51 protein-coding genes (1 of these 51 running past the window's edge) are annotated in these 57,671 nt (G+C 71.7%); 23 read left to right on the top strand and 28 right to left on the bottom strand.

The features are described from left to right. Positions 1–509, bottom strand: the 5' portion of a protein-coding gene (locus ACFVH5_RS10675; protein ID WP_385833173.1) for a VCBS repeat-containing protein. Its footprint begins 994 nt before the window's first position; the window shows 509 of its 1,503 coding nt (coding positions 1–509); it begins with the start codon at positions 507–509; the stop codon falls past the left edge of the window. A 473-nt stretch (positions 510–982) separates the two neighbouring features. On the opposite strand from ACFVH5_RS10675, the gene ACFVH5_RS10670 reads away from it, so the two are divergent. Together ACFVH5_RS10670 and ACFVH5_RS10665 are read left to right on the top strand one after the other, a co-directional pair. Continuing rightward, complete coding sequence (locus ACFVH5_RS10670; RefSeq protein ID WP_385833172.1) at positions 983–1,879, top strand: alpha/beta hydrolase; 897 nt, start codon at positions 983–985, stop codon at positions 1,877–1,879. A 16-nt stretch (positions 1,880–1,895) separates the two neighbouring features. Further along, complete coding sequence (locus ACFVH5_RS10665) at positions 1,896–3,983, top strand: glycosyltransferase (protein ID WP_385833171.1); 2,088 nt, start codon at positions 1,896–1,898, stop codon at positions 3,981–3,983. Positions 3,984–3,987: 4 nt separating this feature from the next. Here the strand turns inward: ACFVH5_RS10665 and ACFVH5_RS10660 are convergent, their stop codons facing one another. From ACFVH5_RS10660 to ACFVH5_RS10645, 4 genes are all read right to left on the bottom strand, one after another. Continuing rightward, entirely contained in the window at positions 3,988–5,595 is a 1,608-nt protein-coding gene (locus ACFVH5_RS10660; protein ID WP_385833170.1) for a DEAD/DEAH box helicase, read from the bottom strand. A 140-nt stretch (positions 5,596–5,735) separates the two neighbouring features. Next, positions 5,736–5,939 carry a cold-shock protein gene (locus ACFVH5_RS10655; RefSeq protein WP_003969786.1) on the bottom strand — a complete coding sequence of 68 codons (204 nt, stop codon included), beginning with the start codon at positions 5,937–5,939 and terminating at the stop codon, positions 5,736–5,738. A gap of 190 nt (positions 5,940–6,129) precedes the next feature. After that, positions 6,130–7,668, bottom strand: coding sequence for a histidine ammonia-lyase (gene hutH, locus ACFVH5_RS10650; RefSeq protein ID WP_385833205.1), 1,539 nt, complete (start codon positions 7,666–7,668; stop codon positions 6,130–6,132). 99 nt (positions 7,669–7,767) lie between these two features. Beyond that, positions 7,768–8,910: a diguanylate cyclase domain-containing protein gene (locus ACFVH5_RS10645; protein ID WP_385833169.1), complete on the bottom strand. Its 1,143-nt coding sequence runs from the start codon at positions 8,908–8,910 to the stop codon at positions 7,768–7,770. 125 nt (positions 8,911–9,035) lie between these two features. Here ACFVH5_RS10645 and ACFVH5_RS10640 point away from each other — a divergent pair, with 125 nt between their 5' ends. Together ACFVH5_RS10640 and ACFVH5_RS10635 are read left to right on the top strand one after the other, a co-directional pair. After that, positions 9,036–9,911, top strand: coding sequence for an enoyl-CoA hydratase/isomerase family protein (locus ACFVH5_RS10640; protein ID WP_385833168.1), 876 nt, complete (start codon positions 9,036–9,038; stop codon positions 9,909–9,911). A gap of 533 nt (positions 9,912–10,444) precedes the next feature. Beyond that, positions 10,445–11,002: a hypothetical protein gene (locus tag ACFVH5_RS10635; protein ID WP_385833167.1), complete on the top strand. Its 558-nt coding sequence runs from the start codon at positions 10,445–10,447 to the stop codon at positions 11,000–11,002. 23 nt (positions 11,003–11,025) lie between these two features. Here the strand turns inward: ACFVH5_RS10635 and ACFVH5_RS10630 are convergent, their stop codons facing one another. Next, the gene (locus ACFVH5_RS10630) at positions 11,026–12,132 is read right to left on the bottom strand and encodes an adenylate/guanylate cyclase domain-containing protein (RefSeq protein WP_384800459.1); all 1,107 of its coding nucleotides are present in this window, start codon (positions 12,130–12,132) and stop codon (positions 11,026–11,028) included. Between the two features lie 473 nt (positions 12,133–12,605). Beyond that, on the bottom strand, positions 12,606–13,520 hold the full coding sequence (locus ACFVH5_RS10625; protein WP_385833166.1) for a biotin--[acetyl-CoA-carboxylase] ligase: 915 nt from the start codon (positions 13,518–13,520) through the stop codon (positions 12,606–12,608). Between the two features lie 136 nt (positions 13,521–13,656). Between ACFVH5_RS10625 and ACFVH5_RS10620 the strand changes: the two genes are divergently transcribed. After that, positions 13,657–15,255 carry an acyl-CoA carboxylase subunit beta gene (locus ACFVH5_RS10620; RefSeq protein WP_385833165.1) on the top strand — a complete coding sequence of 533 codons (1,599 nt, stop codon included), beginning with the start codon at positions 13,657–13,659 and terminating at the stop codon, positions 15,253–15,255. A 35-nt stretch (positions 15,256–15,290) separates the two neighbouring features. After that, positions 15,291–15,500, top strand: a complete 210-nt coding sequence (locus ACFVH5_RS10615; protein WP_384800037.1) for an acyl-CoA carboxylase epsilon subunit — start codon at positions 15,291–15,293, stop codon at positions 15,498–15,500. 52 nt (positions 15,501–15,552) lie between these two features. Here the strand turns inward: ACFVH5_RS10615 and ACFVH5_RS10610 are convergent, their stop codons facing one another. Then, positions 15,553–16,701 (bottom strand): SGNH/GDSL hydrolase family protein, encoded by a 1,149-nt coding sequence (locus ACFVH5_RS10610; RefSeq protein ID WP_385833164.1) that lies wholly within the window; start codon positions 16,699–16,701, stop codon positions 15,553–15,555. A 175-nt stretch (positions 16,702–16,876) separates the two neighbouring features. Here ACFVH5_RS10610 and mmpB point away from each other — a divergent pair, with 175 nt between their 5' ends. After that, a complete protein-coding gene (gene mmpB, locus ACFVH5_RS10605; RefSeq protein WP_107020342.1) occupies positions 16,877–17,005 on the top strand; it encodes a morphogenic membrane protein MmpB in 129 nt (42 codons plus the stop codon). A 33-nt stretch (positions 17,006–17,038) separates the two neighbouring features. Further along, on the top strand, positions 17,039–17,659 hold the full coding sequence (locus ACFVH5_RS10600; RefSeq protein ID WP_385833163.1) for a Maf family protein: 621 nt from the start codon (positions 17,039–17,041) through the stop codon (positions 17,657–17,659). A gap of 50 nt (positions 17,660–17,709) precedes the next feature. On the opposite strand, the gene ACFVH5_RS10595 is transcribed toward ACFVH5_RS10600, so the two are convergent. Next, entirely contained in the window at positions 17,710–18,234 is a 525-nt protein-coding gene (locus tag ACFVH5_RS10595) for a hypothetical protein (RefSeq protein ID WP_385833162.1), read from the bottom strand. 373 nt (positions 18,235–18,607) lie between these two features. On the opposite strand from ACFVH5_RS10595, the gene ACFVH5_RS10590 reads away from it, so the two are divergent. After that, positions 18,608–20,380 carry an acetyl/propionyl/methylcrotonyl-CoA carboxylase subunit alpha gene (locus ACFVH5_RS10590; protein WP_385833161.1) on the top strand — a complete coding sequence of 591 codons (1,773 nt, stop codon included), beginning with the start codon at positions 18,608–18,610 and terminating at the stop codon, positions 20,378–20,380. A 225-nt stretch (positions 20,381–20,605) separates the two neighbouring features. After that, complete coding sequence (locus ACFVH5_RS10585) at positions 20,606–21,172, top strand: TetR/AcrR family transcriptional regulator (RefSeq protein ID WP_385833160.1); 567 nt, start codon at positions 20,606–20,608, stop codon at positions 21,170–21,172. 49 nt (positions 21,173–21,221) lie between these two features. Here the strand turns inward: ACFVH5_RS10585 and ACFVH5_RS10580 are convergent, their stop codons facing one another. Together ACFVH5_RS10580 and ACFVH5_RS10575 are read right to left on the bottom strand one after the other, a co-directional pair. Next, positions 21,222–22,184, bottom strand: coding sequence for a DeoR/GlpR family DNA-binding transcription regulator (locus tag ACFVH5_RS10580; RefSeq protein ID WP_107020346.1), 963 nt, complete (start codon positions 22,182–22,184; stop codon positions 21,222–21,224). Between the two features lie 245 nt (positions 22,185–22,429). Further along, the gene (locus ACFVH5_RS10575; RefSeq protein WP_107020347.1) at positions 22,430–23,878 is read right to left on the bottom strand and encodes an NAD(P)H-quinone dehydrogenase; all 1,449 of its coding nucleotides are present in this window, start codon (positions 23,876–23,878) and stop codon (positions 22,430–22,432) included. 140 nt (positions 23,879–24,018) lie between these two features. Between ACFVH5_RS10575 and ACFVH5_RS10570 the strand changes: the two genes are divergently transcribed. The 3 genes from ACFVH5_RS10570 to ACFVH5_RS10560 all read left to right on the top strand — a co-directional run bounded on the left by ACFVH5_RS10570 (position 24,019) and on the right by ACFVH5_RS10560 (position 27,542). After that, a complete protein-coding gene (locus ACFVH5_RS10570) occupies positions 24,019–24,456 on the top strand; it encodes a gamma-glutamylcyclotransferase (RefSeq protein ID WP_107020348.1) in 438 nt (145 codons plus the stop codon). A gap of 123 nt (positions 24,457–24,579) precedes the next feature. Then, positions 24,580–25,404: a purine-nucleoside phosphorylase gene (locus tag ACFVH5_RS10565; RefSeq protein WP_385833159.1), complete on the top strand. Its 825-nt coding sequence runs from the start codon at positions 24,580–24,582 to the stop codon at positions 25,402–25,404. A gap of 488 nt (positions 25,405–25,892) precedes the next feature. After that, complete coding sequence (locus ACFVH5_RS10560) at positions 25,893–27,542, top strand: phospho-sugar mutase (protein WP_385833158.1); 1,650 nt, start codon at positions 25,893–25,895, stop codon at positions 27,540–27,542. A 55-nt stretch (positions 27,543–27,597) separates the two neighbouring features. Here ACFVH5_RS10560 and ACFVH5_RS10555 read toward each other — a convergent pair whose 3' ends face one another. The 13 genes from ACFVH5_RS10555 to ACFVH5_RS10495 form a co-directional block, all read right to left on the bottom strand. After that, positions 27,598–28,407 carry a hypothetical protein gene (locus tag ACFVH5_RS10555; RefSeq protein WP_385833204.1) on the bottom strand — a complete coding sequence of 270 codons (810 nt, stop codon included), beginning with the start codon at positions 28,405–28,407 and terminating at the stop codon, positions 27,598–27,600. A gap of 175 nt (positions 28,408–28,582) precedes the next feature. After that, positions 28,583–29,503 (bottom strand): hypothetical protein, encoded by a 921-nt coding sequence (locus ACFVH5_RS10550; protein WP_385833157.1) that lies wholly within the window; start codon positions 29,501–29,503, stop codon positions 28,583–28,585. Then, a complete protein-coding gene (gene pstB, locus ACFVH5_RS10545; protein ID WP_385833156.1) occupies positions 29,500–30,366 on the bottom strand; it encodes a phosphate ABC transporter ATP-binding protein PstB in 867 nt (288 codons plus the stop codon). The genes ACFVH5_RS10550 and pstB overlap by 4 nt, the downstream gene beginning before the upstream one ends. Before the next feature lie 32 nt (positions 30,367–30,398). Next, positions 30,399–31,301: a sortase gene (locus ACFVH5_RS10540; protein WP_385833155.1), complete on the bottom strand. Its 903-nt coding sequence runs from the start codon at positions 31,299–31,301 to the stop codon at positions 30,399–30,401. Between the two features lie 146 nt (positions 31,302–31,447). Next, on the bottom strand, positions 31,448–32,884 hold the full coding sequence (locus ACFVH5_RS10535) for a hypothetical protein (RefSeq protein WP_385833154.1): 1,437 nt from the start codon (positions 32,882–32,884) through the stop codon (positions 31,448–31,450). 163 nt (positions 32,885–33,047) lie between these two features. Then, positions 33,048–34,016 carry a hypothetical protein gene (locus tag ACFVH5_RS10530; RefSeq protein ID WP_384800076.1) on the bottom strand — a complete coding sequence of 323 codons (969 nt, stop codon included), beginning with the start codon at positions 34,014–34,016 and terminating at the stop codon, positions 33,048–33,050. Between the two features lie 221 nt (positions 34,017–34,237). After that, positions 34,238–36,754, bottom strand: coding sequence for a hypothetical protein (locus tag ACFVH5_RS10525; RefSeq protein ID WP_385833153.1), 2,517 nt, complete (start codon positions 36,752–36,754; stop codon positions 34,238–34,240). Next, entirely contained in the window at positions 36,751–38,460 is a 1,710-nt protein-coding gene (pstS, locus tag ACFVH5_RS10520) for a phosphate ABC transporter substrate-binding protein PstS (protein ID WP_385833152.1), read from the bottom strand. The genes ACFVH5_RS10525 and pstS overlap by 4 nt, the downstream gene beginning before the upstream one ends. Then, entirely contained in the window at positions 38,457–39,803 is a 1,347-nt protein-coding gene (pstA, locus tag ACFVH5_RS10515) for a phosphate ABC transporter permease PstA (protein ID WP_385833151.1), read from the bottom strand. The genes pstS and pstA overlap by 4 nt, the downstream gene beginning before the upstream one ends. 97 nt (positions 39,804–39,900) lie before the next feature. After that, positions 39,901–40,965 carry a phosphate ABC transporter permease subunit PstC gene (pstC, locus tag ACFVH5_RS10510; protein WP_385833150.1) on the bottom strand — a complete coding sequence of 355 codons (1,065 nt, stop codon included), beginning with the start codon at positions 40,963–40,965 and terminating at the stop codon, positions 39,901–39,903. 119 nt (positions 40,966–41,084) lie between these two features. Then, positions 41,085–41,480: a hypothetical protein gene (locus ACFVH5_RS10505; RefSeq protein ID WP_384800091.1), complete on the bottom strand. Its 396-nt coding sequence runs from the start codon at positions 41,478–41,480 to the stop codon at positions 41,085–41,087. Positions 41,481–41,691: 211 nt separating this feature from the next. Further along, a complete protein-coding gene (locus ACFVH5_RS10500) occupies positions 41,692–43,359 on the bottom strand; it encodes a hypothetical protein (protein ID WP_385833149.1) in 1,668 nt (555 codons plus the stop codon). Positions 43,360–43,586: 227 nt separating this feature from the next. Next, entirely contained in the window at positions 43,587–44,255 is a 669-nt protein-coding gene (locus ACFVH5_RS10495) for a PH domain-containing protein (protein WP_385833148.1), read from the bottom strand. A 534-nt stretch (positions 44,256–44,789) separates the two neighbouring features. On the opposite strand from ACFVH5_RS10495, the gene deoC reads away from it, so the two are divergent. From deoC to ACFVH5_RS10480, 3 genes are read left to right on the top strand one after another with little or no spacing between them, the layout of a single operon-like run. After that, positions 44,790–45,749, top strand: coding sequence for a deoxyribose-phosphate aldolase (gene deoC, locus ACFVH5_RS10490; protein ID WP_385833147.1), 960 nt, complete (start codon positions 44,790–44,792; stop codon positions 45,747–45,749). A gap of 5 nt (positions 45,750–45,754) precedes the next feature. Further along, the gene (locus ACFVH5_RS10485) at positions 45,755–47,203 is read left to right on the top strand and encodes an aldehyde dehydrogenase family protein (RefSeq protein WP_385833146.1); all 1,449 of its coding nucleotides are present in this window, start codon (positions 45,755–45,757) and stop codon (positions 47,201–47,203) included. Beyond that, a complete protein-coding gene (locus ACFVH5_RS10480) occupies positions 47,196–48,131 on the top strand; it encodes an aldehyde dehydrogenase family protein (protein ID WP_385833145.1) in 936 nt (311 codons plus the stop codon). Before ACFVH5_RS10485 ends, ACFVH5_RS10480 begins: the two co-directional genes overlap by 8 nt. A 118-nt stretch (positions 48,132–48,249) precedes the next feature. Here the strand turns inward: ACFVH5_RS10480 and ACFVH5_RS10475 are convergent, their stop codons facing one another. Further along, entirely contained in the window at positions 48,250–48,654 is a 405-nt protein-coding gene (locus tag ACFVH5_RS10475; RefSeq protein ID WP_385833144.1) for a hypothetical protein, read from the bottom strand. A 127-nt stretch (positions 48,655–48,781) separates the two neighbouring features. On the opposite strand from ACFVH5_RS10475, the gene ACFVH5_RS10470 reads away from it, so the two are divergent. After that, positions 48,782–49,438, top strand: coding sequence for a uridine kinase (locus ACFVH5_RS10470; RefSeq protein WP_385833143.1), 657 nt, complete (start codon positions 48,782–48,784; stop codon positions 49,436–49,438). 409 nt (positions 49,439–49,847) lie between these two features. Here the strand turns inward: ACFVH5_RS10470 and ACFVH5_RS10465 are convergent, their stop codons facing one another. Next, a complete protein-coding gene (locus ACFVH5_RS10465; protein WP_384800115.1) occupies positions 49,848–50,609 on the bottom strand; it encodes a SigE family RNA polymerase sigma factor in 762 nt (253 codons plus the stop codon). Between the two features lie 320 nt (positions 50,610–50,929). Between ACFVH5_RS10465 and afsQ1 the strand changes: the two genes are divergently transcribed. The 5 genes from afsQ1 to ACFVH5_RS10440 all read left to right on the top strand — a co-directional run bounded on the left by afsQ1 (position 50,930) and on the right by ACFVH5_RS10440 (position 54,961). Then, positions 50,930–51,607 carry a two-component system response regulator AfsQ1 gene (gene afsQ1 / locus ACFVH5_RS10460; RefSeq protein ID WP_099505496.1) on the top strand — a complete coding sequence of 226 codons (678 nt, stop codon included), beginning with the start codon at positions 50,930–50,932 and terminating at the stop codon, positions 51,605–51,607. After that, on the top strand, positions 51,604–53,208 hold the full coding sequence (locus tag ACFVH5_RS10455; protein ID WP_385833142.1) for an ATP-binding protein: 1,605 nt from the start codon (positions 51,604–51,606) through the stop codon (positions 53,206–53,208). Before afsQ1 ends, ACFVH5_RS10455 begins: the two co-directional genes overlap by 4 nt. Before the next feature lie 167 nt (positions 53,209–53,375). Continuing rightward, a complete protein-coding gene (locus tag ACFVH5_RS10450; RefSeq protein WP_385833141.1) occupies positions 53,376–53,942 on the top strand; it encodes a hypothetical protein in 567 nt (188 codons plus the stop codon). 147 nt (positions 53,943–54,089) lie between these two features. Then, positions 54,090–54,656 carry a VanZ family protein gene (locus ACFVH5_RS10445; RefSeq protein WP_384800122.1) on the top strand — a complete coding sequence of 189 codons (567 nt, stop codon included), beginning with the start codon at positions 54,090–54,092 and terminating at the stop codon, positions 54,654–54,656. 101 nt (positions 54,657–54,757) lie between these two features. Then, positions 54,758–54,961, top strand: coding sequence for a PspC domain-containing protein (locus ACFVH5_RS10440; protein ID WP_107020361.1), 204 nt, complete (start codon positions 54,758–54,760; stop codon positions 54,959–54,961). 115 nt (positions 54,962–55,076) lie between these two features. Here the strand turns inward: ACFVH5_RS10440 and ACFVH5_RS10435 are convergent, their stop codons facing one another. Together ACFVH5_RS10435 and ACFVH5_RS10430 are read right to left on the bottom strand one after the other, a co-directional pair. Further along, positions 55,077–55,427, bottom strand: a complete 351-nt coding sequence (locus ACFVH5_RS10435; RefSeq protein WP_384800126.1) for an ATP-binding protein — start codon at positions 55,425–55,427, stop codon at positions 55,077–55,079. Between the two features lie 125 nt (positions 55,428–55,552). Then, positions 55,553–56,707, bottom strand: a complete 1,155-nt coding sequence (locus ACFVH5_RS10430; protein ID WP_385833140.1) for an adenosine deaminase — start codon at positions 56,705–56,707, stop codon at positions 55,553–55,555. A gap of 113 nt (positions 56,708–56,820) precedes the next feature. Here ACFVH5_RS10430 and ACFVH5_RS10425 point away from each other — a divergent pair, with 113 nt between their 5' ends. Beyond that, positions 56,821–57,582 carry an alpha/beta hydrolase gene (locus ACFVH5_RS10425; RefSeq protein WP_385833139.1) on the top strand — a complete coding sequence of 254 codons (762 nt, stop codon included), beginning with the start codon at positions 56,821–56,823 and terminating at the stop codon, positions 57,580–57,582. Positions 57,583–57,671 lie beyond the last annotated feature (89 nt).

Genomic DNA, 57,671 nt, shown 5'->3' with positions numbered 1-57,671 from the left:
ACGACCAGGTAGGCCGCTCCGCCCGAGGTCGTACCCGACTGCAGGGCGAACCCGAACCGGTCGTACTCCTCGGTGACCGTGCTCGCGTCGAACTGGGCCTGGGTGTAACTCTCTATGGCGGAGCCAGTGCCGATCCCGGCCGCCGTGCCGTGGATCACATAGATGGCACCCGCGTCGTGCAGGTCCGCGCCGTCCTTCGTGACGTCCTCGTACGGTGCCCCGACCACCAGGTCCGTGCAGCCGTCCCCATCGGCGTCGTACGCGGTGCGCGAGGCCCCGAACTGATCACCCCGCTCCGGCACGGCGTTCATCCCGCTGGTCGCCTGGGAGATCTCGAAGACTCCCTTGCCACCGCTGAGAACGACCCGTACCAGACCGGCCCGCGCCGCACCGCCGACGGTTGCGTTGGGGTCAGCGACGACCGTATCGGTGACGCCGTCCCCGTTGAAATCCGTCGCGGTCCCGCCGACGCAGGCTGCTGCATCCGCCGGGTGCCCCGACGAAATCACGCCGACTGTTCCAAGAATTAACGCTGCCGCTGCGGCCAGCCCGACTGAGCTCATGCGCCTCCGCATGAGTCACCCCCACCCTCCGGTTTTTTACTCTCTCAACGCAATAGGTGCACCTGGAAACAACACGATTGGATCGCCCCACCCCTGGAGCAGGCGTAAACGTAATGGCTGACGACACACACATGTCAAGGCCTTTTTTGTTTTACGCCGGATAAACAGGCTCAAGAACTATAAAAGAGAAGATCATCACCTTCCGCACAAATAGCGGACAAGTGATGCCATGCCACCCGTCTCCACTTGACGAACCTTCAGAAAGCGCTTCATATTTACTTCACTTTTAGCTTGCAGATCGTTCGACAGCCCGTCACAACGACACCTCACCCAGTCAGCACATGGCGTCACTTACCAGACATATCGGTCTGGTTTGAGGTTGTGACGTCTACACCGAGAAGACGAGGACGCGTACACCTGTGATTCGCCTGTGGGTCTGCCTGACCGTCGGCGCAGCCATGATCGCGAGCCTCCTGATGGTGGGCACGCAAAGCAGTACCGCCGCCGGACGCAATGAATCCACCTACGCCTACGGCTCGCACGCCCGACAGATTCTCGACGCCTACTGGAATACGACAGATTCCGCACAGCCTGGCGTCGTCATCCTGCACGGGGGGTACTGGTACGAGGATTCCGGTTGGGCCACCTGGTCCCGGCACTTCGCAGACAACGGCTACGCCACTTTTTCAGTCGACTATCGGCTGAATTTCGACGCCTCATGGCCCGCCCAGCGGTCAGATGCAATTTCAGCCATTGACTGGATAAAGTCCAACGCGGCCAAATTCAACCTGGACGCCGAGCACATCGTGGTCCTCGGCTCGTCCGCGGGTGGCCAGATCGCGACAGCACTGGCCACTTACGGCTCGGGCGCCGACCGGATCGATGGTGTGGTGGCACTCTCCCCTGTCGCGTCGCCTTACCGTGCGTGGAACGACGGGAACCACGATGCCAGCACGGCAAAGGAGCGCAAGGTCCGCGACAACGCGACGATCCTGGCGCGCTGCTTCCCGGACGAGGCGGACGTCGACACGTCGGTGCACGCGAGCTGCTGGGACACCTGGAAGGACATGGTTGCCAAGAACCGTGCTTCCGGCGCCAATGACGCCCCCATGTATCTGATCCATTCCGAGGGGGACTTCGTCCCGGTCCAGCACTCGCTCGACCTGGAGGAAGCCGAGGAAATCGGCCACGACATGCCCCCGGCCGGAGTCACGGTCGAGACGGTGACCGGAAGCAGCGCGCACGGAGGCGGTCTGCTGGATGTGAACGGTCTGCCGGACAGGGTCCTGGCCTGGATCGCCGACCACACTTCCTAGGCAGGACATCACCCTCTTGAAGATCACTTTTCTGCTGCACAACGCCTACGCCATCGGCGGCACCGTCCGCTCCACACTCAACCTGGCCGGCGCGCTGGCCGCCCGGCACCAGGTCGAGATCGTTTCGGTCCTGCGTACCGCGGAGGCGCCTCTCCTCGGAGTCAGCGGCAAGGTCCGCCTCGTCCCGCTCGTGGACGAACGCCTCGACGCACCGACGTTCGACGGGGGACATCCCCTCTCAGCCCGTCCCTCCCGCATCGTGCCGCCCACCGAGGTCCTCGCACACCGCTACACCGAACTCACGGACGAACGACTACGCCGCTTCCTCGATACGACGGACGCCGATGTCGTCGTCGCGACCCGTCCCGCGCTGGTCGTCCTCCTGGCCGAGCACGGTGCGTCCCGCTATGTGCGCATAGGGCAGGAGCACCTGTCGTACGACGATCACGTACCCGGTGTCCGGACGGCGCAGAATGACGCGATGGCACGCCTGGACGCCTTCGTCACCGTGTCGGCGCAGGACGCGGCGGACCACCGCAGGTGGTTACCCGGCCTGAAGACACGCATCACCGACATACCCAACGCCGCACCGAGACCGAAGGCCGAACGCTCCGACAGACAGGCCCCCTTGGTCATCGCCGCAGGACGTCTGATGCCGGTCAAGCGGTACGACCTGCTCATCGACGCCTTCTCCAAGGTGGTCGCCGTACACCCCGACTGGCGACTGCGGATCTACGGACAGGGGCCGGACCGCGCCGCCCTGCGCGCCGCCATCGACGAACTACGGCTGAACGACCACGTGTTCCTCATGGGACCGCACACGAGCATGGAGACGGAGTGGGCCAAGGCCTCGATCGCCGCAGTGAGTTCGGACTGGGAATCCTTCGGCATGACGATCCTGGAGGCCATGCACGCGGGCGTTCCCGTGGTCGCGACCGACTGTCCGCACGGCCCCGGCGAGATCATCACCTGCGGCTCGGACGGCCTGCTGGTGAAGCCTGGGGATCCGGCAGCACTCGCCGCCGGACTGCTGCAGCTGATCGAGGACGCCGACCTGCGCCGATCCATGGGAGAGTCCGCCAGGGCGACCGCGCAGAAGTTCTCCCCGCGACACATCGCAGGCAGGTACGAAGTGCTGCTCGGTGAACTGCTGGAGGCACGGACCTCACCGACAGCCAAGGTCACACGCCACGTACGCCGCATGATGGGCACGCTGCGGTCCGCCGCGCGGGGAGCGGATACCACTCCTCCGAAGGTCCCTGCCGTCCCATCGGTGGCCGCGGCCCCGCACGACCGGCCACGGCCCCTGCGTCCGAAGGGCGGCTGCACCACCGACTCGACCGGCGGCATACGCGTGACGGTGAACCCGTCGGGAGTGTCCGGCGACGCCCTCGCACTCGTGCTGCGTCAACGGCACGGTGATGACGAGGTTCGCGTTCCGCTGGAGCGGCCGAGCGGCACGAAGTCACCCTGGACGGCGGAGTTGACCCACCGGCACGTCATTCTCGACGAGGGGCGTTGGGACCTGCACGTCGAGCGCTCGGAGGACGGCTCCTCCCGACGGCTCAGAGCCGGACTCGTGGAGCAGCGCGGTCTGTTAGGCGGGGAACCCGAAGAGGGCGAGGCGTTCGCCTGGTGGATTCCGTACCCGACCAAGGACGGCTATCTGGCCGTGCGGACCTTCCGCCGCGCCGCCCACGCGGAGGCCACCGCTCTGCACACCGACGACGGTTCTCTGTCGGTGGAGGGCATCCTGTACGGGGCCGTACTCGGCCGGGGCGCCGTGCTGTCGGGGGTCTCCCGCAGCGGGACCGCGCACGACTTCGAGGCCTCCGCCACATCCCCCGACGGAGGAAAGACGTTCCAGGCCCGGATGACGTCCCTGTCCCGTCCGGCGGATACGGACAAGCCCCTGTGGGACCTTTTCGTCCGCCCCTCCCACTCCGCCGAACCGATACGGGTGGGACGGATCATCGGCGACATCGTGGACCGGAAGGGGACGGACAGGCATCCGCGTACGACGCTGGGAACGGCGGCGGACCGGCCGGTACAGGCCCGCTTCTTCTTCACCGTCACCAACGACCTCGCGATCGACGCGGTGTGAGTGCCTAGGCCGACTTCCGGCCGCCGCCCTGTCCACCCCTCGTTCCGCGGTTGCCCGCGCTGCCCGAACGCACTCCCGTGGCCGCGCCACCGCGGCCACGGGTGCCGCCGCCGACTCCTCCGCGACCACCGCCACCGGAACCGGACCGGCCGGCACCCCCGCCACCACCACGCCGTGCCCGGGACTTCCCCTGGGACGGCTGGGCGGCCGCGGGCTCCGGTACGGGGATGACGACCGGGACGCCGGAAGGCTCCCGCGCCCCGGTGATCCGTACGAGCTCCTCGTCGCTGGACCTGACGCGGGCCGTGTGCGGGCTGATCCCCGCGTTGGCCATCAGCTGGGTCATGTCCCGCTTCTGCTCGGGCAGGACCAGCGTGACGACGCTGCCGGACTCCCCCGCGCGAGCGGTACGCCCGCCGCGGTGCAGGTAGTCCTTGTGGTCGGTCGGCGGGTCGACGTTCACGACGAGGTCGAGGTCGTCGACATGGATGCCGCGCGCCGCCACGTTGGTCGCGACGAGGGCGGTCACCAGACCGTTCTTGAACTGGTCGAGCGTGCGGGTGCGCTGCGGCTGCGAGCGTCCGCCGTGCAGGGCGGAGGCGCGTACGCCGCTCGCGAGCAGCCGCTTGGTGAAGCGGTCGGCCGAGCGCTTGGTGTCGACGAACATGATCACGCGCCCGTCGCGGGCGGCGATCCTCATCGCGACGGCCTTCTTGTCCGTCTCGTCGGCGACGTGCAGCACGTGGTGCTCCATCGTCGTCACCGCGCCGGCGGACGGGTCGACGGAGTGCACGACGGGGTCCGTGAGGTACATCCGCACGAGCCTGTCGATGTTCTTGTCCAGGGTCGCCGAGAACAGCATGCGCTGACCGTCCGGCTCGACCTGGTTCAGGAGACCGATGACCTGGGGCATGAAGCCCATGTCGGCCATCTGGTCGGCCTCGTCGAGGACGGTGATCGACACCTGCGCGAGGGTGCAGTCGCCCCGGTCTATCAGGTCCTTGAGGCGTCCCGGCGTGGCGACGAGCACCTCGGCACCGCGCCGCAGCAGGGCGGACTGCTTGCCGATGGAGAGCCCGCCGACGACGGTCGCGAGACGCAGGTTCACGGCCGTGGCGTACGGCGTGAGCGCGTCGGTGACCTGCTGCGCGAGTTCACGCGTGGGCACCAGGACGAGCGCGAGCGGCGCCTTGGGCTCGGCGCGGCGGCCTGCCGTGCGGGCGAGCAGCGCGAGGCCGAAGGCGAGGGTCTTGCCCGAGCCGGTGCGGCCCCGGCCGAGGATGTCGCGTCCGGCGAGGGAGTTGGGCAGGGTGGCGCCCTGGATCGGGAAGGGGTCGGTCACACCCTGGGCGCTGAGGGTCTTGCCGAGCGCGGCCGGCATGTCCAGCGCGTCGAAGGACTCGACGGAGGGCAGCGCGGGCGTGAGCGTCTGCGGCAGGGTGAACTCGCGCGGCGGGGCGGCCTGCGCGATGGGCTTCTTGCGTACGTTTCTGCCGCCGCCGTTGGCGGGGGCCGCCTGGCCTCCGCCGCGTGTGCCACGAGAGCCGCGGGAACCCCGGGAATTCGCCGGGCGTTGGCCGGCGGGTCGTTCAGGACGTTCGGATCGAGTCATGCTGGATCGGGAATTCCTTCCTGGGCCGCACGGATTCCCGTGCATTCACGGTTTCCCGTGCTCAAGGACACACGGACAGCACAAGCCGGGACCCGCACCCGAAGGTGCGGGCCCCGGCTCGCGTGATGCGCGTCCCGGAATTAGGCGGGAACGATGTTCTCCGCCTGCGGGCCCTTCTGGCCCTGCGTGACGTCGAAGGAGACCTTCTGGCCCTCCTGCAGCTCACGGAAGCCAGAGGTGGCGATGTTGGAGTAGTGGGCGAAGACGTCGGCGCCGCCGCCGTCCTGCTCGATGAAGCCGAAGCCCTTTTCGCTGTTGAACCACTTCACGGTGCCAGTAGCCATGTCATTTCTCCTTGGATAGGTGTGGCTCCCATCCGGAAATGACCGGAAAAACAAAACGCGCCTGAGAGAGAATCCTTTCAGGCGCACAAGTTAATGGGTACCAAAAACGTTTCGCTATGAACCCTAGCACACGAAGTGGCGGGGCTGCCGTGACGCACACGACAGCCCCGCCCGCCCGACGGGAATTGCGTCAGGACAGCGGGCCCGTCACCGGTTCCACGGCCGCGACCAGGCCTCCGGCGCGTACGAAGGCGTCCGCCGCGGCGAGGTCCGGGGCGAGGAAACGATCCGGCCCGGGGCCCGCCACTCCGGCGGCCCGGACGGCGGCGATGGCGGCCCGCGAGGCCGGCGCGGGCGTGAGTCCGGCACGCAGCTCGACGGCGCGCGTGGCGGCGTACAGCTCGATGGCGACGATCCGGGTCAGGTTGTCGACGGCCGTGCGGAGCTTGCGGGCGGCCGACCAGCCCATCGAGACGTGGTCCTCCTGCATCGCGGAGGACGGGATGGAGTCGGCGGAGGCCGGTACGGCGAGCCGCTTCATCTCGCTGACCAGGGCGGCCTGCGTGTACTGGGCGATCATCAGGCCGGAGTCGACGCCCGCGTCGTCCGCGAGGAAGGGCGGCAGCCCGTGCGAGCGGTTCTTGTCGAGGAGCCGGTCGGTGCGGCGTTCGGCGATGGAGCCCAGGTCGGCCGCGACGATGGCGAGGAAGTCCAGCACGTACGCGACCGGGGCGCCGTGGAAGTTGCCGTTCGACTCGACGCGCCCGTCGGGCAGGACGACCGGGTTGTCGACGGCGGAGGCCAGTTCGCGGTCGGCGACCAGCCGGGCGTGGGCCATGGTGTCGCGCCCGGCACCGGCGACCTGCGGGGCGCAGCGCACGGAGTACGCGTCCTGTACGCGCGGCGCGTCGTCCTGGTGATGGCCGGTCAGCTCCGAACCCTTCAGCACGGCCAGCATGTTGGCGGCGCTGACGCTCTGGCCGGGGTGCGGCCGGATGGCGTGCAGTTCGGGCGCGAGGACCTTGTCGGTCCCGAGGAGCGCCTCCAGGCTGAGGGCGGCCGTGATGTCGGCGGACTTGTAGAGGGTGTCGAGGTCGGCGAGGGCCATGATCAGCATGCCGAGCATGCCGTCGGTGCCGTTGAGAAGGGCCAGCCCCTCCTTCTCCCTCAGCTCGACGGGCTCGATGCCGTGCTCGGCGAGCAGTTCACCGGCGGGGCGGACCACACCGTCGGGACCCTCGGCGTCCCCCTCCCCCATCAGGGTCAGGGCGCAGTGGGAGAGCGGCGCGAGGTCGCCGGAGCAGCCGAGCGAGCCGAACTCGTGGACGACCGGGGTGATTCCGGCGTTGAGGACGTCGGCCATGGTCTGCGCGACGGACGGGCGCACCCCGGTCCGGCCGGAGCAGACGGTCTTCAGCCGCAGGAACATCAGCGCCCGGACGACCTCGCGTTCGACGCGTGGCCCCATCCCGGCCGCGTGCGAGCGCACGATGTTGCGCTGCAACTGCGCCCGCAGCTCCGGGCTGATGTGCCGGCTCGCGAGGGCTCCGAAGCCGGTGGAGACCCCGTAGACGGGTTCGGGTTTGGCGGCCAGCGCCTCGACGATCTCGCGGGCCGCGGCGAGCGCCGCCACGGCCTCGCCGGAGAGCTCGACCCGGGCGCCGCCGCGCGCCACGGCCAGCACGTCGGACGCGGTGACCCCGCTCGTCCCCACCACCACAGAGTGCATATCCATATTCAGGAGCGTACGCAGTGAATGCGATGGTGTCACTAGTGGATGCCTGGTTGGGTCCTTACATCTGCGTCACACCGGGGCCCCGCGCGCGGCCTACCGCCGGCCCCGGAACCGCCGCCGCTCGGCCGCCGCGGGCGGGGGCGCGTCGGCGAGGCGTACCACGGGATCGTCGGGGCCCTCACGCCCGGCGACGACGGGCTTCGTGGCGCGTACGGCCTTGGCGCGGTACTGGGCCGCGTCGGCGAGGCGGAAGAGGCGGCGGGCCGAGCGGACGGGCCCGAGGGGATCCCCCGTCGAGGCGATCCCGCACGCGACCCCCTCGCCCAGTTCCAGCTCGCCGGCCCGGCGGCACAGCTCCTCGGCGACGCGGACCACCTCGTCGGCGGCGGGGCCCACCGCGACCAGGCAGAACTCGTCACCGCCGAGGCGCGCGGCGAGCGTGCCGGGCAGCATCGCGCCGCACAGGGACAGCACCGACCCGAAGCGTTCGAGGAGCCGGTCGCCGACGGCGTGGCCCCGGGTGTCGTTGACGCGCTTGAGCCCGTTCAGGTCGCACACGACGAGACTCACGACCACACCCTGCGCGCGATGGCACTCGATGGCCTCCTCCAGCCGCATGTCCACGGCCCGGCGGTTGGCGAGACCGGTGAGCGCGTCGGTGAAGGCGAGCCGCCGCGCCTCCTCCAGCCGTTCGGTCTGCGCGATCCCGGCGGCGACCACGGAGGCGAGGACGGTCGCGAAGTCGGCGTCGGCGCGGTCGAAGACGGGCGCACCGGCCGACCGGGCGACATACAGCTCGCCCCAGGCGCGCCCGTGCAGCACGATCGGCGCGACGACACAGCAGCCGCGTCCGCGCCGCCGCAGCGCGGCGACCCGCTGATGGCAGTACTCGGCGCTCCCGGCGGCCGGACCCTCCGCCGTCTCGACCCAGGCGTTGGGCTCGCCGCCGCCCACCCAGCGCTCGTGCAGGAACTCGGTGATCTCGGGGAACTGATGGACGGGGTACGTCTCCGACTCCGGGAACTCCTCCTCGCCCGGGGCCCGCTCCCCCGTGTTCACCAGGACCCGCAGCCGTCCCAGCTGCCGCTCCCACACGGACAGCGCGGCGAAGTTCCCGCCCAGCGCCCGGCGGGCCCCGTCCGCCGCCGCACGCCAGGACTCACGCGGGGCGTGCGCGGCGGCCATGCCCTGCGCCAGCGCCACCACGGCCCTCAGTCGCACATCGTCACCACCCATTACCCTAGGTTAGGTAGGTTTGTACGACTATGAGAGGTCGACGCGGCGAACAGGGGTTTCCTCGCGGACGGCCCACTGGGATGATCGACCCGGAAGTTAACCCACGTTAACCGGGGAGCATCGCCATGACGGAGCAGGACGGCAACGGGCCCGACCAGGCCGATCGAGCGGACCGGGCGGACCGGGCCGACCGGGCCGACCAGGACTCGCCGCGACGGTTCGGGGAGTACGTGGCGGTGCGGCGCCCTGCCCCGTACGTCGCGGAACTCTCCCTGGACCGGCCCAAGGCCATGAACGCCGTGTCGTCCGGGATGGCCCGCTCGATCGCCGCGGCCTGCGAGGCGCTGACCGCCGACCGGGACGTACGCGTGGTGGTGCTGACCTCCACGCACGAGCGGGCGTTCTGCGTCGGCGCCGACCTCAAGGAACGCAACTCCCTCACGGACGCCGAACTCGTCCGTCAGCGGCCCGTCGCGCGGGCGGCGTACACCGGGGTGCTGGAGCTGCCGATGCCGACTGTGGCCGCCGTGCACGGGTTCGCGCTGGGCGGCGGATTCGAGCTGGCCCTGGCCTGCGACCTCATCGTGGCGGACGGCACGGCCGTGGTGGGCCTGCCCGAGGTGTCGGTCGGAGTCATCCCCGGCGGCGGCGGTACGCAGCTGCTGCCGCGCCGGGTGGGCGCCGCGCGGGCCGCCGAGCTGATCTTCACCGCTCGGCGGGTGGCGGCCGTTGAGGCACGGGAACTGGGGCTGGTCGACGTCCTGGTCGACGACGGCGAGGACCGGACGGAAGCGCTGGCGCTGGCCGCGCGCATCGCCGGGAACTCGCCCGTGGGGCTCCGGGCCGCGAAGCGGGCGCTGCGGCTCGGACACGGGCTCGATCTCCGGGCCGGCCTGGAGATCGAGGACGCGGCGTGGCGGTCGGTGGCGTTCTCCGGGGACCGGGTGGAGGGAGTGGCGGCGTTCGCCGAGAAACGCCGCCCGGTATGGCCCGGGGAGTAACCACCACGCTCCCCGCCCACTGACCCGGGAGCTCCGCCCCCGAACCCCCTGCGTCCTCGAACGCCGGACGGGCTGCCGGGATTCGTCCGCGGGCCGGTGGGGGCTGGCCGCGCAGTTCCCCGCGCCCCTTGGCGGCGGGGCTGCGCCCCGGCCCATGGGGCTGCCCGCGGGCCCGATGGGGGTTGCTCGCGCCGTTCCCCGCGCCCCTATGGCCGACGGGCCGCAGGATTTCGTCTGCGGGGCGGTGGGGGTCGGCCGCGCCGTTCCCCGCGCCCCTGAAATGCGGGGCTGCGCCTCGGCATTTCGGGGTGGCGGGCTGCCCGTCATCCCTCAGCCCGTCCGCTGTTTTTCAGCCCGTCCGGCGTTTGAGGACGAGCGCGGAGCGCGATCAGGGGGCGAGGGGCGCAGCCCCATGCGGTGACGGGGAGGGTAGGGGCGGCGGGGGCGAGGAAACCCGTTCGGGTGACGCGTCCGTGCAGATCGTCCGCAACCCCACGCGCGTGCATAACCTGCGCACCGGGGGAGGGATCAGCATGACGACCACCGCAGCAACGACGGACCCAACAACCACAGCGGCAGCGCCCCGTGGACGCCACCGCAAACCCCGCCCCCACCGCACCCTCCTCACGGTCAGCGGCCTCGCCCTGGCAGCAGGCGCGCTGGGCATGCTGCGGCTGGCGGCGGTCCCCACCCCGTCGGAGGCGCACGGCGCACACGCGGAGGCGACGGCCCTGGATCCCACCGCGTCCACGACCCCCGAGGCCCCGTCGGCCGGACCGCCGACGACCGCGTCCCACTCCGTCACGACCCGTACGACCCGCACACCCCCGAAGCCGGCGCGATCGAACCCACCGAGCCCGACAGCACCGGCACAGGCACCCGCACGGGCGCAGGCACGGACAACCGCCCCTCCGCCCGTCCACCCCTCTCCCCCATCCACATCCACGCCGACCCGCCCCATCACCGTGGAGACGCCCCCGGCACGCGTGGCAACCCCTGCAGCCCCCGCATCGACGCCCCCACCCCCGGGCCCGCCCGACGCCATCTGCGTACCGATCGTGGGCCTGTGCCTCGACAGCGACGGCACATAGGTGAGGAGGACCGGCGAGAGCTCTCAGCCCCGCCGGCTCATCAGCCAGGGCTCGACCACGCCGAGGCCACGGACCGCCCGCTGCCACATCGGCTGGATTCCGAAGCGGTACGCCGGCGGCTCCTCGCCCTCCTTCTCCGCGGCGACGGCCTCCTCGACGGCCACGGCCTCGGAGGCGGGGGCGTCGCCCGTGCGGATGAGTTCCTCCGCGAACGCCCCGTCGACCAGGACCGCGTCCTTGGGGGCTATCGACGTCAGCCGCGACGCGAGGTTCACGGTCGTGCCGAACACATCGCCCATGCGTGTCGTCACCGTGCCGAACGCGATGCCCACCCGCAGCTCGGGCATCGTCTCGTCGTTGGCCATCGTCTCGATGAGGCGCAGCGCGATCTCGGCGGCGATCCCGGCGTCGTCGGCCGCGTACAGGACCTCGTCGCCCAGGGTCTTGATGAGCCGTCCCCCGTGGGCGGCGACGAGGTCGGCGGCGGTGGTCTCGAAGGCCTCGACGAGTTCGCCGAGTTCCTCCTCCTCCATGCGCCGGGTCAGGCGGGTGAAGCCGACGAGGTCGGCGAAGCCGACGGCCAGGCGCCGGTCGACCATCTCCTCGTCGTCGGCGGCCTGCACGACCCGCCCGGTCGCGGCGGCGAGCTGGCGCCGCCAGACGTAGATGAGGAACTCCTCCAGCTCGGGCAGCAGCAGCTCGATCAGGGGGTACGTGACCTCGGTGCGCGTCATGCCCGGCTCGGGCGGCTCGGTGAGGCCCTCCAGGAACGAGTCGATCTGCCATTCGGCCAGCCGGGCCGTGGTCTGGCCGGTGGAACGGGCCACCTGGACCGCCATCGCCTCGCTGAGCAGCCCCGCCTCGACGAGTCCGGCCAGCCGTCGCAGGGCCAGTACGTCCGCCTCGGTCAGCGCCTTGGCCTGGCCGATGTCGGCGAAGCCCATGGCCCGCCAGAAACGGGAGGCCAGTTCCATGGAGACGCCCGCGCTGCGGGCCGCCTGGAAGGGGGTGTAGCGGCGCTCGGCGCCGAGGATGAGCTGTTCGAGCCGGAGCGCGAGCGGGTCGTCGTCGGACTCGGCGCCGGGCTGGTCGGTCCGGCCGTCCGGCCCGCCCGTCCGGCTGTTCTGCACGTCGGTGCGGCTGTCCCGCACATCCGCCCGGCCGTTCTGCACGTCGGTCCGGCCGTCCTGCGCGTCCACTGGGTCCTGTTCCTCTTCCTCCACGCGCGCGTGGAGCTCGGCGCGGTCGACCCGCGCGGCCGCCGTGTCGGCGACAGACCCGGCGGCACGCCCCGGCTCCCCGTCGGAGGCGGGGTCACCCGTGCCCGAACCGCTGTCGTCGACCGTCACGCCTGATGCCCTTCCGATCTGCCGCGGTCAGGTATCGACCGGCCTCAACTCTACGGCAGGTGTGCTGTGGCTCACTCCCGACTGCCGAGGCCGGACGGCCCATGACCCACTCCGTCCCCGTACGTCCGGCGGCCCGCTCCCGGCCCGCCCCCTGTCGTACGGCCAGGGTGCGCCCCGTGCTCACCACCGGCACGAACAGGCACGCCACGCGGGGAACGCACGGAACGCCCCGCGTACCCCGCTGGGCACGTCCGTCACTCGCTTCCCGGGGATCCCGCCGATCCCGCCGGGCGCAGGTGCACGATGTCCCCGGCGCCCACGGGCTGCTGCACCCCTTCCGCGGTGGCGAGCACCAGTCGACCGTCGCCGTCGAGGGCGACCGCCTCGCCGGTGATCGAGGTGTTCCCGGGCAGTTCGGCCCGTACCTCCCGGCCGAGCGTCGCGCAGCCGGCCGCGTAGGTGTCCTGAAGGCCGGACGCGGCGGGGTCGCCGGCCACGCTCCGCCACTTCTCGAACCATTGTTCGAGCGAGCGGAGGACGGTCCGCAGGATGGTGTCCCGGTCGGTGGTCGCCGCGCCCGCGAGGGCGAGTGATCCGGCGCCCGGGACGGGCAGCTCGTCGGCACGGAGGGTGACGTTGATGCCGATGCCGACGACGACCGCGTCGTCCCCGGCGCGTTCGGCGAGGATGCCGCCGACCTTGCGCTCCTCGCCCTCCACCGTCACCAGCAGATCGTTGGGCCATTTCAACGCCGTGTCCACGCCGGCCGACCGCGAGAGCCCCGTCGCCATCGCGACCCCCGCGAGGAGCGGCAGCCAGCCCCACCGTTCGACGGGGACGCCGGTGGGCTTCAGCAGCACGGAGAAGAAGAGGCCCGAGCGGGCGGGCGCCGTCCACCGCCGGTCCAGGCGCCCCCGTCCGGCGTCCTGCTCCTCGGCGATCAGGACCGTGCCCTCCGCGGCCTTGCCGGCCACGGCGAGGGCGACGAGGTCGGAGTTGGTGGAGCCGGTACGGGCCACCACCTGGACGTCGGACCAGAGCCCTCCGCGCCCTCCGTCGCGCACGAGCGCGCGGCGCAGCGCCACGGCGTTGAGCGGCGGACGGTCCAGGTCGGACCACCGATTGCTGTGCGCGTTGCTGTTCGCGTCTGAGTCATCTCGCGGCGTCATGCAACCCACCCTAGGTGTGGTAAACGCCGCACTGCCGAACGGTAGGCACGCCACTACGCTACGGATGAGTAGCCAACCCCCCTTCTGAGCACCTCACCCTCACGTCCCCACTGAGCAGGCAGGGAGCCGCATCCCGATGTCCGAGCCGGAACAGCAGCACGAGATCGACATCCACACCACCGCGGGCAAGCTCGCGGATCTGCGGCGCCGCATCGACGAGGCGACGCACGCCGGCTCGGCACGCGCCGTCGAAAAGCAGCACGCCAAGGGCAAGTTGACGGCCCGTGAGCGGATCGAGCTGCTGATGGACGAGAACTCCTTCGTCGAGTTCGACGAGTTCGCGCAGCACCGCTCGACGGACTTCGGGCTGGAGGACAACCGCCCGTACGGGGACGGGGTGGTGACCGGCTACGGCACGGTGGACGGCCGTCCGGTGGCCGTGTTCTCGCAGGACTTCACGGTCTTCGGCGGCGCCCTCGGCGAGGTCTTCGGCCAGAAGATCATGAAGGCGATGGACTTCGCGCTGAAGACCGGCTGTCCGGTCATCGGCATCAACGACTCCGGCGGCGCCCGCATCCAGGAGGGCGTGGCGGCGCTCGGCATGTACGGCGAGATCTTCCGCCGCAACACGCACGCCTCGGGTGTGATCCCGCAGATCAGCCTGGTCGTCGGCCCGTGCGCGGGCGGCGCGGTCTACTCGCCCGCCATCACCGACTTCACGGTGATGGTCGACCAGACCTCGCACATGTTCATCACCGGACCCGACGTCATCAAGACGGTCACCGGCGAGGACGTCGGTTTCGAGGAGCTGGGCGGCGCGCGCACGCACAACGCGGTGTCGGGCGTGGCCCACCACATGGCGGGCGACGAGAAGGACGCGATCGAGTACGTCAAGTCGCTGCTGTCCTACCTGCCGTCGAACAACCTCAGTGAGCCGCCCGCCTTCCCCGAGGAGGCGGACCTGGCGACGACGGACGAGGACCGTGAGCTGGACACGCTGATCCCGGACAGCGCGAACCAGCCGTACGACATGCACACGGTGATCGAACACGTCCTGGACGACGCCGAGTTCTTCGAGACGCAGCCGCTGTTCGCGCCGAACATCCTCACCGGCTTCGGCCGCGTCGAGGGGCAGCCGGTGGGCATCGTCGCCAACCAGCCGATGCAGTTCGCGGGCTGCCTGGACATCGACGCGAGCGAGAAGGCGGCCCGCTTCGTGCGCACCTGCGACGCCTTCAACGTCCCCGTCCTCACCTTCGTGGACGTCCCCGGCTTCCTCCCGGGCGTCGACCAGGAGCACACGGGCATCATCCGCCGGGGCGCCAAACTGATCTACGCGTACGCCGAGGCCACCGTCCCCCTGATCACGGTGATCACCCGCAAGGCCTTCGGCGGCGCCTACGACGTCATGGGCTCCAAGCACCTGGGCGCGGACCTCAACCTCGCCTGGCCGACGGCCCAGATCGCCGTGATGGGCGCGCAGGGCGCGGTGAACATCCTGCACCGGCGCGCCATCGCGGCCACCCCCGCCGACGAGCAGGAAGCCACCCGGGCCCGGCTGATCCAGGAGTACGAGGACGCGCTCCTCAACCCGTACACAGCGGCCGAGCGCGGTTACATCGACGCCGTGGTCCTGCCCTCGGACACCCGCGCCCACGTCGTACGCGGTCTGCGGGCCCTGCGCACCAAGCGGGAGTCCCTGCCGCCGAAGAAGCACGGCAACATCCCCCTCTAGCCAGTACGCCGGTCGTCGAGAACGGGAGCGGTCTCATGAACATCAAGGTCGTACGGGGCAACCCGACCCCCGAGGAGCTGGCCGCCGCCCTGGCGGTGGTCAGAGCACGCGCCGCGGCGGCGGAGACACCCCCGCCCGGCGCGGCACGGCACAGGGACGCCTGGTCGGACCCGTCCCGAGTGGCCCAGACCCGCCTCCCGTCCCCGGGCCCCCAGTCCTGGTCCCACACCTTCTGGCCCCGCTAGGGCCCCGTAAGGGGCGCGGGGAACGGCGCGACCAGCCCCCACCGGCCCGCAGTCAAAGAACCACCCCCACGGCTTCGGCCATCACCTCGTACCCGAGATCATTCGGGTGCAGGTGATCGCCGAAGTCGTACACCCCACGCAGCGCATCGGGCGCCGCGGGATCGGCGAGCGCCCGATGGAGATCGACCACGGCGTCGTACTCCCCCGAGCGGCGAACCCATTCGTTGAACTCGTGACTCACCTTCGCCGCCCGCTCCCCCCAGTGATCGGACCCCGCGAAGGGCAGCAGCGTCGCCCCGACCACCCGCAGGCCCCGCCGCCGCGCCTGCCGTATCAACTCCCGGTGCCCCGCGACCAGCTCACCCGCCTCGACCAGCGGCGCGGGCCGATAGGTGGGCTCCGCCGCCCCCTCGCTGAACCCGATGTCGTTGAGCCCGAGCAGCACGACGAGGGTGTCGACGCCGGCCAGGGAGAGCACGTCCCGCTCCAGCCGGTGGACGCCCTTCTCCCCGTACCAGGCCGAGTCGTTGAGCAGCAGGTTCCCGCCGATGCCGGCGTTGAGCACGGGCCGCCCGGTGCGGGCGGCGAGGGCGTCGGACCATCTGCGGTTCGCACCGGGCGTGGACCCGAACCCGTCGGTGATCGAGTCGCCGAAGAGCGCCACGCCGTCCGTGCGCCCGGCAGAGACGTCGACCGCGGTCAGGAAGTACCAGGACTCGCTGACCTCGTCGAAGCCCGCGCCCCCGGTGTCCGCCAGGAGGTCGCCGGCGCCGCGGTAGCTGGTCGCGAAGGCCTGCGCGTGGAAGGTGGCGGGCCCGGTGGCGGCGTCGAGGTGCAGGGTGACGGTCACGGACTCCCCGGCGGCCACGGCGAACTCGGCCGCGTCGCCGACGGTCTCGCCGCGCGCCGGGATCTCGACGGACCCGGCCCCGCCGAAGGCGAGCCGCACCGGCTCGGCCAGTACGGCGGCACCGGCGGCACCCGTACCGACACCGGTGGCCGTACGGGCGAGGGTCGCGCCCGCGATCCGCAGCGGCGAGGTCCCGTACGCGTTCGAGAGGCGGATGCGGACGCGGTCGCCGCCCGCGGAGAGGCGGACGACCTGCCGCAGCGACTGGCGCCAGAAGCCCTCCTGCGACCAGTTGGGGGTGAAGCCGGTGCTGGGCGACTGCGGAGAAGCGGTCCAGGCGGTGGTGAACACAGCGGTTCCCTCCAGTTCCTCAGGGGACTCCAACCTCTAATGGGATTGCAGTCCCTTTAGTGACGCCGGGAACGGTAGCAGGAATCGGCTCCCTAATGGAACCAGCGACCCTTTTGGTCAAGATGAGTACGCGTACTCAGGCGTCCGGAGCCGTGCCGGAGTCACGATCGGAGACATGCTGTGGTCCGACCCGGAGAACGAGCCGCCGAAGGAGCTGCGCGACATGCAGGACATGTTGCGGCGGCTCGGCGTTCTGATGGCGCTGGCCGTGGTGTTCGCGATGATCATCCTCGGCCTCATGTGAAACCGGCCGGCAGGGTCTCGCTACGCTGACCGCATGACTGATCAGCCACGCCGCAGGCTCGTTCTCGCCTCCCAGTCCCCCGCCCGGCTCGGACTGCTGCGGCAGGCCGGACTCGACCCCGAGGTCATCGTCAGCGGAGTCGACGAGGACGCCGTGAGCGCCCCGACCCCCGCCGAACTGGCGCTCGCCCTCGCCGAGGCGAAGGCGTCCGTGGTCGCGGCCCGGCCCGAGGTCGCCGGCGCCCTGGTGATCGGCTGCGACTCGGTGCTCGAACTGGACGGCGTGGCGTACGGCAAGCCGGCCGACGCCGAGGAGGCGACCGCGCGCTGGAAGTCGATGCGCGGCCGGGCGGGCATCCTGCAGACTGGCCACTGCGTGTGGGACACGGCGGCCGGCCGTCACACCTCGGGGGTCGCGTCCACCGTCGTCCGCTTCGGCGAGCCGACGGACGCCGAGATCGCCGCGTACGTCGCCTCGGGCGAGCCGCTGCACGTGGCCGGCGCGTTCACGCTGGACGGCCGCTCGGCCCCGTTCGTCGACGGCATCGACGGCGACCACGGCAACGTCATCGGACTCTCGCTGCCGCTGGTGCGCCGCCTGCTGGCCGAACTGGGCGTCGGCATCACGGACTTGTGGACCCCGCGCGAGAAGTAGGACTCACTGGGGCAGGTAGGGGGCGGTTCAGGAACGGGCCCGGAGACAGGTCAGGAGACGGAAGGCGCCGGGGGCGGAGGCAGCACACCGTCCCCGGAACCGCCGGCGCTCCCGGGGCTCCCCGGACCCTCGTGCGGTCCGGCGTCCGGTCCCGCGTCCGGCTTCGCGTCGGGCCTCGTGGCCTCCAGACGGTCGTACGTCATGAAGATGAGCACGATCAGTCCGAGCACGACCATCATGAAGGCGAACGCGCCCCAGCCCACCAGGCCGACCGTGAACGCGCCGAGCAGGGCGTGCACCACCGCCGCGCTGATCAGCAGGATGCGGCCGATGCCCGCGGGCGCGCGGTCGCGCAGGCCGACGCGCAGCGCGGTGAAGCCGCAGAGCGCGAAGTAGAGGCCGAAGACCAGCCCGGCGACCTTCGACGACGTGGACATCACGTCCGGGTCGAGCCCCGCCAGGGACATGTCCTGCCGGTCGACGACGACCCCCATGAACCAGTTGACCCACGCGATGCCCACCGCCTCCACGAAGAGCACGATCGCGGTCACCCATGCCACCGGTCTGCGGACCACCGGCCCCCACCCACTTTCGACTTCCGCCCGAGCAGGGCCGCTGTTACCTCAAGTATCCGTACGCCAGCGAGCACGCTACTAACGAGTAAACCCAGGGACAAGGGATCTGCGGAGGGCAAAGAATCGTTGGGCCATTCGTAGGGTCTCCACAAAGAAACCGAGTGGCGCGCAGCACGGACTCACAGAGACCTTGGCCACACCGGAGAGCTAGGGTTCAAGGCAAGCCCCCTGCGTACCGAGGTAGGGCAAGGGAAATCGCGGGCGAGCAAGCCTTGTATCACGCTCCGTGTGGGCAAGCTCACCATCGGGGACGGGTCGAAACGACGTGTCGGCAGTCCCTAAACTCGGCTTGTTTCAAGGAGAGGGAGCCAACGTGCGCAAGGTGTTGATCGCCAACCGTGGCGAAATCGCTGTTCGTGTCGCCCGGGCGTGCCGAGACGCCGGCATCGCGAGCGTGGCGGTGTACGCCGAGCCGGACCGGGACGCACTGCATGTGCGTGCCGCGGACGAGGCGTTCGCGCTGGGCGGTGACACCCCCGCGAGCAGTTACCTGGACTTCGCCAAGGTGCTGCAGGCCGCCAAGGACTCCGGGGCGGACGCGATCCATCCCGGATACGGCTTCCTCTCGGAGAACGCCGACTTCGCCCAGGCCGTCCTGGACGCGGGCCTGACCTGGATCGGCCCGCCGCCGCAGGCGATCCGCGACCTCGGTGACAAGGTCGCGGCCCGGCACATCGCGCAGCGCGCGGGCGCTCCGCTGGTCGCCGGTACGCCGGACCCGGTGCCCGGCGCGGACGAGGTCGTCGCCTTCGCCCGGGAGCACGGCCTGCCCATCGCGATCAAGGCGGCCTTCGGTGGTGGCGGTCGCGGTCTGAAGGTGGCCCGCACCCTCGAAGAGATCCCCGAGCTGTTCGACTCCGCGGTGCGCGAGGCCGTCGCCGCCTTCGGCCGCGGCGAGTGCTTCGTGGAGCGCTACCTCGACAAGCCGCGGCACGTGGAGACCCAGTGCCTGGCCGACTCCCACGGCAACGTGGTGGTCGTCTCCACCCGTGACTGCTCCCTGCAGCGCCGCCACCAGAAGCTGGTCGAGGAGGCGCCCGCGCCGTTCCTCTCCGACGCCCAGGTGGCCGAGCTGTACGCGTCCTCCAAGGCGATCCTCAAGGAGGCCGGGTACGTCGGCGCCGGGACCGTCGAGTTCCTGGTCGGCGCGGACGGCACGATCTCCTTCCTGGAGGTCAACACCCGTCTGCAGGTCGAGCACCCGGTCACCGAGGAGGTCTCCGGCATCGACCTGGTCCGTGAGATGTTCCGGATCGCCGACGGCGAGGAACTGGGCTACGACGACCCGCCGCTGCGCGGCCATTCCTTCGAGTTCCGCATCAACGGCGAGGACCCGGGCCGCGGCTTCCTGCCGGCCCCCGGCACGGTGACCACCTTCGCCCCGCCGTCGGGCCCCGGTGTCCGCCTGGACGCGGGCGTGGAGTCCGGCTCGGTCATCGGCCCGGCGTGGGACTCGCTGCTCGCCAAGCTGATCGTCACCGGCGCCACCCGCGAGCAGGCCCTCCAGCGGGCCGCGCGCGCCCTGGAGGAGTTCACCGTGGAGGGCATGGCCACGGCCATCCCCTTCCACCGCGCGGTGGTCGCCGACCCCGCCTTCGCCCCCGAGCTGACCGGCTCCGCGGACCCCTTCACGGTCCACACCCGCTGGATCGAGACCGAGTTCGTCAACGAGATCCCGGCCTTCACCGCACCCGCGGACGCCGACACGGATGACGAGCCGGGCCGCGAGACGGTCGTCGTCGAGGTCGGCGGCAAGCGCCTCGAAGTCTCCCTGCCGGTCTCGCTGGGCATGTCCCTGGCCCGTACGGGACTCGCGGCGGGCGCCAAGCCCAAGCGGCGCGCGGCCAAGAAGTCCGGCCCGGCCGCCTCCGGCGACACCCTCGCCTCGCCCATGCAGGGCACCATCGTGAAGGTGGCCGTCGAGGAGGGCCAGGAGGTCAAGGAGGGCGACCTGATCGTGGTCCTGGAGGCCATGAAGATGGAACAGCCCCTGAACGCCCACCGCTCGGGCACCATCAAGGCCCTCGCGGCAGAGGTGGGCGCGTCCCTCACCTCAGGCGCGGTCATCTGCGAGATCAAGGACTGACCCGAGCCCAACCCGTCATGACGAGGCGCCCGGCAACCAGGATCCCCTGTGTGCCGGGCGCCTCGGGTTACGGGCCCCGAAGGGCGCCCCGTCAGGGGCGCGGGGAACTGCGCGACCAGCCACATACGGCCCGCGGCACCCGGCCGGTGGTCATGGGGCAGACGGAAAGGGTTCGGGGTCGGCCCATCGCCGCCCGAAGGACCGAGGAGAGGGTAGGTAGGACACATGGCCAACCCCCCGGCAGGGATGCGCGCCGACGCCCGCAGAAACCACGACCGCCTCATCACCGAGGCACGAACCACGTTCGCGCAACACGGCGCCGACGCCTCACTGGAGGACGTGGCGAAACGCGCGGGCGTAGGCATCGGCACCCTCTACCGCCACTTCCCCAACCGCCACGCCCTGCTGAACGCGGTCTTCGCGGACGCGGTCAGCGACCTGCTGACCCGCTCACGCGAACTCCTCGACGCCCCGAACCCGTGCACGGCGCTCGTGGAATGGCTGCGCGCCGTCATCACTCATGCGAGTGAGTACCGCGGACTGTCACGCGCGCTCATGTCGGCGTCGCACGACGACGCTTCGGCGCTCGCGCAGTGCAGCGGCCCGATGCGTGAGGCGGGCAGTGCCCTCCTCACGCGCGCGCAGAACGCAGGCTCCGTACGTACCGGTGTCGCCATCGGCGATCTTCTCCAGCTGACCAGCGCGATCGCGCTGGCCGCCGAAGAGACCCCGGGCGACCCGGAGTTGGCCGACCGCATGCTGGCGCTGACGCTGCGGGGCCTCAAGGCCTGACCTTCTGACGTACGGACTGGACCGCCGTCCGTCAGCCACGACTCCGTTGTCAGCGTCTGCGCATGTCGGCGACCCGCGCCCGCTCGCTCTGGGCCTGATCGCCCAGCACCGCCGCGGCGCTGCGCAACTGCGGTCCCGCACCGGGCACCTGACCGCGTCGGGGGCCGGGCAGCGGCACGTCCCGGCGTGGCGGCTGGCGCCCCGCCGGGACCGTATCGCCGCCCGAACCACCCGCTCCCGCCACCGCGATCTGTACGCCCTGGTCTGCCAGGGCCTGCAGTTCGGTGGCCGCGCGGTCGTCCTGGGCCGGCGGCTCGTCCGTGACCAGGCGGGTGATCACATCGGTCGGCACCGTCTGGAACATCGTGTCGGCGCCGAGCTTGGTGTGATCGGCCAGGACGACGACCTCGGCGGCCGCCTGGACGAGCGCGCGGTCGACCGAGGCCGACAGCATGTTGGAGGTGGACAGGCCCCGTTCGGCGGTGAGCCCGCTTCCCGACAGGAAGGCCCGGGAGACCCGCAGCCCCTGGAGGGACTGTTCGGCCCCGCTGCCGACCAGGGCGTAGTTGGAACCGCGCAGGGTGCCGCCGGTCATCACGACTTCCACCCGGTTGGCATGGGCCAGCGCCTGGGCCACCAGCAGGGAATTGGTGACGACGGTCAGCCCCGGCACCCGCGCGAGCCGGCGAGCCAGCTCCTGCGTGGTGGTTCCCGCCCCCACCACAATGGCCTCGCCCTCTTCGACGAGACCCGCGGCGAGGTCGGCGATGGCCGTCTTCTCTGCGGTCGCGAGATGAGATTTCTGCGGAAAGCCGGACTCCCGCGTGAACCCGCCCGGCAATACCGCACCGCCGTGTCGGCGGTCGAGGAGTCCTTCTGCCTCCAGTGCGCGCACGTCCCGCCGTACGGTCACTTCGGAGGTCTGGACGACGCGGGCGAGCTCACGGAGCGACACGGCTCCATTTGCTCGCACCATTTCGAGGATCAATTGACGACGTTCTGCAGCGAACACGAAACTGACAGTAACCCCAACGACCGTCTGCTTTCAGCAGTTTGCGCCGAATAACAGAAGTTGTTCGCATGGCACTACCCGGAGTGGTATACGCGCCTAATCCGGGCGCCTATGCCGCATGAATGGTCGGCGACTCCCCGTGACCAGAGGGGCGCCCGATCCGCGTGACCAGCAAAAACCGTTCGTGGCACCGGTTTCCGTGCCGCGGCGGCCAGGCTCGCGGACCCCGCGCCGACCGCCGGTGCTCAGCCCTCGCCCGTGGACTTCCGGGTGTGCAGCTGACGGGCCACCTCGGCGATGGAGCCCGAGAGGGACGGATACACCGTGAAGGCCTTCGCGATCTGCTCGACGGTCAGGTTGTTGTCGACCGCGAGGGAGATCGGGTGGATGAGTTCCGAGGCGCGCGGCGCGACGACCACACCGCCGACGACGATCCCGGTGCCCGGACGGCAGAAGATCTTCACGAAGCCGTCCCGGATGCCCTGCATCTTGGCGCGCGGGTTGCGCAGCAGGGGCAGCTTCACGACCCGGGCGTCGATGACGCCGCCGTCGACGTCCGACTGCGAGTAGCCGACGGTGGCGATCTCGGGGTCGGTGAAGACGTTCGACGAGACCGTCTTCAGATTGAGCGGCGCGACCGCGTCGCCGAGGAAGTGGTACATCGCGATACGGCCCTGCATGGCGGCCACGGAGGCGAGCGCGAAGATCCCGGTGACGTCACCGGCCGCGTACACGCCGGGGGCCGTGGTCCTGGAGACCTTGTCGGTCCAGATGTGCCCGGACTCCTGGACCTTGACCCCGGCCTCCTCCAGGCCCATGCCGTCGCTGTTGGGGATGGCGCCGACGGCCATCAGACAGTGCGAGCCGGTGATGACGCGGCCGTCGGCGAGCGTCACCTCGACCCGGTCGCCCACCCGCTTGGCGGACGCGGCGCGCGAACGGGCCATGACGTTCATGCCGCGCCGCCGGAACACGTCCTCCAGGACGGCCGCCGCGTCCGGGTCCTCGCCCGGCAGCACGCGGTCGCGGCTGGAGACGAGCGTGACCCGCGAGCCGAGGGCCTGGTAGGCGCCGGCGAACTCGGCGCCGGTGACACCGGAGCCGACCACGATGAGCTCCTCGGGGAGCTCGTCGAGGTCGTAGACCTGCGTCCAGTTCAGGATGCGCTCGCCGTCAGGCTGCGCGTCGGCCAGTTCGCGGGGGTGCCCGCCGGTGGCGATGAGCACGGCATCGGCGACGAGCGTCTCCTCGCTGCCGTCCGCGGCCCGCACGACGACCTTGCGCGAGCCGTCCAGGCCCTGCATGCCCTCCAGCCGGCCGCGACCGCGCAGCACCCGCGCCCCGGCACGCGTCACGGAGGCCGTGATGTCGTGGGACTGGGCGAGCGCGAGGCGCTTCACCCGGCGGTTGACCTTGCCGAGGTCCACGCCGACGACGCGCGCGGGCTGGTCGATGTGCGGGGTGTCGTCGGCGACGATGATCCCCAGTTCCTCGTACGAGGAGTCGAAGGTGGTCATCACCTCGGCCGTCGCGATGAGGGTCTTGGACGGCACGCAGTCGGTGAGCACCGACGCACCGCCCAGGCCGTCGCAGTCGACGACGGTCACCTCCGCGCCGAGCTGCGCTGCCACCAGGGCCGCTTCGTATCCGCCGGGTCCGCCGCCAATGATCACGATCCGAGTCACGTACTCCATTGTCCCGCACGCTTCAAGGTGCTTCCGCACGGGGGCGCTGTCCGGGTGTCGCGGGCGGACGATCGGGGTGGCACGGGTGTGCGATACGGGGCCGCGGTTACGGGAGAGTCACATGGGTTCGCTGCCGTACCCTCGGTCCCATGTCGCTCTACGCCGCGTACGCCGGCAATCTCGACCCGCGGCTCATGACGCGCCGCGCACCCCATTCGCCGCTGCGCGCCACGGGGTGGCTCAACGGCTGGCGGCTGACGTTCGGCGGCGAGCACATGGGCTGGGAGGGCGCGCTGGCGACGATCGTCGAGGCCCCGCGCTCGCAGGTCTTCGTCGCCCTGTACGACATCGCTCCCCCGGACGAGGAGTCCCTGGACCGCTGGGAGGGTGTCGGCCTCGACATCTACCGGCGGATGCGCGTACGGATCCACACGCTGGAGGGCGAGGAGTCGGCGTGGCTGTACGTCCTCAACGGTTACGAGGGAGGGCTCCCCTCCGCCCGCTACCTCGGCGAGCTGGCCGACGCGGCGGAGTCGGCGGGCGCCCCGCACGACTACGTGATGGAACTGCGCAAGCGCCCCTGCTGACCCTCGGGACACGTCCCGGAACATGCCGTCGGCGGGTTTCGTCGGAAACAACAAGACAACGATCGCAAACCCGTGACCATCAACATCTACGCGCGTAGGCCGCGAGCGGCTACCCTCATGCGCGTGAACGCATCTCTTCTTCCGGACGACATCCAGGGCGACCCGTACGCCGCCGCCGACGCCGCCGCCGCGCGCCTGCGGGAACTCTCGGGCGCCGAGACCCACGACGTCGCCCTCGTGATGGGCTCCGGCTGGGCTCCGGCCGTGGACGCCCTCGGCGCTCCCGAAGCCGAGTTCCGGGTCACCGATCTGCCCGGCTTCCCGCCGCCGGCGGTCGAGGGGCACGGCGGCACGGTCCGCTCCTACCAGATCGGCGACAAGCGGGCGCTGGTCTTCCTGGGCCGCACCCACTACTACGAGGGCCGCGGGGTCGCCGCCGTCGCGCACGGCGTCCGGACGGCCGTGGCCGCCGGCTGCAAGACCATCGTGCTGACCAACGGCTGCGGTGGGCTGCGCGAGGGCATGCGGCCCGGGCAGCCGGTCCTCATCAGCGACCACATCAACCTCACGGCGACGTCCCCGATCGTCGGCGCGAACTTCGTCGACCTGACGGACCTGTACTCGCCGCGGCTGCGGGCGCTGTGCAAGGAGATCGACGCGACGCTCGAAGAGGGCGTGTACGCGCAGTTCCCCGGCCCGCACTACGAGACGCCTGCGGAGATCCGGATGGCCCGCGTGATCGGCGCGGACCTGGTGGGGATGTCGACCACGCTCGAAGCGATCGCCGCGCGGGAGGCGGGGGCGGAGGTGCTCGGCATCTCGCTCGTCACCAACCTCGCCGCGGGGATGACGGGCGAGCCGCTGAACCACGAGGAGGTGCTCCAGGCGGGCCGCGACTCGGCGACGCACATGGGTGCCCTCCTCACGCAGGTCCTGGCCCGGCTGTAGCCCTGTCCCCGGGGGCTGCGCCCCCGGCCCCCCTGCCGCGCTGACGCGCTCGTCCTCAGACGCCGGACGGGCTGAGAGATGCGCGGCCGGCCCGAACGACGCCGAACGCGGCGCGCAAAGGATTTCGCGGCCAAGGCGCCACCGGATCGGCGACGGGCCCGAAATGCCGGGGCGCAGCCCCGCATTTCAGGGGCGCGGGGAACGGCGCGAGCAACCCCCACGGGCCCGCGGACAAACCCATGGGCCGGGGCCCGGGGAACGGCGCGACCGGCCCCACCGGCCCGCGGACAAACCCATCGGCCGGGGCGCAGCCCCGCCGCCGAGGGGCGCGGGGAACTGCGCGGCCAGCCCCCACCGGCCCGCGGACGAACCCCGGCAGCCCGTCCGGCGTTCGAGGACCCGGGGGCCCCGGGGGCCCGGAGGCAGCGGCCCCCGAGGGAAACCGGGGTACACCACCACGTACAGACGACGAAAAGAGGTCGACCCTCGTGCAGGACGAACTCATCGCCCGGGCCACGGCATGGCTGGCCGAGGACCCCGACACGGACACCCGCGAGGAACTCGCCAAGCTCATCGACGCCGAGGACACCGCGGAGCTGACCGCCCGCTTCTCCGGCACCCTCCAGTTCGGCACGGCAGGCCTCCGCGGCGAACTGGGCGCGGGCCCGATGCGGATGAACCGCGCGGTCGTCATCCGTGCCGCCGCCGGCCTCGCCGCGTACCTGAAGGCGAAGGGGCGGACGGACGGCCTCGTCGTCATCGGCTACGACGCCCGTCACAAGTCCGTCGACTTCGCCCGGGACACCGCCGCGGTCATGACGGGCGCGGGTCTGCGCGCCGCCGTGCTCCCCCGTCCCCTCCCCACGCCCGTACTCGCGTACGCCATAAGGCATCTGGGCGCGGTGGCGGGCGTCGAGGTGACGGCCAGCCACAACCCCCCGCGGGACAACGGCTACAAGGTCTATCTGGGAGACGGCTCCCAGATCGTGCCCCCGGCGGACGCCGAGATCGCCGCGGAGATCGCCGCGGTGGCGCGCCTCGCCGACGTCCCGCGCCCGGACTCCGGCTGGGAGACCCTCGACGAGGGCGTCCTGAACGCCTATCTGGAGCGCACGGACGTGGTGCTGGCCCCCGGTTCCCCGCGGACCGCCCGCACGGTCTACACGGCCCTGCACGGCGTCGGGACGGAGACCCTGCTCGCCGCGTTCGAACGGGCCGGATTCCCCGCGCCCGTCCTCGTCGCCGAGCAGGCCGAGCCGGACCCCGACTTCCCGACCGTCGCCTTCCCCAACCCGGAGGAGCCCGGCGCGATGGACCTCGCCTTCGCGAAGGCACGCGAGAGCGACCCGGACCTGATCATCGCGAACGACCCGGACGCGGACCGCTGCGCCGCGGCCGTCAAGGACGGCGGGAGCGGCGACGGGGGCGGCGACTGGCGCATGCTGCGCGGCGACGAGGTCGGCGCGCTCCTCGCGGCGCACCTCGTCCGCCGGGGCGCGCGCGGCACCTTCGCGGAGTCGATCGTCTCGTCCTCCCTCCTCGGCCGCATCGCCGGGAAGGCGGGGCTGCCGTACGAGGAGACGCTGACGGGCTTCAAGTGGATCGCCAGGGTGGAGGGCCTGCGGTACGGCTACGAGGAGGCGCTCGGCTACTGCGTCGACCCCGACGGCGTACGGGACAAGGACGGCATCACGGCGGCCCTCGCCATCACGGAGCTGGCCTCGGAGCTGAAGGCGGAGGGCCGCACGCTCCTCGACCTGCTGGACGACCTCGCCGTCGAGCACGGGCTGCACGCCACGGACCAACTGGCGGTCCGGGTGGACGACCTCTCCGTCATCTCCGACGCGATGCGCCGGCTGCGCGAACAGCCGCCCACGCACCTCGCGGGCCTGTCCGTCACCAGGACCGAGGACCTCGCCCTGGGGACGGACCTGCTGCCGCCCACGGACGGTCTGCGCTACACGCTGGACGGCGCCCGTGTCATCGTCCGGCCCAGCGGTACGGAGCCGAAGCTGAAGTGCTACCTGGAGGTCGTGGTGCCGGTGGACACACACGACGGCCTCCCGGCGGCGCACGCGAAGGCGGCGGAGCTGCTGGCGGAGATCAAGCGGGACCTGTCGGCCGCCGCGGGCATCTGAAGGGCCTGACGGACCGGCGCCACCGGAAGTGCCGGTCCGTCACGCCTTCACCTCCTCAGAGCCCGTACCGGCTCTTCAGGTGGCGCCAGAAGTCGCGGAGCATCCACTTGTCGAACTCGGTGATCTGCGTGGCGCTGCCCGCGTTCATGAGGAAGCAGCACTGGCCCGTCGGCGTCCAGTCGTAGAAGTCGTCGAGGCCGAAGGTGTGGCCGACCTCGTGCAGATAGATGTGGATGTCCTCCTGGGACAGCGCGCCGGTGAAGTACTCCTGGCCGACGCGCTGGCCCCAGTCGCCGCCCGCGCCGCCCCCGAAGCCCTTGGTCAGCCAGAGGGACTGGTCGTAGTGGCGGGCCGCGCCGCCCGGACACTTCGTGTAGTTGCCGTCCTGGTGGAAGAACCGGCCGCAGTCGGGCGCGCACTGCGGGGCGCCGCCGCTGTCGAGGTTTCCGGCGTAGATGTCGACGGAGTTGTCGGTCCACTGGAGGGTGGAGCGGTTCTTGACCGCCCAGCCGACGACGTTGACGGGCACGCTGGTGTACGGCCAGGCGTTGTGGCCCGTGCCGTTGTCCAGCATGGCCGCCGTCCACTTGCCGAACTGCTTCTTCAGGGCGGTGTGGATCTGGTCCCGCAGGGCTGTACTGACCGGCGCGTCCGACTCCCAGCGGACGCAGTAGTTGATGCTTCCCCGGTTGGCCATGACCTGGTCCCAGCCGTAGTTGCGGAAGCCGTAGAGGTCGGGGTAGGTCGTCGAGACGTGGTTCCACACCTCGTTGAGCGGCTGCACCAGGTTCGCGGGCGGGTTCCACTGGTCGGCGGCCTGCGCCGGGGCGGCCCGTGTGAGGGGCGAGGCGGCCAGCGCCACCAGCGCGACGAGGACGGTGACCAGACGCGCCAGGCGCCTGCGGGGCCGGCTGAGCCGAGGGTGGTGCGGACGTCCGCGCACGGTGAACTCCCTGGGTGGGGGACGAGATTTCCCCCTGAGGTCGCCACCGGCACGGGTTCGGGTTGCCCACCCCGCGCACCCGGCTCGTACCGGGGAGTCAGACACGCATCAGGTAGCTGAAGCCCGTGTCCGGTCCCACGCAGGACTGGAGGGTGAGGTCGCCCCAGTACAGTCCGGCCGCCGGGGCGCCGCGGCCGGGCGTGACCCAGGTGGCGTACACGCGGTACGTCCAGGTCCCGCGCGGGGAGCGGACCGTGACCGTCGAGCCGACCGGGAGCGTCGCGAACCGGTCGAAGCCGCAGTAGTCGTGGCCGACGAGCACGGCGGTACGCAGCCGGTAGCCGTCCTCGGTGCCGAGGGCGGGGCCGGTCCACTGGACGGCGTCCCGGCAGGCGTCGACGGCGTCCTGGCCGCCGCGGACGACCCGGGCGGACCAGTCCCCGATGGTGACGACCGTGTCCTGGCGGGCCCTGTCCGGGGTTCCTGGACCGACCCGCCCCTCGGCGGAGGGCGAGGGGGCTTCGGTGGTGGGCGGTGCCGTCGTCCGGGGCCTCGCGGAGGCGGGCCGGGACAGGTCGGGGCCCCGTACCGGGCCGGTGGCCGTCGGCGGCGGGGTGCCGGTGGCGGGGGCCCGGGGCGGGGTGGACGAGGGGGCGGGCCGGTCGGCGGGCGGGCCCGGTGCGGGGGCGGCCCCCGTCGTCGCCGGACCCGCGTCCCCGGCCGTCCGGCCGCTCGCGCCCGGCGCTGCGGCAGGCCCGTTCCCGCCGGCCGGGGCGCAGGCGGCCGGCGCGAACAGCAGGGCGAGCAGGACGGCGAGCAGCAGGCCGAGCGACCCGGCCGGGGCCGGCGACCGGGTCACCGATCCGGGCGGGGCCGCCGCTTCACGGCCGTACGCACGGGCGCGGGAGGAGGAGGGGGCGGCGCGGCGGCCGGTACCGCCGTCGGCGGGGGCGGCCTCGAAGCCGTCGCCGTGACGCCATGCCCGGAGCAGCCGGGTCGCCCGAACCGCCCGGTTCACCCGAACCGGCCGTTCACGTAGTCCGACGTCCTTTCGTCCCGGGGCGAGGCGAACATCGCGTCCGTGTCCCCGTGCTCCACGATCACGCCCGGGGTGCCGTGGGACGCCAGGAAGAAGGCGCAGGTGTCGGAGACGCGCGCGGCCTGCTGCATGTTGTGGGTGACGATGACGATCGTGACCTCGGTCCGCAGTTCGGCGATGGTCTCCTCGATACGCCGGGTGGACGTCGGGTCGAGCGCCGAGCAGGGCTCGTCCATGAGCAGCACCCGCGGGCGGACCGCCAGCGAGCGGGCGATGCACAGGCGTTGCTGCTGTCCGCCGGAGAGCGCGCCGCCGGGCTGCCGCAGCCGGTCCTTGACCTCCTTCCACAGTCCGGCCTTCGTCAGGCACTCCTCGACGAGGTCGTCGCGGCCGTCCCGGGACGCCTTGATGCCGTTGAGCTTCAGGCCCGCCAGGACGTTGTCGTACAGGGACATCGCGGGGAAGGGGTTGGGCTTCTGGAAGACCATGCCGATCTCGCGGCGGGCCCGGGTGATACGGCGTCCGCGGTCGTAGATGTCCTCGCCGTCCAGCAGGACGCGTCCGGCGAGCGAGGCCGAGCCGATCAGCTCGTGCATGCGGTTGAGGATGCGCAGGAAGGTCGACTTGCCGCAGCCGGAGGGCCCGATGAGGGCGGTGACCTGCCGTGCGGGCATGGTGAGCGAGACCCGGTCGAGGACCTTGTGGTCGCCGAACCAGGCCGAGACGTCCTCGGCCCGCAGGTCGGCGGGCCCGTGCCCGTGTCCCTGCCCGTGCTCCGGCCCGTCGGCGGTCCGCGGCTGGACGAGGGTGGCGCCGGTGGTACCGGTGGTGTCTGTGGACATGGGTACGTCAACTCCCGTACGGGACTGGGGGTTCAGAGGACATTGGGGAGCAGCGCGGTGAGGGCCGCGGAGTCGGCGAGACCGAGCGCGGTCAGTACGGGCGCCGCGCAGATCCAGGTCTGCCAGCGGCCCCACACCCGGTACAGCCAGACGGCGACCAGCGCGGCGAGGAGCAGTCCCTGTGTCCACAGGAAGACGGCGAGCCACGCGTCGTCCTGGCCGGCGAGCGCCTGTTCGGACGGGTCGATCCAGCCGGAGCGGATGGCGCGCGGCGGGTTGGGGCGGATGTCGGAGACGAGTTCCGCGTCCACCCGCAGCAGACCGTCGGGCGTGTAGGGGGCGCCCTTCGCGGTGATCAGGGTGAGCCGTCCCTGGCCCTGGCCCAGCCGGGCGGGCAGTTCGTCGCCCGCGTGCCGGACGCCGGTGACCTCGTACACGGATCTGCCCTGTCCGGTGGTCAGTTCGACGCGGGTGCCGGGGGCGAGCTGGTGCAGGTTGTTGAAGGGGCTGCCGTAGCCCCACTGGCGGCCCATGAGGACGACCGTGCCCGCCTGGCCGGGCAGCGGGGTGTCGCGGCGGTGGCCGGGCCCGGACATCAGTACGTCGGCGGTGGTGCCCTCGGCGACCACCTCCTTGAGGCCGAGCACGGGGATGCGCAGCAGGGCGACCGGCGCGCCGAGGGCGAGCGGCCGGCCGTCGTAGGTGCGCTGGCCCACCGGCGCGGTGCCCAGGGCGAGTTGCTGCCGCAGGGTGTCGTACGCGGTCTGCTGGTCGCGGGAGTGCTGCAGATGTCCGACGATCGTGAGGTTCGCGGCGAACCCGAAGAGCACGGCGGCCAGTACGCACAGCGTGGCGCCGGCCAGGGCGAGTCCTGGCCGGGCGGGCGGCCTCGGGGCGGCGGGCGGTGTCGGGGGTGGTGGGGCCGGCACGGACACGGTGGGTGCGCTCCTCGGGCGGTGAGCGGGTGCTGAGCGGGTGGAAGGATGCGGCGGACGGACGGGACGGGCGGGGTGGGGCGCGGTCCCGGGGCGGGGGTCGGCGGCCCCGCCCCGGAGCCAGGTCGTGGGTGCGCGCGGGCTCGCTAGAGGTGGTTCGGGGTGTCCCCGAAGGTCAGCAGGCCCTTGCGGCGGACGTGGACGACGAGGGCGGCGCCCGCGCAGAGCAGGGCCAGCGCGGCGAAGCCGACGGTGCCGACCTGGGCGCCGGTGGCGGCCATGCTGCCGCCGCCCGTACCGCCGCCGGAGCCGCCCGTGCCACCCGCGGTGCCCGTGTCGCCGGACGTGCCGCCGTCGGTCCCGCCGCCCGTGTCCGAGCCGGTCTCCGAGTCACTGGGGCCGGGCTCGTCGCTCGGGTCGGCCCCGGCGCCGGTGGTGAAGGCGAACGCCACGCTGTGGCCGTCGGCCTTGTCCTCCGCGAGGGTCAGCGTGTGGTCGCCGTCCGCGATCTTCTCGGGCACGGTGAACGCGTAGTCCGTGACGGTGCCCTCGGCGTCCGCCACCGCGTCGGTGTACTTCTCCTCGCTGTCGGCGAGCGTGACCAGCACCTTGGCGTCCTTGGTGTAGCCACGGGCCGTGATCTTCACCTTCTGCCCGGCTTCGAGGTCCGGGACGGCCTCCAGCACGGTGCCGCTCTCGTCGGTCACTTCGAGGTCGGCGGGGACGGTGGGGCTGGGCGAGGTGTCGGTGGGCGTCGGGGTGGGCGTGGGCGACTGGTCCGGCGTGGTGATCTGGACGGGCTTGACGGCCGTGGACGTGCTGAAGGCGTCCGGGTCCGCGGGCGTGAAGGTCGCGGAGTAGAAGTGGTTGCCGGCGGTCGCGGGCGCGGTGACGGTGACCTCCGCCTTACCGTTCGCGACGTCCGCCGTGCCGACCGGGACAGGCTCGGAGTCGTTGGTGGCGCCGGTGTAGGCGAAGGCGACGCTGCCCGCGGCGGCGGCCGGGGTCAGGGTGGCCGTCAGCTTGAGGGAGCCGCCGACGGGGGTCGCGGGGCCGTCGAGCGCCACGGTGGTCGTCTGCGTCTGGACCAGCGTCCAGGTCTCGCCGCTGACCTGGACGATCGCGCTGAAGGCCGGGACGTTGTTGGTCAGTCCGGCGCCGCAGGCCAGGGCCAGGGAGTACTTGCCGTCGAGGGAGCCCTCCGCCACGTACGAGCGCAGCTGGGTCTCCACGGTCGCGGTGCCCGGGGTCAGCGGGACCGTGAACGGGGCCGTCTTGGAGATCGTGTCCGCCGAACTGCTCTTGGCGAGCTGCTTGCCGACGGTGGTGCTGCCCGGCTTGAGCAGCCACAGGAACATGGCCGTGGGGTTGCTGGTCTCGGGGCAGCCCGCGTCCGTACTGGCGGAGGCGGCGCTCAGCGGGGCCTTGATGCTGCCCGTGCCCGGCTCCAGCGTGAACTTCCCGGTCGGGGTGACCGCGTGCGCCTGGCCCACGAACGCGAGCACTCCGGAGAGCGCCCCCATCAGCAGGGCGCAGCACAACAGCAGGGCGGCGGGCGATCTGAGCGGTGTCTGGCGGTTCATGTGGTGTCCCCCCACAGGGTTCGGTCCGGGTCGAGTCGGATAGTGGTCGGAGTCGGGGTGGTCACGGGTCGGGGCGGTCGTCGACAGCCGGGGCGGATACGCCGCGGGGCCGGGCACCCTCGGGGTGCCCGGCCGTTGTGCGTTCAGGTCATGGCGCCGGTGGTCAGCGCTCGCCCTTGAGGTCGGGGTCCGTGGTGTCACCGCAGTTGGCGATGACACCGAAGCCGTAGAGCTGGATGGTGTCGGCGTCGTTGCAGACCTTCGAGCCGGAGCCGGCGAACGTGGACGCGATCGTCGCGTTCGACAGCTTCGAGGTCGGAACGACGTTGTAGACGTCGCGGTTGTAGGTGAAGCCGACGTTGAGCGTGCCGTCCGCGTTCACCGGAGTGGAGCCGTTGATCTCGCCGAGGACCGTGGCGCCGTGGCGGTCGTTCACGATGCCGCCGGTCTGCGCGATGTACTGGGCCACGGAGTACGGGGCGATGTCGCCGGCGGTGTCCAGCGCCTCGCCGTTGTGCTCCTGCATCGAGCCGACGCAGGCGCCGACCGCGGACTCGGCCACACCGATCTTGCCGAGGAAGAAGGTCCGGGTGCCGGAGTTGGTCTGCGGCAGCAGCGGGGTGAGGGTGACGCCGTCGACCGAGGTCAGCGAGCAGGTGTAGATGTCGTGCAGCTGGGCCGTGGTGAGGTCCGGGACGGCCAGGGCGCTGTCCTCGCGGACGGCGACGGTGACGGCGTCCTTGGCGAAGGGGATCCAGGTGAGGTCCGTGGTCGAGGTGTCGGCGGGACCGCGGGAGGAACGGGCGAAGTCGAGGCAGCCCGTGCCGGTGTCGACGGCGTTGCGCAGCGCGTCGATGCCCGCGGAGGAGCCGTTGGGGCGGTTGATGACACAGCCGGTGGCACGGGTCTTGACGGTGGCCGAGCCGGTGGCGTCGTACGAGGCGACGGTGTTGCCGCCGTCGACCGAGTCGCCGAGGCCGTTCACGACGTCCTGGGTCGTGTCGGAGCCGGCGCCGGCGAGCACCCGGAAACCGTTGGAGGGATCGGCCACGGCCGGGGCGGCCATGGCACCGACGGCGAGGGCGGTGACTCCGACAACGGCGGCGATACGTGCACGGGACTTGACGTTCACAACTGTTCTCCTCCGTCAAACGCATTGCATTTCCCACCGACCCGGCGGCCGGCCACGGCAAACAATTCCGCATTTCCCTTCGGAGCGGCCACCACATCCAGCCGCCCATTGAGTTAATAAAGCATTTCCAAGGTGACACCTGGGGAATTCGGCGATGGATGACGGAATTCCCGGAACCGTCGAGCATTCGAACCGTCGAACGTCGGGTTCCGGGAGATCCGTCAACCGCCCGCGGGCACCCGCCGCGCGGCCAGCCGCAGCATCACCGGTCCGGCGAGCGCGGCGGCACCGCCCACGGCGAGCACGCCCAGCAGGACCCACCGGACGACGCCGATCACCTCCGAGGGGGTGAGCCCGCCGGACGCGGCCACGTTCTGTTTCGCCGGGTCCTGCGGTGCGACGGAGGGCCTGCCGGTGTCCGTGGCGTCGGGACCGACGCCCGCGGACCCGCCGGAGCCGCCGGAGGCCGCGGCGCCCCCGGCCGCCGAGCCGGCGCCCTCGCCGGAGACCGTCCCGCCGTCGCCGCCCGAGCCGCCGGAGCCCTCCGCGGCCTGGTCCTGGCCGCCCGGGGTGCCGGGCGGGTCCGGCGCCGTCCAGGTCTCCAGGGTGGTCGCCGCCTTCAGCGCCTGGGTGCGCAGCGCGGTGGGCAGCGGGGCGTAGCCGTACGGCAGTTCGCCGCGCGCGGTGCCCTGGGTCTGTCCGGCGCCCGCCGCGTACCGGATCACCTTGGCGTAGTCCTGGCGCGCGTCCTTCGCCTGGTCCACGGACGAGGCCGCGTAGACGACGGCGGTGAGCGGGTAGGCGCCGTCGTCCGCGGTGGCCGGGTCGGGGGTCCTCACGCCGGCGACGGCCGAGTCGGGCATCCGGGCGACGGCCTTGAGCATGGCGTCCGGGGTGGGTTTCACGAAGGTGCCGTCGGCGTTGGGGAGGGCGGCGACGTCGAGCTGGTAGCGGGTGCTGGACGCCGCGTCGACGATCCCGAACTCCCGTGCGTTGGTGGCGGCCGGCCGTTCCCCGCTCAGCTTCCAGCCCGCGCCGGACTGCGCGCACAGGTACAGCTGTCCGCCGTAGCCGTTGCGGACCTTCTGCGCGGCGTCGTGCATGTCGTTGGTGTAGGGGACGAGGTCCGTGCCGTCGAAGGGCAGGGAGTTCTCCGGGGTGCCGCAGGACGCCTTGGACGTCGTCGGGTCGGCCTTCGGGAAGTAGTCGAGCGGGGTCGCGTCGAGGTCCATGTCCTGGTACGACCTGTTGACTTTCGTTCCCCACGGGTCGGCGGTGCCCGCGAGGAATTCCCGGGCGTCCTTGTTCTGCTGGACGTAACGCCAGAGCACGGTCGCCATGTCGGAATTCTCGGTGGAGAGGAGGAGTCCCCAGGGGGAATAGGTCCTGCCGCTCGCGGCCGGGAAATCGGGGTTGAGCTTCTGGAATTCCGGGTCGGCGCCGATGCTCTCGGGATTCGCCTTCAGATAGTCCGGCAGGTAGTCCGCCGTGGCGACGCTCTTCCGGTACGACTGCGTGAGCAGTTTGGCGAGGAGGCGCTGGTTCAGCCGTACGTCGTGCAGTTGGCGGTTGGCGATGTACGCGCCGGATCCCTCCCCCACCGTGACGTCGTACCGCCAGTACAGGCCGACGGTGAGGCCGCTGATCGCCACCGGCGCCTGCACGACCGGTGGTCCGTCCTCGGCCGGCTCGACCGGTTGCACGGTGAAGCCGAGTCCCGGCGAGGTGTCGCTCGGCGCGGTGACGCGTTCGCGGGCCTCGCCCTCGCCGGACTGGGTGAAGGTGAACCGTCCGGCGCCGGAGCCGCACAGGGCGCTCTGCCACGAGGTCATGGCGTCCGTGATCAGCTCGGAGCCGATGGTGCGCCGCTCGGCCCGGTCCTGGGAGCAGGTGCTGCCGACGGGCAGGAAGTCGAGCGGGAAGACCAGCCGCTGGTTCCAGTTCGTCCGGCTCAGCGCGGAGCTGCGTACCGAACCGCTGTTGCCCTCGGTGCCGTTGGTCTCGTGCTCGCCGCGGGGCACGACGACCAGCCAGCAGGGCCTGACCGCGCCCGCGGCCGTGGTGCGCGCGCCGCAGCCCAGGTGGGGCGACTCGACGGACGACCGCATCTCGAAGACCGTCTCGCCGTTGCCGTCGGAGTCGTTGGGCAGCCAGGTCTGGGAGTTGGTGTCGAGGCTGTTGAAGTAGGTCCAGTCGGTCCCGGTGGTGGTCGCGGCGCCCTCGACCGGCTTGAAGGGGACGAAGGCGATGTTGTCGGCGTCCGTCGCGTGGTCGGTGTCCAGCGGGTCCCGGGTCGGCGAGACGAGCCGCCCGCCACCGGCCGGCGCGCCGTCCACCGCGCCGAACTCGCACTGGGTGCGGTCCGGCCCCCGGTCGGCGTCGTCGCCCCAGCACTCCATGATCTGCAGGTAGTTGTTGTACGTGGCCCCGGTGGGCGCCGCCCGGCCGCCGGTCCAGGTGACCCGTACGCCCTGCCCGCGCAGGTTCTTCGTCTGGTGGACCGTGACCTTCAGCTTCGAGAAGTCGTCGTACGGTCCGGCGGACCCGGTCTTGGTCACCGCGGAGTTCCCGGCGGAGTTCCCGGCGCTCGCCGCCGTGGCGCCCTGCGGCAGCGGCACCAGGGCGAGCAGCAGGGCCGCGAGCAGCGAGCCGAGGCCCGCCGCGACCCGCCCGCGCCCGCCCGCGCCGGTCCCGTCGGGGGCCGGGCCGCGCCCGCTCGTGCCTCGTACGGATCTCATGCGGTCTCTCCCTTGCGGCGGGCGCGGGCGGACAGCAGGCGCGAGGTGAGCGGTGGGCCGACGACCACGGCGAGGAGCAGGACCGCGGAGAGCGCCATCAGCGCGCCGCGCATGCCGAACTGCTGTCCCGAGGCGAGGCTGACGGGATTGGCGACGACCGCGTTGTCGCCGAGGCCGGTGCCGTCGCCGCTGACGACTTCACCGGTGTCGGGGTCGACGGCGGTGCCGCCGGTCGTGGTGGCCGCCGCCGACTCCTGGGCGTCCGGGGTGCCGTCACCGTCGCTGTCGGCACCGCCGCCTCCCGTACCGCCGGTGCCGCCCGTACCGCCCGTGCTGCCCGAACCCCCGGTCGCGGAGCCGCCGTTCGCGGAGCCGCCGCCCTGGGCCGCCGGGCTGACCGGGGTGTCCGCCTTGGCTCCCGCGGTGCCGTCGGAGCACTGCTTGGAGCCCTTCCTGTCGCAGTCCTTGGGCTGGGGGGCGTTCTCCAGCAGGGTGTTCTTCCCGCCGGAGAAGGTGGGGTTGCGGCAGTCGCCGATGTCGATGGAGGAGGTGGGCGCGCCCGGCACCCGGCGGACCTGGTCGAAGCCCGCCTGGACGAGGTTCTTGGGCAGCGGCGAGTAGCCGAGTTCCTCCGCCTGCTGCTGGCCGTCGCAGAGGAAGTACCGGGCGAAGGTGCCCAGCGACTTGCCCTTGGCCTCGTTCATCGGGTTCTTGTCGCCGCCCACCGAGGTCGGCAGGATCATGTAGCTGTAGCTGGAGAGCGGGTACGTCCGCCTGTCGCCGTTGCGGTAGACGCCGTCCAGGATCTGGGTGAGGTAGTTCGCCGAGTTCTTGTCCTGGTTGATCCGGGCGCCGGTCAGGGCCACCGCGACGCTGGAGGCGGTCGGCTCCACGTAGTAGTTCGCCTTGTTGAGCACCTTGGCGACCGGGAAGCCGGTCTTGATGGCGTACGAGTACTCGACGTACGTGATCGAGCCCTCCGCCTGCGGCTGCCGCACGAAGCCGGAGACGCCCAGCGAACCGGACTTGGCGATCGTCGAGGAGCCGGACAGGACCGGGAAGTACGAGGTCATCCCGCACGAGCCGCCGCGGCCGGTGCGCGCGCAGAAGTCGTTCCAGACGGAGCTCTGTTCCTTGGCCAGCCAGGTGGTGAACTGGGCCGTGGTGCCCGAGCCGTCGGAGCGGACGACCGGGACGATCCGGCGGGCCGGGAGGGTCAGACCGGGGTTGTCGGCACGGATCTCCGGGGCGTTCCACATGGTGATCGCGCCGGTGAAGACCTTGGCGAGCACCGGCCCGGAGAGCCGCAGGTTGGTGACCTTCTTGCCGCCGATCTTGAGGTTGTACATGAAGGCGGTACCGCCGGCGACGATCGGCATGTACGCGTAGCCGCGGCCCGGCGGGGTGTCGGTGACGCCCTGCTCGGTCAGCCCGTACGGGATCTCGGAGACCGCGAAGTCGACGACGCCGTTGCGGAACTGCTCACGCCCCTGGGAGGAGCCGACGGCCTTGAAGTTGACCGTCATGCCGAGGTTGGCGGAGATGTTGCGCCGCCACTGGTCGAGGGCGTTGGAGCTCCACGTCGAGCCGGAGCCGGTGATCTTCGTGTAGGAGGCCGCCTCGGCGACCGGCGGACGGACGGCGAGCAGTGCGCAGAGCAGCGCAAGACCCGTCACACAGAGACGGAAGGCGGTTGCGGGTCTCACGACGAACTCCTCGGATCCTGAGCCGGCTTGCGGAGGGAGGTGCGGGGCCCGGGCCCCGGCTCCCGGTGGGTACGGGTCTCTTGCCGGGCACGGCCGTCCTGCTGGACACGGTCCGCTCGGGGCGTACGCGTCCCGAAGCGCCGGGCGTCCTTGCGGGAGGCGAGGACCCGGCGGTGCTGCTGGCGGCGGGTCAGCTGCCCCGGGCCGCGCCCGCCGATGCTCCGGGCGACGACGAACAGGGCGAGCACCACGACGAGCAGCGTGGCGGCGGCGCCGAAGCCGCGGGCGATCATGTTCGGCTCGGGCGACTCGACGAGTTTCAGCGCGGCCAGCGGCAGCGACACCATCGGGTCGGAGAACGCGTTGGCGTTGAACTCCGCGCCGAAGCCCGCCGTGATCAGCACCGGCGAGGTCTCCCCGATACCGCGGGCCGTGCCGAGGATCACCGCGGTCGCGAGGCCCGAGCGGGCGGTCGGCAGCACCACGTGCCAGACCGTGCGCCAGCGCGAGGTGCCCATGGCGTAGGCGGCCTCGCGCAGGGTGCCGGGGACCAGGCGGAGCACGACGTCGGAGGCGCGGATGATGATCGGCAGCATCATCACCGAGAGGGCGAGACCCGCGGCGAAGCCGGACTCCGGGAAGCCCAGGGTGAGGATGACCGTGGCGTAGACGAACAGCCCGGCCACGATGGACGGCAGCGCCGTCATCGCCTCGACGATCGTCCGGACGAACCGGGCGTAGCGGCCGGGCACCTCGTTGAGGAAGACCGCGCAGACCAGTCCCACGGGGACCGTGATGATCAGTGCGATGGTGATCTCGATCAGGGTGCCGGCGATGGCGTGCTCGATACCGCCGGTGCTGAGCGGTTCGAGGGGGCCGGCCAGCCGCATGTCCTCGGTGAAGAAGTTCAGATGGGGCAGCGCCCGGCGGCCCTCCCAGAGGGTGTACGACACCACGAAGACCAGCACGCTCAGGAGCAGCGCCCCGAGCGAGCGCACCACGGCGGCCGCGATCCGGTCGGCCACGGCGGGCCCGTCCTCGTCGAAGGAGACGAGCAGCGCGTACAGCCCGAGGAAGAGGGCGTACGCGACGACGACGAAGCCGACCGCCCCGTCGAAGGGCAGCAGCCTGGCGAAGAGCAGCCAGGTCAGGGCGAGCGCGGCGGCAGCGGCGCCCGTCATCGCGTACACGTCGGTGGCCCGCAGCTGCGAGACGGAGCGCCGGGGTTCACCGCCGGGCGCGGCGGCGCGCACGGCGGGCGGCAGGGTGGTGCGGGGCCGCGCGGAGGCCTGGTCCTGGTCCTGATTCTGGGTCTGGTTCTGGGTCTCGGGGGCTGCGGTCATCGCCGTTCTTTCCATCGGGGACACAGGTGGCCGCGCCATCGGGAGGCCGGTCGGTGGGCCGGGCGGGCGGTCGTCGGCGGGTCGTCCGCGGGGCGCCTCACGCGTCGCTGGCCGCGCCGGAGCGGCTGCGGGCGACGATGGACGAGGCGGCGAAGTTGACGATCAGGGTCATCACGAACAGCGCGAACCCGGCGGCCATCAGGGCGGACAGGCTGAACTCGCTCGCCTCGCCGTAGCGCAGGGCGATCAGCGAGGAGACCGAGCTGGTGCCCGACTGCAGGATGTGCCACTGGACGGTGAAGACCGGCGAGATGAGCATGAAGACGGCGATGGTCTCGCCGAGCGCCCGGCCGAGGCCCAGCATGGTGCCGCCGATCATGCCGCCCTTGCCGAACGGCAGGACGACGCTGCGGATCATGCCCCAGCGGGTCGCGCCGAGCGCGTACGCCCCCTCGCGCTCACCCGCCGGGGCCTGCGAGAAGACCTCGCGCATGATCGAGCAGATGATGGGCGCGACCATCATGCCGACGACCAGGCCCGCGATGAACGTGGACGAGGTGTAGACGGTCTCGGGCGCGAGCGGGTCGCGCGGATCGGCGCCGTCGACCTCGAAGACCGGGATCCAGCCGAAGTAGGTGGCGATCCAGCGGGCGGTCGGGAGCACCTTGCCCTCGAGGAAGAAGACCCCCCACAGGCCGTACACCACGGACGGGACCGCGGCCATCAGGTCGACGACGCTGATCAGGGTGCGGCGCAGCCGCGGTGGCGCGTACTCGGAGATGTAGAGCGCCGCGCCCAGGGCGAGCGGCACGGCGACGGTGATCGCGACGAGCGCGATCAGGACGGTGCCGACCAGGATGGCCGCGATACCGAAATTGCCGGTGTCGGGCTGCCAGGCGGCGGTCGTCAGGAAGGACCAGCCCGCCCGGTCGAGCGCCTGCCAGGCCCGCAGCAGCAGGAAGCCGCCGACCAGGAGCATGACGGCGAGGACGAACCCGCCGCCGCTCCGGGCGACGGCACGGAAGACCCGGTCCGGTACACCGGAGTCCGCGTACAGCCGACGCGGTACGTCATCGGCGAACGCGGCGGACCCGGGCAGGGAGGTTCCCGGGGAACCGGGTCTCAGACGTCTCGGAGGTCCAGAAGGTCTCTGTGAGGGCACACACCGGACGTTCTACGCCGTCGGTTGACATGCCCATCCCGATGCGTAAACGAGAGGTTCCCTGGGGGCAACTTCCACCCCGGCGCGCTCTCCACACGACCTCCGCCACCGGTCGCGTCTCACGTGTCACCCCATAACTCCGGTCTGGCCGGGTCGAGTTGGGGTAACAGCGCCCGGAAGCGGTCGTACGCGGAACGGCAGGTCGCATGACGCTCGTACGTACGCGCCGCCGCCGCCACGGGACGGCTCGCCGCGTCCCAGAGCAGCCAGATCCATCCACCGCCCTCCGAGCTGTGCTGGATCCCGCCGACCAGCTCGCCCCGGCTCGCGCAGAGCCTGGTGAAGGCCGCACGGCACTGCGTGTGCGAGTCGTGCGAGTCCGCCGAGACGGCCACGGACCGTCCGTTCGGTGCCACCAGGCGCCAGCCGTAGGCGCCTTCCGCAGAGAAGTCGATCAGACATCTCATCCCCGCCGTGACGGCGGCAGGTCTTGCCGCCCCCCTGGGCTGCTCCATGTCCCCACCCCCGCCGCCCTTCGAGACAGCAGAACCGCAGGTACGGCCCCCTTGTGAGCGACAGAGGCAATCTACTGAGGCCCATGAGACACAGGGCGGACAAAACTAACTGCCGGACGCACACTTCATGCTCTGGTATCCCCTTGGTAACGCCTAGGCAAGACGGGTCGGCAAGCGCTGTCACGAACGGGCGCCGGCGGCCTCCCCGTCCTCAGCCCCACACCACCAGGACCGCCGCCCACACCAGCGCCAGGACGACGGCCAACGGCCAGAGCGGGCGGCCCCGTTCGGGGGTGGTGCTCTCCCCGGTGGGCCGCAGCGCCGGGTCCTCGCGCATGGCCGACAGCTCGGCCGCCAGCGCGTCGTACGGATGGACCAGGCCGCGCCGGCGCTCGAACCACGCCCAGCGCGGCGCCGCGACCGACCAGTCGTCGCCCCGCCAGCGCAGCTTCAGCTCGAAGGACCGGCGGCGTACGGAGCGGATGTCGTCCCAGGGCACGTGCCGGGGGCCGCGCAGCCCGGTGACCCACAGGCCCGAGCGGTCCGCGGTGATGCGCCAGGCGAGTTTCACGGGGACGCGGGCGGCTCCGTAGAGACCGAGTGCCGCGGCCAGGCCCAGCTTCCAGGAGGGCAGTTCGGCCTCGGTGAAGCCGGCCCAGGTGAGCCAGACGCCCCACTGCACCAGCAGCGCGGCGGCCACCCAGTCCAGCCAGCCCGCACGCCAGCGGCGCACCGGGGCGGGTGCGCGGTCCACGACCGACTCCCTGGCCTGCCGCTCCAGTTGACGGTTCTGCTCCTCGCGGGCCTTCTCCCTGGCGATGCGCCGCACACCGGCGCTCGGCGACAACGGGCGGACCGGGCCCGCCGACCACTCCGTCAGCGGCGGCTGGTCCGGGTCCTCGTCGGCGCTGAGGACCACGACCTCGGCGCCGTCGAAGGGCGCCCCGAAGAGGACGGCCTCGCGGACCGGCCCGGGGACGTCGTCGTCGACGGCGTCGAGGAGCCGCTCCAGTTCTTCGGCCCCGGCTCCGGCATCGGGACCGTCCGTCCCGCCCTCGTCCTCGTCGTCCTCGTCGGATTCGCCGTCGTACGAGGTCAGTTCCACCGTGAACAGGGGCCGCAGCGCCGCGAGGTCGTCCGCCGCGTACACCTCCGTGGTGCCCTGCGCGTCGTCGCGTACGAGGACACGCAGTACGGGTGCGGGGGCCCGGCGCAGTGCGACCGCCCGGTGGCGGCCGAGCCACGCCGAGACCAGGGCGGTCAGGCCGAGCCCCGTCAGATAGAAGGCCATGACCCAGGAACCGCGCTGGTCGTCGACCGTGCCCCACAGATGCGCGGTGACACCGGTGAGGACACCGAGCACCAGCACCACCAGACCGAGCGGGAGCAGGAAACGGCCGCGCCGCACCGGGGCCCGCCCGTCGGGGACCTGTGCCGTGCCGTCCCCGGCGGCCTCCAGCGCCTGTTCCAGCTGCCCGCCGCGGGCCCGCAGGCGTACGGCGACGGCGGCCCAGGAGGCCACCACGACGAACGCCCCGACGGCGGTCACCGCCCACGGCAGGGACGATGCCTGCACCGCGAGCCCCAGGAGCAGCGCGGGCGCTCCTGCCCAGACGAGTTCGGGGCGTGCGAGCACCCACAGGACGTACACCGCGAAGCCCGCCGCGACGAACGGCCACAGCCCGCCGAGCATCGCGGCCCAGGCGCCCGCGCAGAGCGCGAGGGTGGTCACGGCTCCGGCGATCGACCGGCGCACCCGCAGGAACGTCCAGCGCGACGGCAGCGCGGCCGACCAGTTAGCCGCCCGGCCCGCCGTCCAGTCCCGGCAGTCGGCGGGTATCGCGGCCACGGGCAGTCGCAGCGGCTCGTCGTACGACACATGCACTCCTGGATCGCGTGGAAACGCCGGTGCCGACACCGGCGCGGGCACCGGTGGTGACAGTAGCGAGCGAAACGACCCGCCCAGGCCGGCGGACGTCCCGGCGCCCGATGCGGGTGCCGCCCTCTCCTACGGGCGGGCGTGGCCATCCGCCTCAAGCGGGCCCGCCCGGAGTACGGCGGGGATGACGCCGACGGGCGTGGGGCGGTGCGGGACGGTGTGCGGGATCAGGCCACTGACAGGAGGATCGCCAGCAGGACCGCTCCGGCCGCCGCGGGGGCCACGACCTCGTAGGCCCAGCGCACCGAGACGTCGCCCTGGGCCTGCGGGTCCTTGCCGTGCGCCTCGACCAGTTCGCGCAGCTCGTCGATGATCTGGTCGCCCTGCGCACGTACGGGGCCGGTGGCCACGGGGGTGGGGTGCGGGGCCTGCCGGGGCTGGCCGAGACGGCCGCGACCGCCGGCCGCGCCGCCGCGGGCCTCCTTGCGGGCCGCCCGGTTGCGGGCGCGCAGGGAGACCGGTACCGCCCAGACCTGGTACTTGGCGCCGGTCTTGTCGAGCACCTCGTTCGAGTAGCCGGACCGGAACGCCTCGACCGTTCCCCAGGGCAGCGTGATCACCCGGAAGGGGTTACGGACACGCATGCGCTGCTCGTTCGCGTAGACCGCGGGGCGCAGGGTGAAGGCGGCGACCAGCGGGACCAGCAGGAGCAGGGTGGCCAGCGCGACCCAGGGGGTGCGGCCCTCGCCCGTGACCAGGGCGTCGATACCGAGCCAGGCCGCGATGCCGAGCAGCAGCGCGCCGCCGGCGACACCGGAGGGGGACCGGTAGACCCTGTCCTTGAACTGGGATTCCGGGGTGTCCGGTGCGGGTGGCTGATGGTCCGGGGTCGTCATACCCCGATTCTGCCTGACCGCCCCTTCGCTCCGCGGGTGGGGCGTCGCCGCCTGCGGGCCCACGGGGGCCCTGGCCGGGAACGTCGTCGTCTGCGGGTCCGGTGGGGGTTGCTCGCGCCGTTCCCCGCGCCTCCCTGCGGGGCTCTGCGCGGGGACGTCGTCTGCGGGTCCGGTGGGGGCTCGCCGCGCAGTTCCCCGCGCCCCTTGGGGGTGGCGGGGTTCGTTGTCATCCGCGGCCCCGGTGGGGGTTGCGCGCGCAGTTCCCCGCGCCCCTTACGGGGCCCCGGCAGGGCACCCCCGAAGGGGCACGGGGGAAAGCCGGACCTGCCTAGGGGCGCGGGGAACTGCGCGGCCAGCTCCCACCGGACCCGCACACAACATCCGACGCCGGCCCCCTCCCTCAGGGGCGCGGGGAACTGCGCGAGCAACCCCCACCGGGCCCGCAGACGACGTCCCCGCGCAGGGAGGCGCGCCCCCACACCGTCTCAGGGGGTGTACAGCTGCTACGCGCGTAGATATGCTCGGGTGGTGACCATGCCCACCACTGCCCCCACCGCAGCCCACGCATTCACGGACGTGACCGCGTCGGACAGCACCCTGCGCCGCTTCCTCCACGGGCTGCCCGGCGTCGACACGGTCGGCCTGGAGGCGCGCGCCGCCGCCCTCGGCACCCGTTCCATCAAGACGACCGCGAAGGCGTACGCCATCGACCTCGCCATCTCGATGGTCGACCTGACGACGCTGGAGGGTGCGGACACCCCCGGCAAGGTCCGGGCGCTCGGTGCGAAGGCCGTGCACCCGGACCCCACGGACCGCACCGCCCCGACGACCGCCGCCGTCTGCGTCTACCCCGACATGGTGGCCGCCGCGAAGGAGGCCGTCGCCGGCTCCGGCGTGCTGGTCGCCTCTGTCGCGACCGCCTTCCCCGCCGGCCGCGCCGCGCTGGACGTGAAGCTGGCCGACGTGCGGGACGCCGTCGCCGCGGGAGCCGACGAGATCGACATGGTCATCGACCGCGGCGCGTTCCTCGCGGGCAGGTACCTGAAGGTGTACGACGAGATCGTCGCCGTGAAGGAGGCCTCGGGCGCCGCCCGCCTGAAGGTCATCTTCGAGACCGGCGAGCTGGCGACGTACGACAACATCCGGCGCGCGAGCTGGCTCGGCATGCTGGCGGGCGCGGACTTCATCAAGACGTCGACGGGCAAGGTCGCCGTCAACGCGACCCCCGCGAACACCCTTCTGATGCTGGAGGCCGTGCGCGACTTCCGTGCGCAGACCGGGGTCCAGATCGGGGTGAAGCCCGCCGGCGGCATCCGCACCACGAAGGACGCCGTCAAGTTCCTGGTGCTGGTCAACGAGACCGCGGGCGCGGACTGGCTGGACAACCACTGGTTCCGCTTCGGCGCGTCCTCGCTCCTCAACGACCTGCTGATGCAGCGCCAGAAACTGGCCACCGGCCGCTACTCCGGCCCCGACTACGTGACGGTGGACTGATCCACATGGCTTCCGCAACACCTTCCGCATTCGCATACGCACCCGCGCCCGAGTCCCGCTCCGTCGTCGACATCGCGCCCTCGTACGGCCTGTTCATCGACGGGGAGTTCACCGAGGCCGCCGACGACAAGGTCTTCAAGACCGTCAGCCCGAGCACCGAAGAGGTCCTGTCCGAGGTCGCCCGGGCGGGCGAGGCGGACGTCGAGCGCGCGGTCGGGGCCGCCCGCAGGGCTTTCGGGAAGTGGTCCGCGCTGCCCGGCGCCGAGCGCGCCAAGTACCTCTTCCGTATCGCCCGGATCATCCAGGAGCGCAGCCGCGAACTGGCCGTCCTGGAGACGCTGGACAACGGAAAGCCCATCAAGGAGACGAGGGACGCCGATCTCCCCCTCGTGGCGGCGCACTTCTTCTACTACGCGGGCTGGGCCGACAAGCTCGACCACGCCGGCTTCGGCGCGAACCCGCGTCCGCTGGGCGTGGCCGGCCAGGTCATCCCCTGGAACTTCCCGCTCCTGATGCTGGCCTGGAAGATCGCCCCGGCCCTGGCGACGGGCAACACGGTGGTGCTGAAGCCCGCCGAGACGACCCCCCTGTCCGCCCTGTTCTTCGCGGACATCTGCCGCCAGGCGGGCCTGCCCAAGGGTGTCGTCAACATCCTTCCGGGATACGGCGACACGGGCGCGGCGCTCGTCGAGCACCCGGACGTGAACAAGGTGGCCTTCACCGGCTCCACCGCCGTCGGCAAGGCCATCGCCCGCCAGGTGGCGGGCACGGACAAGAAGGTCACGCTCGAACTGGGCGGCAAGGGCGCGAACATCGTCTTCGACGACGCGCCGATCGACCAGGCCGTCGAGGGCATCGTCACGGGCATCTTCTTCAACCAGGGCCAGGTCTGCTGCGCGGGCTCCCGGCTGCTGGTCCAGGAGTCGATCCACGACGAGCTGCTGGACTCCCTCAAGCGCAGGCTCTCGACGCTGCGTCTGGGCGACCCGCTCGACAAGAACACCGACATCGGCGCGATCAACAGCGCCGAGCAGCTCGCCCGGATCTCCTCGCTCGTCGAGCAGGGCGAGGCGGAGGGCGCCGAGCGCTGGTCCCCGTCCTGCGAACTGCCGTCGTCGGGCTACTGGTTCGCCCCGACGCTCTTCACGAACGTCACCCAGGCGCACACCGTCGCCCGCGACGAGATCTTCGGCCCGGTCCTGTCCGTCCTCACGTTCCGCACCCCGGACGAGGCGGTCGCGAAGGCCAACAACAGCCAGTACGGACTCTCGGCGGGCATCTGGACCGAGAAGGGTTCCCGGATCCTCGCGGTCGCGAGCAAGCTGCGCGCGGGCGTCATCTGGTCCAACACGTTCAACAAGTTCGATCCGACCTCGCCGTTCGGCGGCTACAAGGAGTCGGGCTACGGCCGCGAGGGCGGTCGCCACGGCCTGGAGGCGTACCTCGATGTCTGACAAGCCGAAGAACACCGAGAAGGCCAAGCAGGCCGAACAGGCCGCGCCGCAGCGCCTGAGCGTCTTCAAGACCTACAAGCTGTACGTCGGCGGGAAGTTCCCGCGTTCCGAGAGCGGCCGGGTGTACGAGGTGACGGACTCGAAGGGCACGTGGCTGGCCAACGCGCCGCGCGCGAGCCGCAAGGACGCCCGTGACGCGGTCGTCGCCGCCCGCAAGGCGTTCGGCGGCTGGTCCGGCGCGACCGCGTACAACCGCGGCCAGGTCCTCTACCGCGTCGCGGAGATGCTGGAGGGCCGCAGGGACCAGTTCGTACGGGAGGTCGCGGAAGCGGAAGGTCTCTCGAAGTCCAGGGCCGCTCTCCAGGTGGACGCGGCGATCGACCGCTGGGTCTGGTACGCGGGCTGGACCGACAAGATCGCGCAGGTCGTCGGCGGCGGGAACCCGGTGGCGGGCCCCTTCTTCAACCTCTCGTCCCCCGAGCCGACGGGTGTCGTGACGGTCCTCGCCCCGCAGGAGTCGTCGTTCCTCGGGCTGGTCTCCGTGCTCGCCCCGGTGATCGCGACCGGCAACACGGCGGTCGTGATCGCGAGCGAGACGTCCCCGCTCCCCGCGCTGTCGCTGGGCGAGGTCCTGGCGACCTCGGACGTCCCGGGCGGCGTGGTGAACCTCCTCACCGGCGGTACGGCGGAGATCGCGGCCCCGCTCGCCGCCCACCAGGACGTCAACGCGATCGACCTGGCCGGCGCCGACGAGGCACTCGCGAAGGAACTGGAGATCGCGGCGGCCGACAACCTCAAGCGCGTGGTCCGTCCACAGCCTGTGGATTACTTCGCCGCGCCCGGCACCGACCGCCTCACGGCGTTCCTGGAGACGAAGACGGTCTGGCACCCCACGGGGGCGCTGGGCGCGTCGGGCTCGTCCTACTGAGGCGACGCCCCACCGGGCCGGTGTCCGGCCCGCCCGAGCGGGAGAGCCGCGCATCCCCACCGTCCGGGGGAGGCGCGGCTCTCTCTCGCCCGCCGAGGGGCTCGTGGGCGCTCGTGGTTCAGGCGCCCAGCAGGGTCGTCACCTGGCCCACCACCGGGACGCTGCCCAGCGACTGGGCCTGCGCGATCGGCGCGGTCAGCATGGTCGTCGCCATCGGCGGGAAGTCGGCGATCTGCGTGCCGAGCCCGTTGTCGAGCGGGTCGACGCCCGTGCCGGCCAGCGGGTTGGGCTTCAGGCCCGCGACCGGACCGGTCACGTAACCGACCGTCCCGGTCAGTGCCTGCAGTCCGGCCTGCGGGTCGACGGTGCCCAGCGAGGTCGGGCGCGTACGGATCACGTCCACCACGGGGTCGGTGTCCGCGGCCGCCGCGGTCGCACCGGCGCCGACCGCGATCCCCGCGGTGGTGAGGGCCAGCAACGCGCGCCGGGCGGTCGGGTTCTGGTAGGCCGTGTGTCGTGCCATCGCTGCTGCCACCTTCTGATGCGCTGAGTAATCAGGTCGACACGTAGGGTAGTTGAGGGGTGACGTGCGTTCCAAAGGCGACCCGCGGGCTCGGCCGGGAGCGCATGATGCCGCACACTGGTGTCTCGTGAGTTCTCCTCTCCCGAATTCCCCGGCAACCGCACGTGTCGTACTGCTGTGCGGCCCCTCCGGCTCCGGCAAGTCCCTTCTCGCGGCCCGCTCCGGCCTTCCGGTGCTGCGGCTCGACGACTTCTACAAGGAGGGCCACGACCCGACGCTGCCGCAGGTGGCGGGGAGTTCGGACATCGACTGGGACCATCCGCTGTCCTGGGACGCGGACGCGGCCGTCGCGGCGATCGCCGAGCTGTGCGGGACGGGTCGTACGAGCGTTCCCGTGTACGACATTTCGCTGAGCGCGCGTACGGGTGCCGAGGTCGTCGACTTCGAGGGGACGCCGGTCTTCATCGCCGAGGGCATCTTCGCGGCGGAGATAGTGGAGCGGTGCCGGGAGACGGGGCTGCTGGCCGACGCGCTCTGTCTGAGCCGGGGGGCCGTGACGACGTTCCGGCGGCGGTTCCTGCGGGATCTTCGTGAGGGCCGGAAGTCCGTGGCGTTCCTTCTTCGGCGGGGGTGGCGGCTGATGCGGGACGAGCGGGCGATCGTGTCGCGGCAGACCTCGCTCGGCGCGTACGCGTGTGATCGGGACGAGGCGCTTGATCGGCTCGCGTCCGCCGCTCGCTCCGCGGCGGAGGTCGTGGATGACGTGCGGGTGAGCGGGGGCTGAGCTCGCGCAGTTCCCCGCGCCCCTGAAAGGCAAAGGACTGCGCCGTTTCCCGCGCCCCTGAAAAGCGAAAGACTGCGCCGTTCCCCGCGCCCCGCGCGCCTGAAAGCAAAAAGAGCAGCGGGACCGGCTGGGCCCCCCGGCCCCTCCGGTCCCGCTGCTCTTTCTGTTCCCCCGCGTGCTCCCCCGTGGTCCCCCCGGACCCCGTTGGTTCCCCTCGGTGTTGCTCCCCGTTGCTCCCCCCGAGCCGTCCGTCGCCTCCCCCGAAGTGACGGACCGCCCCTTGTCGTCCGCCACCTCCCCCCGGAGCTGCGGACTTCCCCCGTACCGTTCGTCACCTCCCCCGAAGTGACGAACTTTTTTCTGCTGTCCGACGCCTCCCCCCGGAGTGACGGACAACCCCCCTCAGCCTTCAGGCGACGAGCTCCCCGAAGGACTCCTCCTCGTCACGGCCGAAGCTGAGGACGTCGTCCTCGCGCAGCCGGCGGAGCGACCGCCAGATGCTGGACTTCACCGTGCCGACGCTGATGTCGAGGATCTCCGCGATCTCCGGGTCCGTGCGGCCCTCGTAGTAGCGGAGGACCAGCATGGTGCGCTGGAGTTCCGGAAGCCGGGCGAGCGCCTGCCACAGGACCGCGCGCAGCTCCGTGCCGCGCATCGCGTCCGTGTCGCCGGCCGTCTCCGGCAGCTCCTCGGTCGGATATTCGTTCAGCTTGCGGCGGCGCCACGCGCTGATGTGCAGATTGGTCATCGTGCGGCGGAGGTAGCCCCCGACCGCGGCCTTGTCACTGATGCGGTCCCACGCCCGGTACGTCGAGAAGAGGGCGCTCTGCAGCAGGTCCTCGGCCTCGAAACGGTCACCGGTCAGGTGGTAGGCGGTCGCGTACAGGGAGGCGCGGCGCTCCTGGACGTAGGCGGTGAACTCCGCCTCCGACACCGAGTGCCGCTCCCCCGTGACCTCCCCGTACGCCGCCCCCGTACCCCCGTGGGCGACCCCCGTGCCGCTTCCCCCCGTGTGTGCGTCAACCACCGTCATGTACGACCCGGTGTGCTGACGCCCGGTGCCGCGAGCGCACCCCCGCCCGCTCACGGCACCGGACTTCTCGGTGCTCCTCGTGACGTCGTGGAGCCGCGTGACAACTGCGCCAGTGTTGGTGCTGTGCAGCGTGTTCATCTCGCGCCCCCCGTCGTGGAGTTCCGGTTCTCCGGTACTTCGTCTGCTTCGTAGCCGACCGTGTCGCCGGCTTCGCTGCGGTGCTTCCGTGCTTGTGACCAAAAGCTTGCCGGGGCCACTTCATGACGGTGTCCCCCGACTGTCACAGACCTGTCACAGGGGCCGGTCCCCGATTTCCCACAGACCGATCACAGAGAAGCGCCGTACGGCTACTCATCCGGCACACTCGGCACGCCTCGGCCACGCACTCGTACGCAGGACATGTGTGGGAGCGCTCCAACAGTCGATACCCGCCCACGTCATGGGACAGAATGACGTCCGTGCCTTCCCTGTTGCTGATCGAGGACGACGACGCCATCCGGACGGCCCTGGAGCTCTCGCTGACGCGCCAGGGACACCGGGTGGCCACCGCTGCCACCGGCGAGGACGGTCTGAAGCTGTTGCGCGAGCAACGGCCCGATCTGATCGTTCTCGACGTGATGCTGCCCGGCATCGACGGATTCGAGGTGTGCCGCCGTATCCGGCGTACGGACCAGTTGCCGATCATCCTGCTGACCGCGCGCAGCGATGACATCGACGTCGTGGTCGGGCTGGAGTCCGGCGCCGACGACTACGTGGTCAAACCGGTGCAGGGGCGGGTGCTCGACGCCCGGATCCGGGCCGTGCTGCGCCGCGGCGAGCGCGAGGCGAACGACTCGGCGACCTTCGGATCGCTGGTGATCGACCGCGCCGCGATGACCGTGACGAAGAACGGCGAGGACCTGCAGCTGACGCCCACCGAGCTGCGGCTGCTGCTCGAACTGAGCCGGCGGCCCGGCCAGGCCCTGTCCCGGCAGCAGCTGCTGCGGCTGGTGTGGGAGCACGACTACCTCGGCGACTCGCGGCTCGTCGACGCGTGTGTGCAGCGGCTGCGCGCCAAGGTGGAGGACGTGCCGTCCTCGCCGACCCTGATCCGTACCGTGCGCGGCGTCGGCTACCGGCTGGACAACCCTCAGTGACCAAACCGCAGGACAAGCTCCGTGGCTGGGCGGCGGCCCGTCGGACGGTCATGGCGGGGCTGCGCTTCACCAGCCTTCGGCTGCGGCTGGTCGTGGTGTTCGGGCTCGTCGCGCTGACCGCCGCCGTGTCGGCGTCCGGGATCGCGTACTGGCTCAACCGCGAGGCGGTGCTCACCCGTACGCAGGACGCGGTGCTCGGCGACTTCCAGCAGGCGATGCAGACCCGCGCCAGCACGCTGCGGCAGCACCCCACGCAGGGGGAACTGCAGCGCGCCGCGGGGCAGATGGCGAACAGCAGCCAGCGCTTCAGCGTGCTGCTGATCGCCGAGGACGAGAACGGCACGGCCGTCCGCGGCAACTCCGACCTGGACACCTTCACGCTGGAGGACGTACCGCAGTCCCTCCAGAAGGCGGTGAACAAGGAACAGAAGATCTCCTCGCACAACAAGTACGCCTACCACCTGTACTGGCAGCGGACCGTGCAGGGCGACAAGCCGTATCTGGTGGGCGGTGCCAAGGTGATCGGCGGCGGGCCGACCGGGTACATGCTCAAGTCCCTTGAGCCGGAGGCCAAGGACCTCAACTCGCTGGCCTGGTCGCTGGGGATCGCGACCGGGCTCGCGCTGATCGGCTCGGCGCTGCTCGCGCAGGCCGCCGCGACGACCGTGCTGAAGCCGGTGCACCGGCTGGGGACCGCCGCGCGGCGGCTCGGCGAGGGCAAGCTCGACACTCGGCTGCGGGTGTCCGGGACGGACGAACTCGCCGATCTGTCACGGACGTTCAACCGCACGGCGGAGTCGCTGGAGAAACGGGTCGCGGACATGAGCGCCCGTGACGAGGCGTCCCGGCGGTTCGTGGCGGACATGTCGCACGAGCTGCGGACACCGCTGACCGCGATCACCGCGGTGACCGAGGTGCTGGAGGAGGAGCTCGACGCCGAGACCGGCAGCGTCGACCCGATGATCGAGCCCGCCGTACGGCTCGTCGTCAGCGAGACCCGGCGGCTGAACAACCTCGTGGAGAACCTGATGGAGGTCACCCGCTTCGACGCGGGCACCGCCCGGCTCGTCTCCGACACCGTCGACATCGCCGACCAGATCACCGCGTGCATCGACGTACGCGCCTGGCTGGACGCGGTCGAACTGGACGCCCCGCGCGGCATCATGGCGCACGTCGACCCGCGCCGCCTGGACGTCATCATGGCGAACCTCATCGGCAACGCCCTCAAGCACGGCGGTTCCCCGGTGCGCGTGTGCGTGCGCGAGGAGGGCGCCGACCTGGTCATCGCGGTGCGGGACCACGGCCCCGGCATCCCCGAGGACGTCCTGCCGCACGTCTTCGACCGCTTCTACAAGGCGAGCGCCTCCCGGCCGCGCTCCGAGGGCAGCGGCCTGGGCCTGTCCATCGCCCTGGAGAACGCCCACATCCACGGCGGCGAGATCACCGCCGCGAACTCGCCCAAGGGCGGCGCGGTCTTCACCCTGCGCCTGCCGCTCGACGCCTCCGAGCCGAAGGATCCCGAGGACGACGGGGACCACGGCGACCCGGCGGCCGAGGACGCGCACCGGGCCGACGCCGACCGCACCGAGGGGGGCGTGTGATGCCCGTACGACAGGACACGCCGGACACGCGGGACGCACAGGGCATACGCGCCCCGCGTGCACCGCGTGCGACACGAGCCCCGCGCGCGACCCGAGCGCTCCGTACCGTCCGAGCGGCCCGAGCTGTCCGTGCGGTCCGTCCGGCGCTCGCCGTGCCGCTGCTGGCCATGGCTCTGGCGCTGGCCGGGTGCGGGATCCGGGCGACGGAGGTGCCGACCGACTTCGGGCCCGCGCCCTCCCGGGTGCCGTGCGCGCTCACCGGACCCGACATCGGTACGCAGTCCTCGCGCGGCATCCTCGTGCAGGTCTTCCTCGTCTGCTCCTCCCAGCTCGCGCCCGTCGACCGGACCGTACGCATCGGGGCGGGTCCCGCCGAGACGGACCGGGTACGCGCCGCGCAGGCCCTCCTCGACGAGCTCTCCCAGTCCCCCTCGGACGCCGAGAAGCAGGCGAACTACTCGACGACCGTGCCCAAGGGCCTCACCGTGACCGGCCCGCGGCGCACCGACCCGGGCGACGCGCTCCGGCTGAGCACGGCACCCGCGGACCTGACCCCGTACGCGCTGGCACAGATCATCTGCACCTTCAGCGACTCCGAGGCCGCCTCCGACGACGGCACGGTGACCCTGGGCGGCCCCGGCGACGACGCCTCACGGCGCTACGAGTGCACCGAGGCCGTGCGTACGCGGCCGGGCACGGAGACCCCGCCCTCCACGCGGACCGACGGGGCCTGAGCCGCCCCCGCGCCGCGGGCGGGTGGCTTCCCCGGGTTGTCCTGAAACGGTCGGCCGGAGCCCGTCTGTGGCGCACGCCTCACCCGTGCGGACCAAGCGCCGCCGTCACACGGAACCGATCCTGCCGGTGGCCGCGTCCTTGGGGTCGTGCAGCGTCAAGGCTCCAACGGCGGAACCGCCGTGAACCGCGTCCGTGTGACGGGAGGTCTCCTCCTCGTCGCACATCTCGCGCTTGTCGCCTGGGTCACGCTGCGGCCCCTGGACGTGCCCTGGGTGAGCGCCGCGAACCTGCGGCCGTTCGCCAGCATCAGGGCCGATCTGGCGATGGGCCCCGGGGCGGCGGCCCACGCCATCGGCAAGGGTCTGCTGCTGCTCGCCCCGCTCGGGGTGCTGCTGCCCCTCGCGGGCGGCCGGCTGGCCGTCTCCCCGCTGCTGTCCCTGATGCGGACGGTCGCCGCGGGCGCGCTGCTGTCGCTGGGCATCGAGCTCCTGCAGACCGGGGTGCCCGGCCAGGTCGTCGACGTCGACTCGCTGCTGCTGAACACCGTGGGCGTGGCGCTGGCCCATCTCGCCTTCGTGCCCGCCGGGCGGGCCGCACTGCGCCGTCGCGCCCTGCTGCGCCGCCGGGCCGCCGCGCTGCGCCGCAGGGAAGCGGTGGAGGAGTCGACTCAGGGTCTGACCCCGACGATTCCCAGGGTCGGTATCGCTCCATAGAGTGACGCCTGTGACTCTTCGTATCCGTACCTTGGATGTCAGAGGGGGCGACCGCACGGGAAGCCCCGGACCCATCCGTAGACGCTCACGAAGGAGTCGCAATGAACCGCCTTGCCCGCCCGACCGACGGCCGGATGATCGGCGGAGTGTGCGCCGCGCTGGCTCGGCGCTTCGGCACCTCCGCGACCACGATGCGCGTGATCTTCCTGGTCTCCTGTCTGCTGCCCGGCCCGCAGTTCCTGCTCTACATAGCCCTGTGGATCCTCTTCCCCGCAGAGGGCAAGGCGACCCGCACGGCCTGGTGACGCGTACAGCCTGAAGACACACACGGTCTGATGCCGCGTACGCGAGAACGCCGATGGGGCGCACCCGAGCGGGGGTGCGCCCCATCGGCGCGTACGAAGGCGGTGCGGGCCGGGTTCAGCCCAGCGGGATGCCGTTGACCGGCGCGCCGTGGGTGGGCAGGCCCTGGATGGGGAGTCCGCCGAGCAGACCGGCGACGGGCGCGGCGGGACCCTCGGCGAGGAGGTTCGCGACGGCCGGCTGGGCGGCGGTGACAGCACTGCCGAGCGCGTTCTGGCCCTGGGTGACCGCTTCGCCCGTGCCGGGCAGGGCCGAGGCGAGGCCGTCGACCGGCAGCGTGCTGGTGGCGTTGCCGAGCGCCGGGACCTCGGGGAGCGCGGGAGCGGCGTTGGCGGCGCCGGCTCCGGCGGCGGCGAAGGCGGCACCGAGAGCGGCGACACCGAGGGTCTTGGCAGCAGACTGCTTCATCTTCGTCCTTGCATGCGGTGACGGGGATTCGAGCGGTCCGAAACGGTAATCACGTGCGAGCGCGCCCCGCAAACATCGAAAAGCGGCCGAGTCGTCCTCACCCGGCCGCTTCCCGTCCTTCGACTTCAGCCCTCTTCGCGCACAGAACCGCTGGTGGAGGCGGTCTGCTGGAACAGCCATTCGGACTTCAGCTCGGCATAACCGGGCTTGATCACGTCATTGATCATGGCCAGTCGTTCATCGAAAGGAATGAATGCTGATTTCATCGCATTGACTGTGAACCACTGCATGTCGTCGAGCGCGTAACCGAATGCGTCGACCAGGTGCTCGAATTCCCGGCTCATGCTGGTGCCGGACATGAGCCGGTTGTCGGTATTCACCGTCGCCCGAAAATGCAGCCGCCGCAGCAGCCCGATGGGGTGCTCGGCGTACGAGTCGGCGGCGCCCGTCTGGAGATTGGAACTGGGGCACAGCTCCAGCGGCACCCGCTTGTCGCGCACGTACGAGGCGAGGCGGCCCAGTTTCACCGTGCCGTCGTCCTGCACCTGGATGTCGTCGATGATGCGCACGCCGTGGCCCAGCCGGTCGGCGCCGCACCACTGGAGCGCCTGCCAGATGGAGGGCAGCCCGAAGGCCTCGCCCGCGTGGATCGTGAAGTGGTTGTTCTCCCGCTTCAGATACTCGAAGGCGTCCAGGTGACGGGTGGGCGGGAAGCCGGCCTCGGCGCCCGCGATGTCGAAGCCGACGACGCCCAGATCCCGGTAGCGGTTGGCCAGTTCGGCGATCTCCAGGGCGCGGGCCGCGTGCCGCATGGCGGTGAGCAGGGCGCCGACGCGGATGCGGTGGCCGTTCTCGCGGGCCAGCCGCTCGCCCTGCCGGAAGCCCTCGTTGACGGCCTCGACGACCTCTTCGAGGGTGAGCCCGGCTTCGAGGTGCTGCTCGGGCGCGTACCGCACCTCGGCGTAGACGACGCCGTCCTCGGCGAGGTCCTCGGCGCACTCGGCGGCGACGCGCACCAGCGCCTCGCGGGTCTGCATGACGGCACAGGTGTGCGCGAAGGTCTCCAGGTACCGCTCCAGCGAACCGGAGTCGGCGGCTTCGCGGAACCAGATGCCGAGCTTGTCGGCGTCCGTCTCCGGGAGGCTCGTGTAGCCCGCGTCACGGGCGAGGTCGACGATCGTCCCGGGGCGCAGGCCACCGTCCAGGTGATCGTGCAGCAGGACCTTCGGCGCCCGGCGGATCTGCTCCGAGCTCGGGGTGTTCTTGGTCTGGCTCGTCATTTCCGCACTCTAACGCCTACGCGCGTAGATCTCTCCTTGCGCGGATCCGTCGATATGTAACGGTGACCGTGCGGACGGATGGCGTACACCATTACTTCTGACACTGTTTTGTCATGGCACAGCAAGCGACGCCGGTTCGCACGGCACGGCTGGGGCGGGCGCTCGGCACGGAGCCGACGGCGGTGAGCGGCGTGGTGCTGCTGCTGCCGGGCGGCGAGGAGACCTCGTCCCGCAGACCTTCACCGATGCTGGCGGCCGCGTCCGTCAGGGCGTTGGGCCGCCGGCTCACACGCGCGGGACGCACGGAGGGGCTGGCGGTGCACGTGGTGCACTACCGGTTCCGCGGCTGGAACGGGAGCGAGGCACATCTGGCACAGGACGCCACGTGGGCCGCGGACGAGGTCGTACGGCGGTACGGGGACGTGCCCGTCTGCCTCACCGGGGTGGACATGGGCGGGCGGGCCGCCCTGCGCGCGGGAGGCCACGACGCCGTCAACTCCGTGCTCGCGCTGTCCCCCTGGCTGCCCGAGGAGGACGTCGCGGCACCGCCCGAACCGGTGAAACAGCTCGCGGGGCGGCGGGTGCTGATCGTGCACGGCACCAACGACCAGCGGACCGACCCCGAGTTGTCGTTCCGGCTCGCGGCGCGGGCCAAGAAGGCGAACCGGGACATCTGCCGGTTCGAGGTGCACTCGGACCGGCACGCGCTGCACGCGTTCCGCGACGAAGTGCACGCGCTCGCCGAGGACTTCGTGATGGGGGCGCTGTTCGGGCGGGCGTTCTCACGGCCCGTGGAGGACGCGCTCGCGGCCCCGCCGCCGCTGGGCCTGCGAATGCCGCTCGCCTCCGGCTTCGGACGGTCGCTCCGGCGCTAGGTCCTGTCGTCAAATTCCCGACGTCCGCCCGTAGGGCGGGCCGGGCGGCGTCTGGTGCGTGCTCTCGGTGTGCCGGGCGGAAGCCCTCG

The sequence above is a fragment of the Streptomyces sp. NPDC127119 genome (assembly GCF_042677425.1).
Lineage (GTDB): Bacteria > Actinomycetota > Actinomycetes > Streptomycetales > Streptomycetaceae > Streptomyces.
This window is presented reverse-complemented; position numbering and strand designations above follow the sequence as displayed.

Coding starts and splice junctions, on each gene's coding strand:
- ACFVH5_RS10660 (WP_385833170.1), bottom strand. CDS start 5,595: ATGACTCGATCCGAACGTCCTGAACGACCCGCCGGCCAACGCCCGGCG.
- ACFVH5_RS10655 (WP_003969786.1), bottom strand. CDS start 5,939: ATGGCTACTGGCACCGTGAAGTGGTTCAACAGCGAAAAGGGCTTCGGC.
- hutH (WP_385833205.1), bottom strand. CDS start 7,668: ATGCACTCTGTGGTGGTGGGGACGAGCGGGGTCACCGCGTCCGACGTG.
- ACFVH5_RS10645 (WP_385833169.1), bottom strand. CDS start 8,910: ATGGGTGGTGACGATGTGCGACTGAGGGCCGTGGTGGCGCTGGCGCAG.
- ACFVH5_RS10640 (WP_385833168.1), top strand. CDS start 9,036: ATGACGGAGCAGGACGGCAACGGGCCCGACCAGGCCGATCGAGCGGAC.
- ACFVH5_RS10635 (WP_385833167.1), top strand. CDS start 10,445: ATGACGACCACCGCAGCAACGACGGACCCAACAACCACAGCGGCAGCG.
- ACFVH5_RS10625 (WP_385833166.1), bottom strand. CDS start 13,520: ATGACGCCGCGAGATGACTCAGACGCGAACAGCAACGCGCACAGCAAT.
- ACFVH5_RS10620 (WP_385833165.1), top strand. CDS start 13,657: ATGTCCGAGCCGGAACAGCAGCACGAGATCGACATCCACACCACCGCG.
- ACFVH5_RS10615 (WP_384800037.1), top strand. CDS start 15,291: ATGAACATCAAGGTCGTACGGGGCAACCCGACCCCCGAGGAGCTGGCC.
- mmpB (WP_107020342.1), top strand. CDS start 16,877: ATGCTGTGGTCCGACCCGGAGAACGAGCCGCCGAAGGAGCTGCGCGAC.
- ACFVH5_RS10600 (WP_385833163.1), top strand. CDS start 17,039: ATGACTGATCAGCCACGCCGCAGGCTCGTTCTCGCCTCCCAGTCCCCC.
- ACFVH5_RS10585 (WP_385833160.1), top strand. CDS start 20,606: ATGGCCAACCCCCCGGCAGGGATGCGCGCCGACGCCCGCAGAAACCAC.
- ACFVH5_RS10575 (WP_107020347.1), bottom strand. CDS start 23,878: ATGGAGTACGTGACTCGGATCGTGATCATTGGCGGCGGACCCGGCGGA.
- ACFVH5_RS10570 (WP_107020348.1), top strand. CDS start 24,019: ATGTCGCTCTACGCCGCGTACGCCGGCAATCTCGACCCGCGGCTCATG.
- pstB (WP_385833156.1), bottom strand. CDS start 30,366: ATGTCCACAGACACCACCGGTACCACCGGCGCCACCCTCGTCCAGCCG.
- ACFVH5_RS10535 (WP_385833154.1), bottom strand. CDS start 32,884: ATGAACCGCCAGACACCGCTCAGATCGCCCGCCGCCCTGCTGTTGTGC.
- ACFVH5_RS10525 (WP_385833153.1), bottom strand. CDS start 36,754: ATGAGATCCGTACGAGGCACGAGCGGGCGCGGCCCGGCCCCCGACGGG.
- pstA (WP_385833151.1), bottom strand. CDS start 39,803: ATGACCGCAGCCCCCGAGACCCAGAACCAGACCCAGAATCAGGACCAG.
- ACFVH5_RS10505 (WP_384800091.1), bottom strand. CDS start 41,480: ATGGAGCAGCCCAGGGGGGCGGCAAGACCTGCCGCCGTCACGGCGGGG.
- ACFVH5_RS10495 (WP_385833148.1), bottom strand. CDS start 44,255: ATGACGACCCCGGACCATCAGCCACCCGCACCGGACACCCCGGAATCC.
- deoC (WP_385833147.1), top strand. CDS start 44,790: ATGCCCACCACTGCCCCCACCGCAGCCCACGCATTCACGGACGTGACC.
- ACFVH5_RS10485 (WP_385833146.1), top strand. CDS start 45,755: ATGGCTTCCGCAACACCTTCCGCATTCGCATACGCACCCGCGCCCGAG.
- ACFVH5_RS10480 (WP_385833145.1), top strand. CDS start 47,196: ATGTCTGACAAGCCGAAGAACACCGAGAAGGCCAAGCAGGCCGAACAG.
- ACFVH5_RS10475 (WP_385833144.1), bottom strand. CDS start 48,654: ATGGCACGACACACGGCCTACCAGAACCCGACCGCCCGGCGCGCGTTG.
- ACFVH5_RS10465 (WP_384800115.1), bottom strand. CDS start 50,609: ATGAACACGCTGCACAGCACCAACACTGGCGCAGTTGTCACGCGGCTC.
- ACFVH5_RS10450 (WP_385833141.1), top strand. CDS start 53,376: ATGGCTCTGGCGCTGGCCGGGTGCGGGATCCGGGCGACGGAGGTGCCG.
- ACFVH5_RS10440 (WP_107020361.1), top strand. CDS start 54,758: ATGAACCGCCTTGCCCGCCCGACCGACGGCCGGATGATCGGCGGAGTG.
- ACFVH5_RS10435 (WP_384800126.1), bottom strand. CDS start 55,427: ATGAAGCAGTCTGCTGCCAAGACCCTCGGTGTCGCCGCTCTCGGTGCC.
- ACFVH5_RS10430 (WP_385833140.1), bottom strand. CDS start 56,707: ATGACGAGCCAGACCAAGAACACCCCGAGCTCGGAGCAGATCCGCCGG.
- ACFVH5_RS10425 (WP_385833139.1), top strand. CDS start 56,821: ATGGCACAGCAAGCGACGCCGGTTCGCACGGCACGGCTGGGGCGGGCG.